This is a genomic window from Streptomyces sp. NPDC107471, assembly GCF_055582845.1.
On record NZ_JBVJPC010000010.1, the window covers coordinates 275276 to 331099 of the forward strand.

The 55824-nt window shown below is 72.0% G+C and carries 54 protein-coding genes (2 of these 54 only partly in view); 33 read left to right on the top strand and 21 right to left on the bottom strand.

What is annotated here, in order from left to right:
• From ACZ66S_RS31550 to ACZ66S_RS31575, 6 genes are all read left to right on the top strand, one after another.
• Nucleotides 1-18: the 3' portion of a hypothetical protein gene (locus ACZ66S_RS31550; protein ID WP_280894815.1), read on the top strand. 198 nt of this gene lie to the left of the window's left edge; 18 of the gene's 216 nt are visible here — the last part of the coding sequence; its start codon lies off the left edge, out of view; the stop codon is at nucleotides 16-18.
• Between the two features lie 52 nt (nucleotides 19-70).
• Nucleotides 71-289, top strand: a complete 219-nt coding sequence (locus ACZ66S_RS31555; protein WP_053848216.1) for a hypothetical protein — start codon at nucleotides 71-73, stop codon at nucleotides 287-289.
• Between the two features lie 108 nt (nucleotides 290-397).
• Entirely contained in the window at nucleotides 398-2326 is a 1929-nt protein-coding gene (locus ACZ66S_RS31560) for a zinc metalloprotease (RefSeq protein WP_469904958.1), read from the top strand.
• 207 nt (nucleotides 2327-2533) lie between these two features.
• The gene (locus ACZ66S_RS31565) at nucleotides 2534-3211 is read left to right on the top strand and encodes a hypothetical protein (protein WP_469904959.1); all 678 of its coding nucleotides are present in this window, start codon (nucleotides 2534-2536) and stop codon (nucleotides 3209-3211) included.
• A 193-nt stretch (nucleotides 3212-3404) separates the two neighbouring features.
• Nucleotides 3405-4580 (top strand): 4-hydroxybenzoate 3-monooxygenase, encoded by a 1176-nt coding sequence (locus tag ACZ66S_RS31570; protein WP_469904960.1) that lies wholly within the window; start codon nucleotides 3405-3407, stop codon nucleotides 4578-4580.
• 147 nt (nucleotides 4581-4727) lie between these two features.
• Nucleotides 4728-5612 (top strand): Bax inhibitor-1/YccA family protein, encoded by an 885-nt coding sequence (locus ACZ66S_RS31575; protein ID WP_469904961.1) that lies wholly within the window; start codon nucleotides 4728-4730, stop codon nucleotides 5610-5612.
• Nucleotides 5613-5693: 81 nt separating this feature from the next.
• Here the strand turns inward: ACZ66S_RS31575 and ACZ66S_RS31580 are convergent, their stop codons facing one another.
• Nucleotides 5694-5924 carry a DUF4287 domain-containing protein gene (locus tag ACZ66S_RS31580; protein ID WP_020120819.1) on the bottom strand — a complete coding sequence of 77 codons (231 nt, stop codon included), beginning with the start codon at nucleotides 5922-5924 and terminating at the stop codon, nucleotides 5694-5696.
• A gap of 104 nt (nucleotides 5925-6028) precedes the next feature.
• Here ACZ66S_RS31580 and ACZ66S_RS31585 point away from each other — a divergent pair, with 104 nt between their 5' ends.
• Nucleotides 6029-6340: a hypothetical protein gene (locus ACZ66S_RS31585; protein ID WP_078960138.1), complete on the top strand. Its 312-nt coding sequence runs from the start codon at nucleotides 6029-6031 to the stop codon at nucleotides 6338-6340.
• Between the two features lie 16 nt (nucleotides 6341-6356).
• Here the strand turns inward: ACZ66S_RS31585 and ACZ66S_RS31590 are convergent, their stop codons facing one another.
• From ACZ66S_RS31590 to ACZ66S_RS31600, 3 genes are all read right to left on the bottom strand, one after another.
• Nucleotides 6357-7139 (bottom strand): hypothetical protein, encoded by a 783-nt coding sequence (locus ACZ66S_RS31590; RefSeq protein ID WP_469904962.1) that lies wholly within the window; start codon nucleotides 7137-7139, stop codon nucleotides 6357-6359.
• A gap of 286 nt (nucleotides 7140-7425) precedes the next feature.
• Complete coding sequence (locus ACZ66S_RS31595; RefSeq protein ID WP_469904963.1) at nucleotides 7426-8646, bottom strand: acetyl-CoA C-acetyltransferase; 1221 nt, start codon at nucleotides 8644-8646, stop codon at nucleotides 7426-7428.
• A 126-nt stretch (nucleotides 8647-8772) separates the two neighbouring features.
• The gene (locus tag ACZ66S_RS31600; RefSeq protein ID WP_469904964.1) at nucleotides 8773-9801 is read right to left on the bottom strand and encodes an SGNH/GDSL hydrolase family protein; all 1029 of its coding nucleotides are present in this window, start codon (nucleotides 9799-9801) and stop codon (nucleotides 8773-8775) included.
• A gap of 162 nt (nucleotides 9802-9963) precedes the next feature.
• Here ACZ66S_RS31600 and ACZ66S_RS31605 point away from each other — a divergent pair, with 162 nt between their 5' ends.
• Complete coding sequence (locus ACZ66S_RS31605) at nucleotides 9964-11352, top strand: cystathionine beta-synthase (protein ID WP_469904965.1); 1389 nt, start codon at nucleotides 9964-9966, stop codon at nucleotides 11350-11352.
• A gap of 327 nt (nucleotides 11353-11679) precedes the next feature.
• Here ACZ66S_RS31605 and ACZ66S_RS31610 read toward each other — a convergent pair whose 3' ends face one another.
• A complete protein-coding gene (locus ACZ66S_RS31610) occupies nucleotides 11680-12531 on the bottom strand; it encodes a helix-turn-helix transcriptional regulator (protein WP_469904966.1) in 852 nt (283 codons plus the stop codon).
• A 150-nt stretch (nucleotides 12532-12681) separates the two neighbouring features.
• On the opposite strand from ACZ66S_RS31610, the gene ACZ66S_RS31615 reads away from it, so the two are divergent.
• A complete protein-coding gene (locus ACZ66S_RS31615) occupies nucleotides 12682-13446 on the top strand; it encodes an SDR family oxidoreductase (RefSeq protein WP_469904967.1) in 765 nt (254 codons plus the stop codon).
• Nucleotides 13447-13454: 8 nt separating this feature from the next.
• On the opposite strand, the gene ACZ66S_RS31620 is transcribed toward ACZ66S_RS31615, so the two are convergent.
• The gene (locus tag ACZ66S_RS31620) at nucleotides 13455-13895 is read right to left on the bottom strand and encodes a hypothetical protein (RefSeq protein WP_424879856.1); all 441 of its coding nucleotides are present in this window, start codon (nucleotides 13893-13895) and stop codon (nucleotides 13455-13457) included.
• A gap of 190 nt (nucleotides 13896-14085) precedes the next feature.
• Between ACZ66S_RS31620 and ACZ66S_RS31625 the strand changes: the two genes are divergently transcribed.
• The 3 genes from ACZ66S_RS31625 (at nucleotide 14086) to ACZ66S_RS31635 (ending at nucleotide 17244) form a co-directional block, all read left to right on the top strand.
• Nucleotides 14086-15708 (top strand): aromatic amino acid ammonia-lyase, encoded by a 1623-nt coding sequence (locus ACZ66S_RS31625; RefSeq protein ID WP_469904968.1) that lies wholly within the window; start codon nucleotides 14086-14088, stop codon nucleotides 15706-15708.
• Nucleotides 15705-16565: a MurR/RpiR family transcriptional regulator gene (locus ACZ66S_RS31630; RefSeq protein ID WP_469904969.1), complete on the top strand. Its 861-nt coding sequence runs from the start codon at nucleotides 15705-15707 to the stop codon at nucleotides 16563-16565. The genes ACZ66S_RS31625 and ACZ66S_RS31630 overlap by 4 nt, the downstream gene beginning before the upstream one ends.
• Before the next feature lie 85 nt (nucleotides 16566-16650).
• Nucleotides 16651-17244, top strand: coding sequence for a hypothetical protein (locus tag ACZ66S_RS31635; RefSeq protein WP_469904970.1), 594 nt, complete (start codon nucleotides 16651-16653; stop codon nucleotides 17242-17244).
• Between the two features lie 16 nt (nucleotides 17245-17260).
• Here the strand turns inward: ACZ66S_RS31635 and ACZ66S_RS31640 are convergent, their stop codons facing one another.
• From ACZ66S_RS31640 to ACZ66S_RS31660, 5 genes are all read right to left on the bottom strand, one after another.
• On the bottom strand, nucleotides 17261-17635 hold the full coding sequence (locus ACZ66S_RS31640; protein WP_469904971.1) for a roadblock/LC7 domain-containing protein: 375 nt from the start codon (nucleotides 17633-17635) through the stop codon (nucleotides 17261-17263).
• Nucleotides 17636-17656: 21 nt separating this feature from the next.
• The gene (locus ACZ66S_RS31645; RefSeq protein ID WP_469904972.1) at nucleotides 17657-18178 is read right to left on the bottom strand and encodes a roadblock/LC7 domain-containing protein; all 522 of its coding nucleotides are present in this window, start codon (nucleotides 18176-18178) and stop codon (nucleotides 17657-17659) included.
• Nucleotides 18179-18212: 34 nt separating this feature from the next.
• Nucleotides 18213-19157: a hypothetical protein gene (locus ACZ66S_RS31650; protein ID WP_469904973.1), complete on the bottom strand. Its 945-nt coding sequence runs from the start codon at nucleotides 19155-19157 to the stop codon at nucleotides 18213-18215.
• Nucleotides 19154-19597: a hypothetical protein gene (locus ACZ66S_RS31655; protein ID WP_469904974.1), complete on the bottom strand. Its 444-nt coding sequence runs from the start codon at nucleotides 19595-19597 to the stop codon at nucleotides 19154-19156. Before ACZ66S_RS31655 ends, ACZ66S_RS31650 begins: the two co-directional genes overlap by 4 nt.
• Before the next feature lie 169 nt (nucleotides 19598-19766).
• Entirely contained in the window at nucleotides 19767-21137 is a 1371-nt protein-coding gene (locus ACZ66S_RS31660; RefSeq protein WP_469905032.1) for a type III PLP-dependent enzyme domain-containing protein, read from the bottom strand.
• Between the two features lie 177 nt (nucleotides 21138-21314).
• On the opposite strand from ACZ66S_RS31660, the gene hutU reads away from it, so the two are divergent.
• The 4 genes from hutU (at nucleotide 21315) to hutI (ending at nucleotide 27041) form a co-directional block, all read left to right on the top strand.
• Entirely contained in the window at nucleotides 21315-22979 is a 1665-nt protein-coding gene (gene hutU, locus ACZ66S_RS31665; RefSeq protein WP_469904975.1) for a urocanate hydratase, read from the top strand.
• A gap of 239 nt (nucleotides 22980-23218) precedes the next feature.
• Complete coding sequence (locus tag ACZ66S_RS31670) at nucleotides 23219-24421, top strand: allantoate amidohydrolase (RefSeq protein WP_469904976.1); 1203 nt, start codon at nucleotides 23219-23221, stop codon at nucleotides 24419-24421.
• On the top strand, nucleotides 24418-25755 hold the full coding sequence (locus tag ACZ66S_RS31675; RefSeq protein WP_469904977.1) for a formimidoylglutamate deiminase: 1338 nt from the start codon (nucleotides 24418-24420) through the stop codon (nucleotides 25753-25755). The genes ACZ66S_RS31670 and ACZ66S_RS31675 overlap by 4 nt, the downstream gene beginning before the upstream one ends.
• Nucleotides 25752-27041, top strand: a complete 1290-nt coding sequence (gene hutI, locus ACZ66S_RS31680) for an imidazolonepropionase (protein ID WP_469904978.1) — start codon at nucleotides 25752-25754, stop codon at nucleotides 27039-27041. The genes ACZ66S_RS31675 and hutI overlap by 4 nt, the downstream gene beginning before the upstream one ends.
• Before the next feature lie 128 nt (nucleotides 27042-27169).
• Here hutI and ACZ66S_RS31685 read toward each other — a convergent pair whose 3' ends face one another.
• Entirely contained in the window at nucleotides 27170-28072 is a 903-nt protein-coding gene (locus ACZ66S_RS31685; protein ID WP_469904979.1) for an RNA polymerase sigma factor SigF, read from the bottom strand.
• A 250-nt stretch (nucleotides 28073-28322) separates the two neighbouring features.
• Here ACZ66S_RS31685 and ACZ66S_RS31690 point away from each other — a divergent pair, with 250 nt between their 5' ends.
• From ACZ66S_RS31690 to ACZ66S_RS31710, 5 genes are all read left to right on the top strand, one after another.
• Complete coding sequence (locus tag ACZ66S_RS31690) at nucleotides 28323-28703, top strand: STAS domain-containing protein (protein ID WP_469904980.1); 381 nt, start codon at nucleotides 28323-28325, stop codon at nucleotides 28701-28703.
• 225 nt (nucleotides 28704-28928) lie between these two features.
• Nucleotides 28929-29423: an ATP-binding protein gene (locus tag ACZ66S_RS31695; protein WP_469904981.1), complete on the top strand. Its 495-nt coding sequence runs from the start codon at nucleotides 28929-28931 to the stop codon at nucleotides 29421-29423.
• Nucleotides 29424-29581: 158 nt separating this feature from the next.
• Nucleotides 29582-30277: an LPXTG cell wall anchor domain-containing protein gene (locus ACZ66S_RS31700; RefSeq protein WP_469904982.1), complete on the top strand. Its 696-nt coding sequence runs from the start codon at nucleotides 29582-29584 to the stop codon at nucleotides 30275-30277.
• Nucleotides 30278-30575: 298 nt separating this feature from the next.
• Nucleotides 30576-31667, top strand: a complete 1092-nt coding sequence (locus ACZ66S_RS31705; protein WP_469904983.1) for a hypothetical protein — start codon at nucleotides 30576-30578, stop codon at nucleotides 31665-31667.
• A gap of 65 nt (nucleotides 31668-31732) precedes the next feature.
• Nucleotides 31733-32986, top strand: a complete 1254-nt coding sequence (locus tag ACZ66S_RS31710; RefSeq protein WP_469905033.1) for a hypothetical protein — start codon at nucleotides 31733-31735, stop codon at nucleotides 32984-32986.
• An 88-nt stretch (nucleotides 32987-33074) separates the two neighbouring features.
• On the opposite strand, the gene ACZ66S_RS31715 is transcribed toward ACZ66S_RS31710, so the two are convergent.
• A complete protein-coding gene (locus tag ACZ66S_RS31715; RefSeq protein WP_469904984.1) occupies nucleotides 33075-34571 on the bottom strand; it encodes an oligopeptide:H+ symporter in 1497 nt (498 codons plus the stop codon).
• Nucleotides 34572-34867: 296 nt separating this feature from the next.
• Between ACZ66S_RS31715 and ACZ66S_RS31720 the strand changes: the two genes are divergently transcribed.
• Nucleotides 34868-35545 carry a response regulator transcription factor gene (locus ACZ66S_RS31720; protein ID WP_007382513.1) on the top strand — a complete coding sequence of 226 codons (678 nt, stop codon included), beginning with the start codon at nucleotides 34868-34870 and terminating at the stop codon, nucleotides 35543-35545.
• Nucleotides 35546-35581: 36 nt separating this feature from the next.
• On the top strand, nucleotides 35582-36856 hold the full coding sequence (locus ACZ66S_RS31725) for an ATP-binding protein (RefSeq protein WP_469904985.1): 1275 nt from the start codon (nucleotides 35582-35584) through the stop codon (nucleotides 36854-36856).
• A gap of 458 nt (nucleotides 36857-37314) precedes the next feature.
• Here the strand turns inward: ACZ66S_RS31725 and ACZ66S_RS31730 are convergent, their stop codons facing one another.
• The gene (locus ACZ66S_RS31730) at nucleotides 37315-37833 is read right to left on the bottom strand and encodes a GtrA family protein (RefSeq protein WP_469904986.1); all 519 of its coding nucleotides are present in this window, start codon (nucleotides 37831-37833) and stop codon (nucleotides 37315-37317) included.
• A 178-nt stretch (nucleotides 37834-38011) separates the two neighbouring features.
• On the opposite strand from ACZ66S_RS31730, the gene ACZ66S_RS31735 reads away from it, so the two are divergent.
• From ACZ66S_RS31735 to ACZ66S_RS31750, 4 genes are all read left to right on the top strand, one after another.
• Complete coding sequence (locus ACZ66S_RS31735) at nucleotides 38012-39151, top strand: 5-(carboxyamino)imidazole ribonucleotide synthase (RefSeq protein ID WP_469904987.1); 1140 nt, start codon at nucleotides 38012-38014, stop codon at nucleotides 39149-39151.
• Between the two features lie 20 nt (nucleotides 39152-39171).
• Nucleotides 39172-39669, top strand: coding sequence for a 5-(carboxyamino)imidazole ribonucleotide mutase (gene purE / locus ACZ66S_RS31740; protein WP_469905034.1), 498 nt, complete (start codon nucleotides 39172-39174; stop codon nucleotides 39667-39669).
• Nucleotides 39670-39703: 34 nt separating this feature from the next.
• On the top strand, nucleotides 39704-40852 hold the full coding sequence (locus ACZ66S_RS31745) for a dipeptidase (RefSeq protein WP_469905035.1): 1149 nt from the start codon (nucleotides 39704-39706) through the stop codon (nucleotides 40850-40852).
• A 153-nt stretch (nucleotides 40853-41005) separates the two neighbouring features.
• Nucleotides 41006-42118: a dipeptidase gene (locus ACZ66S_RS31750; RefSeq protein ID WP_469904988.1), complete on the top strand. Its 1113-nt coding sequence runs from the start codon at nucleotides 41006-41008 to the stop codon at nucleotides 42116-42118.
• Nucleotides 42119-42127: 9 nt separating this feature from the next.
• Here ACZ66S_RS31750 and ACZ66S_RS31755 read toward each other — a convergent pair whose 3' ends face one another.
• Complete coding sequence (locus ACZ66S_RS31755) at nucleotides 42128-42511, bottom strand: VOC family protein (protein WP_469904989.1); 384 nt, start codon at nucleotides 42509-42511, stop codon at nucleotides 42128-42130.
• Between the two features lie 28 nt (nucleotides 42512-42539).
• Nucleotides 42540-42899: a VOC family protein gene (locus ACZ66S_RS31760; protein WP_469904990.1), complete on the bottom strand. Its 360-nt coding sequence runs from the start codon at nucleotides 42897-42899 to the stop codon at nucleotides 42540-42542.
• 117 nt (nucleotides 42900-43016) lie between these two features.
• Between ACZ66S_RS31760 and ACZ66S_RS31765 the strand changes: the two genes are divergently transcribed.
• Nucleotides 43017-43520 (top strand): CGNR zinc finger domain-containing protein, encoded by a 504-nt coding sequence (locus ACZ66S_RS31765; RefSeq protein ID WP_469904991.1) that lies wholly within the window; start codon nucleotides 43017-43019, stop codon nucleotides 43518-43520.
• A 183-nt stretch (nucleotides 43521-43703) separates the two neighbouring features.
• Here ACZ66S_RS31765 and ACZ66S_RS31770 read toward each other — a convergent pair whose 3' ends face one another.
• Nucleotides 43704-45047, bottom strand: a complete 1344-nt coding sequence (locus ACZ66S_RS31770) for a UDP-glucose dehydrogenase family protein (protein ID WP_469904992.1) — start codon at nucleotides 45045-45047, stop codon at nucleotides 43704-43706.
• A gap of 178 nt (nucleotides 45048-45225) precedes the next feature.
• Here ACZ66S_RS31770 and ACZ66S_RS31775 point away from each other — a divergent pair, with 178 nt between their 5' ends.
• From ACZ66S_RS31775 to ACZ66S_RS31785, 3 genes are all read left to right on the top strand, one after another.
• Nucleotides 45226-46383, top strand: coding sequence for an acyl-CoA dehydrogenase (locus ACZ66S_RS31775; protein ID WP_469904993.1), 1158 nt, complete (start codon nucleotides 45226-45228; stop codon nucleotides 46381-46383).
• Between the two features lie 176 nt (nucleotides 46384-46559).
• Entirely contained in the window at nucleotides 46560-46922 is a 363-nt protein-coding gene (locus tag ACZ66S_RS31780; RefSeq protein WP_469904994.1) for a four-helix bundle copper-binding protein, read from the top strand.
• A 73-nt stretch (nucleotides 46923-46995) separates the two neighbouring features.
• Entirely contained in the window at nucleotides 46996-47841 is an 846-nt protein-coding gene (locus tag ACZ66S_RS31785; protein WP_469904995.1) for a class I SAM-dependent methyltransferase, read from the top strand.
• A 3-nt stretch (nucleotides 47842-47844) separates the two neighbouring features.
• Here ACZ66S_RS31785 and ACZ66S_RS31790 read toward each other — a convergent pair whose 3' ends face one another.
• Complete coding sequence (locus ACZ66S_RS31790; RefSeq protein WP_469904996.1) at nucleotides 47845-49116, bottom strand: LCP family protein; 1272 nt, start codon at nucleotides 49114-49116, stop codon at nucleotides 47845-47847.
• 118 nt (nucleotides 49117-49234) lie between these two features.
• Between ACZ66S_RS31790 and ACZ66S_RS31795 the strand changes: the two genes are divergently transcribed.
• The gene (locus tag ACZ66S_RS31795) at nucleotides 49235-49792 is read left to right on the top strand and encodes an acyl-CoA thioesterase (RefSeq protein WP_469904997.1); all 558 of its coding nucleotides are present in this window, start codon (nucleotides 49235-49237) and stop codon (nucleotides 49790-49792) included.
• 46 nt (nucleotides 49793-49838) lie between these two features.
• Here the strand turns inward: ACZ66S_RS31795 and ACZ66S_RS31800 are convergent, their stop codons facing one another.
• Nucleotides 49839-51299 carry an LCP family protein gene (locus ACZ66S_RS31800; protein ID WP_469904998.1) on the bottom strand — a complete coding sequence of 487 codons (1461 nt, stop codon included), beginning with the start codon at nucleotides 51297-51299 and terminating at the stop codon, nucleotides 49839-49841.
• A 132-nt stretch (nucleotides 51300-51431) separates the two neighbouring features.
• On the opposite strand from ACZ66S_RS31800, the gene ACZ66S_RS31805 reads away from it, so the two are divergent.
• Entirely contained in the window at nucleotides 51432-52460 is a 1029-nt protein-coding gene (locus ACZ66S_RS31805) for a glycosyltransferase family 2 protein (protein WP_469904999.1), read from the top strand.
• Nucleotides 52461-52494: 34 nt separating this feature from the next.
• Here ACZ66S_RS31805 and ACZ66S_RS31810 read toward each other — a convergent pair whose 3' ends face one another.
• Both ACZ66S_RS31810 and ACZ66S_RS31815 read right to left on the bottom strand, forming a co-directional pair.
• The gene (locus ACZ66S_RS31810) at nucleotides 52495-54036 is read right to left on the bottom strand and encodes an LCP family protein (protein WP_469905036.1); all 1542 of its coding nucleotides are present in this window, start codon (nucleotides 54034-54036) and stop codon (nucleotides 52495-52497) included.
• Between the two features lie 1054 nt (nucleotides 54037-55090).
• On the bottom strand, nucleotides 55091-55824 hold the 3' end of the coding sequence (locus ACZ66S_RS31815; RefSeq protein ID WP_469905000.1) for an LCP family protein. Its footprint extends 1003 nt past the window's final position; 734 of the gene's 1737 nt are visible here — the last part of the coding sequence; the start codon falls outside the window, past its right edge; the stop codon is at nucleotides 55091-55093.

Consider the following 55824-nt stretch of genomic DNA (forward strand, 5'->3'; position numbering starts at 1 on the left):
ATCACGGTCACCCAGTAACACCCGCGCACCACCTCGAACCCGATCCGCACCACCTGAAAGGACGTCCGTCATGAGCATGGACATGCACGAGCTGGAGACCGAGTCCGCCGAGCTGCTGCCGGGCCGGGAGGCCCTCGGTCGTCTGAAGTTCAGCTTCAACAAGACGACCAACGTCACCAAGCACATCGCCAACATCCAGGCGGACAACCAGTCCGCGGCGCTCAACGACCACTCCTCGTACTCGGTCGCCGAGTCGCAGGCCTCGCAGTCGATCACCGTCAAGCAGTAACGCCGGTGTGACCACGGCCGTCGGGGTGGGCCGCCCGTACCAGCGGTGCGGTCCACCCCGACGGCCGTGCCAGGGGGGAAACGGGGAGGACGTGGGGGGAGACCACACATGACAGTGCTCGGAGACGGGCCCCCGACGCTGTACGACCCGGGGCCGGTGCCCGGGCCGGGCGGCTGGCCGGTGACGTACGAGCAGGTGGCGACGGGCAGCCTGCCGGTCGTCGAACAGCGGTTCGTGCCGCGGCTGAGCGCGGGACTGCGCCTGCACGGCGAGTACCAGGGATCGGGCTTCACCGAGCCCAAGTACATCGCCCGTCGGGGGGACGGGCAGGTCGTCCAGCTCTCGCGGCTGCTGTACCTGGTGGCGTCGTCCGTGGACGGCGAACGCGACACCGAGTCCATCGCCCACCGGGTGAGCGCGCGGTTCGGCCGCGAGGTCAGCGGCGAGAACATCCGCTTCCTCGTGGAGAAGAAGCTCGAACCGCTCGGGGTCACGGTCCCCGAGGGCCAGGAGAGCGACGAGGTCGACGCCCCGCGCTCCGACCTGCTGCTCGCCCTCAAGGGCCACCGGGTCATCTTCGACGAGCGGCGCACGGCACGGATCGCGGGGCTGTTCACCTGGCTGCACCGGCCGGTCGTGGTCGCGACCGTGCTGCTCACGGCCGTGGCCATGGACGTGTGGCTGTTCGGCTTCTTCGGGGCGATCGAGCCGGTCCTGGAGGTCCTCGACCAGCCGGTGCTGATCCTGATCGTCTTCGCCCTGACCGTGGCCTCGCTCGTCTTCCACGAGTTCGGCCACGCGTCCGCGTGCCGGTACGGGGGCGCCCGGCCCGGGTGCATCGGCTGCGGGATCTTCCTGATCTGGCCGTCGATGTACACGGACGTGACGGACGTGTACCGGATCGGACGCGGCGGCCGGATCAGGACGGACCTGGGCGGGGTCTACTTCAACGTGGTCTTCATGCTCGGCATGGCCGGGCTGTACTTCGCCACGGGGGAGCCCTTCTTCCTGGCCGCCGTGTACCTCGGGCACTTCGAGATCCTCGAGCAGTTGATGCCGGCGGTACGCCTCGACGGCTACTACATCCTCGGTGACCTCGCCGGGGTCCCCGACCTCTACGGCAAGATCAAGCCGATCCTGCTCGGACTGGTGCCGGGCAGGAAGGGGCGGGCGGCGCGCAAGGAGGTCGCCGGGCTGAAGAAGTCGGCGCGGACCATCGTGGCCGCGTGGGTGCTCACCATGGTGCCGCTGATCATCGGCGAGATGGGCTACGCCCTGTGGAACCTGCCCCGGATCATCGCCACGATGACCCGGTCCATGGTCGAGCAGTTCTCCGGCACCGGGGCGGCCTTCGCGGACGGCAAGGTCGTCGAGGGACTCGTCGGGGTGCTGGGCTGTCTGATGCTGCTCATCCCCATGGGCGGTGTCGTCTACCTCTCCGTGAAGATCGGCGGACGGCTCCTGCGGGCCGCCAAACGGTCCACGGCGGGGCGGCCCCGGCTGCGGGTGGCGCTGTGCGCGGTGGTCCTCGCCGGGCTGGCGGGGCTCAGCTACGCGTGGACGTCGGGGCTGACGCCCCAGCCGCTGCCGAAGAAGCCCCCGATCGCGCCCATCCTCCAGCCCGGGGTGTCGACGGAGGAACCGCAGCCCCGGCAGGCCACGACCCCGGACGGCGACACCGCCACCTCGGGCGAGGACGCCTCGGACGACCCGGCTGACCCGGGCTCCGGAGCGGTCGCGCCCACGGCGGCGGGCCGCTCCCCGGGCTCGGACACCTCCTCGCCCGGGGCGTCCTCCGGCGCCTCGGCGTCCGCCGCGCCGGCGTCGTCCGCGACGGCCCCCGGCCCGGCGGGCGCCGGTTCCTCCCGCGGGCCGGCCTCCCCGACGCAGGGCACCTCGGCGGGCCCGGAACCGTCGTCACCGGGCACGGGCCCCTCGGCCCCCGCCTCGCCCGCGACCCCGTCGGAGAGCATCCCGGCGTCACCCACCGAGACGGCCTCCCCGCCACCGGCCAGCGGTTCACCCGGGGCGTCCTGAGCGGGGCCGTCCGGATCCGGAGACGGCGGGACGGCGGGGAGGGGCGGGGCGGCACGGAGGGGGAGGGGCGGTGGGCACGGCCGAGGCCGGACCCACCGGTGATCCGCCGCGCCCCGCCCCGCCCTGCCCCTGTCCCGTCTTCGTGCGCGCCCGGCTCCTCCCCGCCGCCCCCCACATCCGTACTCATCCACCACCCAGGGAGATCCCTTGAGCAGCCACCGAAAACCCCGTACGTCCAGTCCGCTCACCCGCCGTGCCGTCCGTGTGGGGCTGTTCGCCGCCGGTGTCGCCGGTGTGGCGACCGCCGTGCCGGCCCAGGCGGCCACCGGCGGGACCGCCGCCAAGGTCGCCGTCGCCTCGGACCACGTCTTCAGCCACGCCGACCGCCTCGACCACACGGAGCAGAAGGACTCGTTCACCATCCGGCAGTTCGGGAAGGTGAACGCCGCCTCCGTGCGCAACCAGGCCAACGCCGTCTCGTCGGGCTGCACCGCCGACGACGAGTGCCGTTCGGTCGCGCTGTCGTTCCAGATCGTCACCGTCGCGGGCGAGCACACCCGCCTGAACGCGGTGAACCTCAGCGACGCCACCAACAAGAGCTGCACCGGCTGCCAGACCCTGGCCGGTGCCTACCAGTTCGTGGTCTCCACGCCCGCCCCGCTCACCCTCGACTCCGCCCACCGCCGCCAACTCGCCGACGTCCACCGCAGGTTGGACGCCCTGACCCGGTCCAAGATCCCCGCGACCGACCTGCGCGCCCGGGCCGACGCCCTCGCCGCCGAGGTCAACGCCGTCCTCCAGGACGCCGTGGCCGACGCCCCGAAGGGCGACGCGCAGGAGGACGTCACCATGCGCCGCCACCTGGACGGCTGGCCCGGCCGCTGACCCCGGAACGCCCGTCCGGCCCGCGCGGCAGCCGTCCGCGGGCCGGACGGGCGCCCGGACCGTTGACACCGGCGGACCGTTGACATCGGCAGACCCTGGGCGCAGACTCGGCTCACTCAAGTGAAAGAAACTTCACCACGCGAACACGAGCTCATGTGCGCGTCCCGCCACCAGGTCCCGAAGGGAACGTCCGATGCGTACCACCGTCGGCATCATCGGAGCCGGCCCCGCCGGCCTCCTCCTCGCCCGGCTCCTGCACCGCGCCGGCATCGACTCGGTCGTCCTGGAGAGCCGCGACCGTGCCTACGTCGAGCAGCGCCAGCGCGCCGGGATCCTGGAGCAGGGCACCGTCGACGTGCTGCGCGCGGCCGGCGCCGGGGAGCGCATGGACCGCGAGGGACTCCCGCACGACGGCATCGAACTGCGCTACGACAGAAAGCGCCACCGCGTCGACTTCCCCGCCCTCACCGGCGGCCGGTCCGTCATGGTCTACGCCCAGACCGAGGTCTGCAAGGACCTCATCGCCCTCCAGCTCCAGGACGGCGGCCCGCTGCTGTTCGAGGCGGAGGCCCTGGCCGTCGAGGGCGCCGGCACCGACACCCCGCGCGTCCGGTTCCGGCACGAGGGCCGCGAGGACGTCCTGGAATGCGAGTACGTCGTCGGCTGTGACGGCTTCTGGGGCGTGGCCCGCAAGGCGATCCCCGCCGAGCTGACCCGGGTGTTCGAGCGGACGTACCCCTTCGCCTGGCTGGGCATCCTCGCCGACGTACCGCCCTCGCACGACGAGCTCGTCTACGCCCGCCACGACCGCGGATTCGCCCTGCTGTCCATGCGCTCCCCGTCCGTCTCCCGCCTCTACCTCCAGGTCCCCACCGGCACGGACGCGGAGAGCTGGGGCGACGAGGAGATCTGGGACGAGCTGGAGCGCCGCTTCGAGACGGACGACGACTGGAAGCTGGACCGGGGACCGATCACCCAGAAGTCCGTCACCCCCATGCGTTCCCACGTCCACGAGCCCATGCGGTACGGCCGGCTCTTCCTGGCCGGGGACGCGGCGCACATCGTCCCGCCCACCGGCGCCAAGGGCCTCAACCTCGCCGTCGGGGACGTCGTGACCTTCGCGAGGGCGCTGACCCACCTGAAGGAGACGGGATCGGCCGAGCGCCTCGACGCCTACTCCGAGACCTGCCTGCGGCGGGTGTGGCAGGCCGAGCGGTTCTCGTACGACATGACGAGCCTGCTGCACCGGGCGCCCGACGCCACCCCCTTCGAGGACCGCATGCAGCTCGCCCGGCTGGAGCGGATCGCCGGATCCCGGGCCGCCGAGACCGACCTGGCGGAGGGCTACACCGGCTTCCCCTTCGGGTGAGGTCCCTCCGGCTCTGGGAATCACGCGTACGCGTAGCGTGTTGCGCAGGACATCGAGGGAAGATCCTCCCCAAGCACTAGGGTCATTCCTTTGCCTACCCATTACTCTTGAGGCAAGGCCCACACACGGTGGCCATGGAGGAGTGAAATGAGGAGCAGCAACCCGGTCTTCTCGCGACGGGGGTTCAGCCGCGACAACGGCTACGCGGGCTTCAACACCGCGCCGCAGGCCGGGAGCGCAGCCGTAGGCACGCAGGCCGGCCCCTACGCGCAGCCGCAGGGCAACCCGTACGCGACCAACCCCTATGCCCAGCAGCAGGGCGCGCCGCCGCAGGCCCCGGTGACCACCGGCCGGATGACGATGGACGACGTCGTCATGCGCACCGGCACCACCCTCGGCATCCTGATCGTCACGGCCGCGCTCGCCTGGGCGCTGCTGCCCGTCGACGACGCCAACATCGGCCGCTCGTACGGCATCGGCATCGGCGCCGCGCTGATCGGCATGGTCCTGGCGCTCGTCCAGTCCTTCAAGCGCAAGGCCACGCCCGCGCTGATCGTGTCGTACGCCGCGTTCGAGGGCGTGTTCCTCGGCGTGATCTCCAGCATCGTCGACAACCGCATCGCCAGCGGCGCGGCCATGCAGGCCGTGATCGGCACCCTGGCGGTCTTCACCGCGGTGCTGGTGGCGTACAAGGCGGGCTGGATCCGCGTCAACCGCCGCTTCTACGGCTTCGTGATGGCGGCCGCGCTCGGCTTCCTGCTGCTGATGGTCGTCAACACGCTGTTCGCCGTCTTCGGCGGCGGTGACGGCCTCGGCTTCCGCAGCGGCGGCCTCGGCATCCTGTTCGGCATCATCGGCATCCTGCTCGGTGCGTGCTTCCTCGCCCTCGACTTCAAGCAGGTCGAGGACGGCATCGCCTACGGCGCGCCGAAGGAGGAGGCCTGGCTGGCGGCGTTCGGTCTGACGCTGACGCTGGTGTGGATCTACATGGAGTTCCTGCGCCTCATCGCGATCCTCAACAGCAGCGACTAGTCCGCGCCTCGCGCGTGGAGGGGCCCCGGGTTCTGCGACCCGGGGCCCTTCGTCGTCTGGGGGTTCGGTTGCGGTGCGCGGCTAGAAGTACCTGCGCGCGGCCCTCCTCAGGTCGTACTCGTGGATGATCGCCTTGGCGTGGCCGTACGCGAGGTTGTGTTCGTGGCGGAGCCAGCTCACCTTCTCCTCGAAGCGGAAGAGGGCCGGGCCTTCGTCGACGGTGCGCAGCCAGTCGGACACTTCACGACCGGTGCAGTGAGGGATGCGGGCGAGCATGTTGCGGTGGGTCTCCTCGGAGAGGACGTGGGACATCGGCGCCTCCGGACGCAAAGGGGATGTAAGCCGGTCCTTCAGGTCACCGTGCCTGAGCGTTCGCCTGTTGGCAACAGTCCCGGTGCGACGCGTACGGTTGCCCGGTGGCTGATACTTCGCGTCTGACCCGGGCTGTGGACCACTTCGCCGACCGTCTGCGGGCCGCGCCGCAGAGCCGGCTGCAACGGGGCGCGGCCGCCGAGGCGCTGGGACTGGCCCGCGAGTTCGCCCGCCGGACGCAGGTCCTGGAGGAGCCGGGGACCCCGCTGCGCGAGATGCCGGACGCGGGCATGTTCGCCGCCGCCGACCAAATCACCGTGGCCGTGCACGACTTGGCCCTCGTCCTGACGGACGAGGGCCAAGTGGAGGAGGCTCTGGAGCTGGTGGCGCAGGCCCAGCAGCGGGCCGGTGTCTGACCGCGGCCGGGACCGCCTAGAGGGACGCTATGACCCGGTCGGCCAGGATGTAGACGTTCTCCTCGCCGCAGGCGAACGTCAGCGTGTACGCGCCCGAGACGCCGGAGCCGCCGAGCAGGACCGGGGTCTCGCCGGCGCGCAGGGCGGCCGCGAGGCGTTCGGCCGTCTCGCGGTGGCCCGGAGTCATGCACAGGGTCGTGCCGTCCGCGAAGACGTAGACGTCGAGGGTGCCGAGGGGGCCGGGGCGCACGTCGGCCAGTTCGGTGCCGGACGCGGCCAGTTCCTCCAGGGTGGCCACCGTGCGCTCGTGGTCGCCCACGGCGGGTGAGCCGACCGGCACGAAGTCCGGGTGGGAGGGGTGGCGGCGGCGGGCCGCGGCCAGTTCCGGGCTGTCTCCCGCGAACTCGTCCGCGTCGGCCGAGGACTCCGACACCGGCTCCAGCGGCTCCAGGCCCACGAAGTCGGCCTGCCGGGGCAGGAACAGCTCGCTGTCGGGCAGGCCGAGCAGCGAGGGCGCGTCGGAGGCGTCACGGGCCTCCTGGGCGGCCCAGAAGGCGCGCGCCTCGGCGAGCTCGCGCTCGCGCTCCTCGGCGAGGGCCTCGGCCACGGCGGCGCGTATCTCGTCGACGTCAGCGGCGGGACGCGCGGCCGGTACGAGACCCCGCACGGGCGTGCCGCTGTTCCTGGCGAGCTCGGTGTGCAGGGCGGCGACCTGTCGGCGCAGCACCATGAGGGTGCGCAGGACGGCGACGCCCACGGCGCCCGTGGCGGCCGTGGTGACCAGCAAGGCGATCGGCATGGCGCTCACTGACGTACTCCCGGTTCAAAGTCGACCCCCGACTTCCTACATCAGCTTGAAGGGCGGACTATCCCGCTGTCAGTGCGTAACGTCACGAATCGGACAGGACTTTGGGTCCGGTGTTTGGTGGTGTAACGGCTCTGAGCTGCGCAGATACCTCTGCGAAGGGAGATAGGTCACATCCTGAGGGAGATTGGATCACAAATCGGCCCAGAACCTTGGAGTTTCACAGGTTCTAGGCCGAAGAGTGACGCTGGGTTCCCGTGCGGACACAGAGAGTTGGGGATCAGCTCAGGCGCTCGATGACCATCGCCATGCCCTGGCCGCCGCCCACGCACATGGTCTCCAGACCGAACTGCTTGTCGTGGAACTGGAGGGAGTTGATGAGCGTGCCGGTGATGCGGGCGCCGGTCATGCCGAAGGGGTGGCCGACGGCGATCGCGCCGCCGTTGACGTTCAGCTTCTCCAGCGGGATGTTCAGGTCGCGGTAGGAGGGGATCACCTGGGCGGCGAACGCCTCGTTGATCTCGACCAGGTCGATGTCGTCGATGGTGAGGCCGGCGCGGCGCAGGGCCTGGTTCGACGCGTCCACCGGGCCGAGGCCCATGATCTCGGGGGACAGGCCCGAGACGCCGGTCGACACGATGCGGGCGAGCGGGGTGAGGCCGAGCTCGCGGGCCTTGGTGTCGGACATGATCACGACCGCGGCGGCGCCGTCGTTCAGCGGGCAGCAGTTGCCGGCGGTCACGAGGCCGTCGGGGCGGAAGACCGGCTTCAGGCCCTGCACGCCCTCCAGGGTGACGCCGGCGCGGGGGCCGTCGTCCTTGCTGACGACCGTGCCGTCGGGCAGCGTGACCGGGGTGATCTCGCGCTCCCAGAAGCCGTTCTTGATGGCTTCCTCGGCGAGGTTCTGCGAGCGGACGCCGAACTCGTCCATGTCCTGGCGGGTGACGCCCTTGCTGCGGGCCAGGTTCTCGGCGGTCTGGCCCATCGCGATGTACGGGTCGGGGAGCAGGCCGTCCTCGCGCGGGTCGTGCCAGGTCGAGCCCTCGGAGGCGGCGGTGGCCGCGGTGCGGGCCTGGGCCTCGGCGAAGATCGGGTTGGTGGTGTCCGGGAGGCCGTCCGAGCTGCCCTTGGCGTAACGGGAGACCATCTCGACGCCGGCCGAGATGAAGACGTCGCCCTCACCGGCCTTGATGGCGTGCAGGGCCATGCGGCTCGTCTGCAGCGAGGAGGAGCAGTACCGGGTGATCGTGCAGCCCGGCAGGTGGTCCATGCCCATCTGCACGGCGACGATCCGGCCCAGGTTGTAGCCCTGCTCGCCGCCGGGCAGACCGCAGCCGAGCATCAGGTCGTCGATGTCGTGCGGGTCCAGCTCGGGGACCTTGGCGAGGGCGGCCTGGATGATCGTGGCGGTGAGGTCGTCGGGGCGCAGGTCCTTGAGCGAGCCCTTGACGGCGCGGCCGATGGGGGAGCGGGCGGTCGAGACGATCACGGCTTCGGGCATCACGGCTCCATTGGCGTACGGGGTTCTTCCGGACGGGGCTCCTTGGGAAGTTACCCGTACGTATGGCCTGGGTCACGGGGGTGACGGTGTGACCTATGTCTAAGCGCTTGCTTTCCTCGGGTCCCCTCAGGCCTCGGACACGCTGGTGGTCGACGGCTCCGTCGCCCGGACCCGCTGCCTCCGCCTGCGCTTCAGCAGTGCCCAGGGCCCCTTCGGGCCCGTCGGCATCGCGGCGGCGACCTCCGTACCGGCCTCCGAGGCGGCCTCCGCGGCCGCCCGCGCCACCGGCAGGAAGCCCTCGCGGCGGGAGACGTCCGGGCGGTCCTCGTCGGCCGGCCACAGGCCGAGGGCCGCGCAGACCGTCGGCAGCACCGCCATCGCCGCGGTCGCGTAGCCCTCCGCCGAGGGGTGGTAGTTGTCGGGGCCGAACAGCTCGCGCGGGTTCGCCTCGAACTCCGGGCCCAGCAGGTCGCCCAGCGACACCGTGCGGCCGCCCTGTTCGACCGCGCCGATCGTCTGCGCGGCGGCCAACTGGCGCGAGGCCCGGCGGGCCAGCCACCGCAGCGGCTGCTGGACCGGCTCGATGGTGCCCAGGTCGGGACAGGTGCCGACGACGACCTCAGCACCGGCCGTGCGCAGCCTTCGTACCGCCGAGGAGAGGTGGCGCACCGACCGGGTGGCCGGCATGCGGTGGGTGACGTCGTTCGCGCCGATCATGATCACGCAGATGTCGGGGACCAGGTCGGCGTCCGCCAGGGTCAGCGCCACCTGGCGGTCCAGGTCGTCCGAGGTGGCGCCGGGGAGGGCGACGTTACGGAGCTCCACCGGGCGTTCCGCCACCGCCGCCAGACCGGACGCCAGCAGTGCGCCCGGTGTCTGGCCCGCCCGGTGCACACCCTGGCCGGCGGCCGTGGAGTCGCCCAGCATCGTCAGACGCAGGGGCGGTTCGCCCACGACGGTGTACACATGGCCGTACCGGCCCTGGGCCTGCGGGACGTGCGGCGCCGTGCCGTTGCCCACCTGCCGTCTGGCCAGCCGCACCTCCGCCAGCAGCAGCCCCATGGCCGCCGCGCCGACCAGACCGATCCCGCCGCCGCCGTATGCCGCGCCGGCCGCGATCCGCCGGGCCACCCTCGCCCTCGACATGCTCGTCATACGTCGCCGCCACCTCCGTCGTACCCGCTACACCCACTCCTTGCCCCGCACGGACCGTGGCCCAATCCCAACGGGGAGTGAACGACCGTCATGGCGCCCGATCAGGCCATAGGCTGGCCGGACCACTAGGACCACTTCTTTTGCAAGCATCCGGAGACAACGGTGCAATTCCACGACTCGATGATCAGCCTCGTCGGCAACACCCCGCTGGTGAGGCTCAACAGCGTGACCAAGGGCATCAAGGCGACCGTCCTGGCCAAGGTCGAGTACTTCAACCCCGGCGGCTCCGTGAAGGACCGCATCGCCCTGCGCATGATCGAGGCGGCGGAGGAGAGCGGCGCGCTGAAGCCCGGGGGCACGATCGTCGAGCCGACCAGCGGCAACACCGGGGTGGGGCTCGCCATCGTGGCGCAGCAGAAGGGGTACAAGTGCATCTTCGTGTGCCCCGACAAGGTGAGCACGGACAAGATCAACGTGCTGCGGGCGTACGGCGCCGAGGTAGTCGTCTGCCCGACCGCCGTCGACCCGGAGCACCCGGACTCGTACTACAACGTCTCCGACCGGCTGGTGCGCGAGACGCCGGGCGCGTGGAAGCCCGACCAGTACTCCAACCCCAACAACCCGCTCTCGCACTATCACTCCACCGGCCCCGAGCTGTGGGAACAGACGGAGGGCGGGATCACCCACTTCGTGGCGGGCGTGGGCACCGGCGGCACCATCTCCGGCACCGGCCGGTACCTGAAGGACGCGAGCGACGGCCGGGTCCAGGTGATCGGCGCCGACCCCGAGGGGTCCGTGTACTCCGGCGGCTCCGGGCGGCCCTACCTCGTCGAGGGCGTGGGTGAGGACTTCTGGCCGACCGCCTACGACCGGACCGTCGCCGACGAGATCGTCGCCGTCTCCGACAAGGACTCCTTCCAGATGACCCGCCGCCTCGCCAAGGAGGAGGGCCTGCTGGTGGGCGGCTCCTGCGGCATGGCGGTCGTCGCGGCCCTGCGGATCGCCGAGCGCCTGGACGAGAACGGCGTCGTGGTGGTGCTGCTCCCCGACAGCGGACGCGGCTACCTCTCGAAGATCTTCAACGACGAGTGGATGGCCGACTACGGCTTCCTGGAGGACGAGGGCCCCAGCGCCCGCGTCGCCGACGTCCTCAACGACAAGGTGCACGGCGCCATCCCCTCCCTCGTCCACATGCACCCGGACGAGACGGTCGGCGAGGCCATCGACGTCCTGCGGGAGTACGGCGTCTCGCAGATGCCGATCGTCAAGCCGGGCGCCGGCCACCCGGACGTGATGGCCGCGGAGGTCGTCGGCTCGGTCGTCGAACGCGAACTCCTCGACGCCCTGTTCGCCAAGCGGGCCTCGCTGGAGGACCCGCTGGAGAAGCACATGTCGGCCCCGCTGCCCCAGGTCGGTTCCGGCGAACCGGTCGGCGACCTGATGTCGGTCCTCGGCTCGGCGGACGCCGCGATCGTCCTCGTGGAGGGCAAGCCCACCGGTGTCATCAGCCGCCAGGACCTGCTGGCCTTCCTCGCCAAGGGCGGGAAGTGACGGCAGACGTCCGGTGAACACCGCGTGCCGGCGCCGGACTTGCGGTTTCCTACCGAAAGGGTGGACTTCGCGGAACCGGTACGAGGGCGTCACGTCCGCGCAGCACACGCTTAACACGGGTCCGGCACTGTAGGGGGTGTCGGCAGGGCGGGAGCGGCTCCCCGCCCAGGCCGGCGCCGAACGTCCAAGGACCTCCGGAGCGGCTCCCGGACCTCCATGGACGCCGGACGCCAGACCCGGCCCTGCCCGGTCGGCGTCCCTCGCGGGGACCGCCGTCGTCCCGCCCCCCGTTCACGGGGGTGCGGCGGTCCCCGCGAAACACCTCTCCTAGGCGCCCGTACGGGCCCAACTGCCCAGCAGCGCCAGGCGCTCCGCGGTCTGCGACCCCGGTTCCGGGGTGTACACGAGCAGGCTCTGGTCGCCGTCCCCCGGGACCGTGAGGGTCTCGTACGGGAAGACGAGCAGGCCCGCCACCGGGTGCTGGAGCCGCTTGGTCCCGTAGGCGCACTCCCTGACCTGGTGGTCGGCCCACAGACGGCGGAAGTCCTCGCTCCTGAGGGAGAGTTCGCCGACGAGCGAGGTCAGTTCGCGGTCCTCCTGGTGGTGGCCCGCCAGGACCCGCAGATGGGCCACGCACTGCGCGGCCACCGCCGACCACTCCGGGTAGAGGTCACGGGCGGCGGGGTCGAGGAAGACCTGCCGCGGGACGCTGGGCGCCTCGGCCGTGGCCCGGCTGTAGCCGAACACCGCGTCGGCCAGGGGGTTCCAGGCCAGGACGGTCATCCGGCGGTCCAGGACGAAGGCCGGGCTGCGGTCCATGGCGTCGATCATGAGCTGGACGGCCGGGCGGACCCGGGGGCGGTCGGGACGCCGGGCCTGTCGGCGCGGGCGGGCCACCGCGTGGAGGTAGGCGCGTTCGGTCTCGTCCAGGCGCAGCACGCGCGCGACGGCGTCCAGGACGGCGTCGGACACTCCGCCGGACTTCGTCCGGGAGGGGCCGCCGGGTCCCCTGCCCTGCTCCAGCCGGATGTAGTAGTCGACGCTCACTCCGGCCAACTGCGCCACCTCCTCCCGGCGCAGACCCGGTACGCGGCGCCGCCCGTGCGAGGGCAGCCCCACCTCCTCGGGCCGGATGCGGGCGCGGCGCGAGCGCAGGAAATCTCCGAGGTCCCCGTCCATGGGTTCGATCGTAGGGGAGGGGCGGGCGCCGAACCTGGTACTGGCAGACCCAGGAAAAGCGCATCCCTGGGTACGGCGGCCCGGGCGCCGCAGGGTGGTGGACGAAGCCGGGGAGTCGCCCCGGCCCGCAGCCCACCGAGGAGCACCTCCATGTCGTACGAGAATCTGGCCGGACGTACCGCCGTCGTCACCGGAGCGGCGAGCGGCATCGGTGAGGCCACGGCCGTCCTGCTGGCCGAGCGGGGGGCGCGGGTCGCGCTGCTCGCCCGGCGCGGTGAGCGGCTGGAGGCGGTCGCCGGGAAGATCCGGGCCGGCGGTGGACAGGCGCTGGCCGTGGTCGCCGACGTCACCGACGACGCGTCCGTGGCGGCCGCCGTGGAGAGCGTCCACGCGGCCTACGGGAACGTCGACCTGGTCGTGAACAACGCGGGCGTGATGCTGCCGAACCCGATCGCGGACGCCCGCGTCGACGAGTGGCAGCGGATGATCGACACCAATGTCACCGGTGTCCTGCGCGTCATCGGCGCCTTCGCCGGGGACCTGTACGGCGCGGCCGGGCAGGGGCGCAGCGCGGACCTGGTGAACGTCTCGTCCATCGGCGCGCACGTCACCGGCTTCACCGACTACGCGGTGTACGGGGCGACGAAGGCCGCGGTCACCCATCTGTCGGCGCTGCTGAGGAACGAGTTCGGGCCGCGGGGCGTGCGGGTCACCAACATCGAGCCGGGCCTGACGGAGTCCGAACTCGCCACGCACATCGACAACGACGGGCTGCGGGAGCAGGTCGGCGGCATGGTCGAGGCGATGGGCGCGCTGGCGGCCGCGGAACTCGCCGACCTCGTCGGCTACGTCGCCAGTCGGCCCCGGCACGTCAACCTGCGCCAGGTGGTGGTGCTGCCGACCGGGCAGGTGTGAGCGCCGGTTCAGCCTTCCCAGTCGCTGCTGCGGGAGGACGGCTTCGCGCGCCGGCCCCGGAAGAGGTCCGGGTTGACGCGCAGGGCCTGGAAGGCGTTGACGCCGACGATGCCGACCCAGGAGACCAGCAGGCCGGGCAGGTGGGCGACGCCGCCGCCGATCGCGGAGAGCGGGATGGCCAGCACCAGGGAGACGATGCCGAAGCCGAAGCGCTCGCCGAAGGAGTCGGTGGGCTTGGGGGAGCGGGCGCCCCGGGCCGTCACCATCTGCTGCTCGGCGAGCTGCCGGCGCAGGCGGCGGTCCACGGCACCGTCGATCCGCTGGTCGACCTTCTCCAGGAACGAGTCGACCAGCGCGGACTCGTACTCCTCGCCCAGTTCCCTGCGGGCCTGCAGGGTGGCGTTGAGTTCCTTCTTGAGCTCGGGGTCGCGCGCATCCATTCCGGTCATGCGATCCACGGTAGGCAGCGCGAACGCACGCTGCACTGGGGTTAGCCCCCCTGTTGCGGCGGGGGTCCGTCGCAGGTCGCCTCCACCGCATCATGAGACGTCCCTTGCCCGGCTGCATAACGGCATGCAGAGTTCTCCTCAGTTGAATATGTTGGCAACGATCGGGTGTCCGTACGAGGGGAGCTTGGGCGTGGTGTCGTCTCGGGTCGTGGAGGCGCCGAAGGCGCCGGATCCCGTCGCGGTCGGGCACCCCCCGGCGGTGGTCCTCGACGGGATCTCGCTCGGGGTCGCGGACGTGGTCCGCCTCGCCGACGGGGGCGCGCGACCGGTGCCCGCGGCCGACGCGATGCAGCGGGTGACGGAGTCCTGGGACGCCGCCCGGCAGATCGCCGCGACCGGGCGCGTCTACGGCCGCTCGACCGGCGTCGGCGCGAACCGGAACGAGGACGTCCCCACCGAGGCGGCCGCCGGGCACGGGCTGCGGCTGCTGCGGAGCCACGCCGGTGCCATCGGCGAGGAACTCCCGGCCCGGCAGGTCCGCGCGATGCTCGCGGTCCGCGCCAACCAGCTCCTGGCGGGCGGCGCGGGACTGCGGCCGTCCGTCGTCACGGCCCTGTGCGAGGCCCTGGAGAGCGGCGCGTACCCGGTCGTCAACGAGTTCGGCTCGGTGGGCACGGGCGACATCGCGGCACTGGCCCAGGCGGGCCTGGCCCTGGCGGGGGAGCACCCCTGGCGGACCGGCGGCACCGCGAACGGCACCGGTGAGCGACCAGGGCCCGGCGCGGGGGCGGGCGTTCCGCGCCCCCGGGAGGCCGGACGACCGCTCGGTGCCGTGGGCGCTCCCGAGCCCCAGCCCCTCGACAACAACGACGCGCTCGCCTTCATCAGCAGCAACGCCCTGACCCTCGGTCAGGCGGCGCTCGCCCTGCACGAGTTGCGCGGCCTGGTCGAGGCCACGCAGGTCGTCGGGGCACTGTCGCTGCTGGCGGTGGACGGCTCGCACGAGGCCTACGCCGCTCCCGTGCACGCGGCCCGCCCGCACCGCGGCTCCGCCGAAGTGGCGCGTCGGATGCGGAAGTTGATCGGGGCGGAAGACCGGCCCACCCCGCCGCTCGGGCGGATCCAGGACCCGTACGGCTTCCGGTGCCTGCCCCAGATCCACGGGCCCGCCCAGGACGCCGCCGACGCCCTGGAGGAGGTCCTCACGATCGAGATCAACGCGGCCGCCGAGAACCCCCTCATCTCCCCCGAGGACATGGCCGCCTACCACCACGGCGGCTTCTACCAGGCCCAACTCGCCCTCGCCCTGGACCACTTCAGGCTCGCCCTCACCCAGGTCGCGCGGCTGTCCACGTCCCGGCTCTCCACGCTCAACGAGCCCGCCTTCACCCGCCTCAGACCCTTCCTCGCCGACCACGAGCCCGCCTCCTCCGGCGTGATGATCCTGGAGTACGCCGCCGGAGCCGCCCTCGGCGACCTGCGGGCCTTCTCCGCGCCCGCCTCGCTCGGCCACGCTGTACTCTCCCGGGGCGTCGAGGAACAGGCCAGCTTCGCCTCGCTCGCCGCCCGTCAGACACTGCGCGCGTGCGGCGCGTACCGTCTCGTCGTCGGCTGCGAGCTCGTCGCCGCCGTACGGGCGCTGCGCCAGCGCGACCTCCGGCCCGACCCGGGCCTCCCGGTGGGCCGCGCGCTGGAACTCGCCGAGGCGGTGCTGGCGGCGGACCCGGCCGACCGGCCGCTCACGGGCGACGTGACGGCGGCGGCCGCGCTGCTCGACCGGTTCACGGACATCTGGAGGGGGATCGAGGCATGAGCGACCTGGGTGTGGCGGGCGGGGCGGACACTCCCGCCGGACGGTTGCAGGCGCTTTTCGAGGGGCACCGGCTCACACCGACCCAGCGGCGCATCGCGCACAGCATGGTGCGCAGCGCCGCCGACGTGCCGTTCCTGTCCAGCGTGGAGCTCGCCGAGCTGGCCGGGGTCAGCCAGCCCTCCGTCACCCGCTTCGCCGTCGCCCTCGGCTTCGACGGCTACCCCGCCCTGCGCCGGCACCTGCGCGAGGTCGCGCCCGCCGAGCAGACGGCCGCGTCCGCGTCGTACAACGAGTACCAGCAGGCTGTCGAGGCCGAGATCGAGAACCTCCGGCACCTGGCGGAGATCCTCGCCGACCCCCGCCCGGTGCAGCGGGCCGGCCGGCTGCTCGCCGCCTCCCGGCCCCTGCCGGTGCTCGGACTGCGGGCCGCGGCCTCCCAGGCGTACGGCTTCGCCTACTTCGCCGCCAAGGTCCATCCGGACGTACGGCTGCTCCACGAGGGCGGCACGATGATCCACGACCGGATCGACGCCGCCGTCCGCGCGGGCGCCACCACCCTGCTGTGCTTCGCGCTGCCCCGGCACCCCCGCGAGGTCGTCGACACCCTCGCCTACGCCCGGGAGGCGGGCCTGAGCGTCGTCACGGTCGCCGACTCCGCCTTCGCCCCGGTCGCCAAGGTCTCCGACCTGCTGCTGCCCGCCGCCGTCGGCACCGGCCTCGCCTTCGACACCGCCTGCGCCCCGATGCTGCTCGGCCGGGTGCTGCTGGAGGCGATGTGCGACGACCTGCCGGACGCGCAGGCCCGGCTGGAGGAGTTCGACGCGCGGGCCGCGGCACGCGGACTCTTCGTGGAGTAGGGCGCTTTTTTTCAGACTCGTCTCACGTTCGCTCGCTACTCTCCCCGACCGGCAGGACAGTGCCGGGACGACAAGGAGGCGGGACGTGGCACGCGCAGATCGCAAGGCCTGTGGGCTGGCTCGGGTGGCCGTCGTCGTGCGCGCCGGGGCCGCACCCCTGTGGTGGGCCGGGGTGTTCGCGGCGGGGATCGGGCTGCTGGTCCCCGGGCTGACCGGACGCCGGATCGGGGTGCCGGCGGGAGCGGCGCTGTTCGTCGTGGCGGTGGCCGTGGTGTCGTACGCCCGCCGCGGGCGCTACACGGCACTGGGCCGGGCCGCGGCCCGCGCGGGCAGGCACGACGTGCTCCAGGACCGGGCGGTCAGTGTGCGCAACTGGCGCCGCGGGCACCGCTGGTGGTTGCTGCTCGCCTGGCTGGCGGCGCTGGGCTGCAACGCTGCCGTGCCGGTCGCGGGTGGCATGCTGCTCGCCGGGTGCGCTGTCGGCCTGTGGCTGAAGGCCGCCTGGCTCGGGCGGCTGGAGCGGGCCGGGGACGCGCTGCTGTGGGTGCGGGTCGACTGGCTCGCCGCGAACGGCGGACGCCCGGCCGGCAAGGCGGTCAGGGCGTACCGCAGCACGGGAGTCGCGGCGGGCGACGCGGCCCCGGGAGGAGCGCGCCGCCGCACCGCGGCACTGGTCTAGGACCGGTGGGACCCGGTCACACCTCCAGGTCGTTCTCGATCTGCCTGAGCTGGTGGCGGGCCATCGCGAGGTTGGACCGCTTGGCGTCCAGGACCAGGTAGAGGAAGAGGCCGTTGCCACCGCGCCCGGCGATCAGGCGGATCAGGTGGTACTGGTCGGACAGGGTGATCAGGATGTCCTCGATCTGGCCCTTGAGGCCGAGGTGCTCCATCGTGCGCATCTTCGCGCGGACCACGTCGGTGTTGCCGGCCGCGGCGACGTTCAGGTCGAAGCCCTTGCTGCCGCCCATGGTGCCGAGCGCCATGCCGCTGGTGTAGTCGACGAGCGCTACGCCGGTGGCACCCTCGATGGAGGCGAGGGCCTCCTTCAGCGTGGTTTCGGTGTTGGCCATGACTGTGTCTCCTCGGTTCTGTCAACTATCGGTGGTGGTGCGGGCCGCCGTCGGTGCGGTGGCCGCGGCGCGGGTGTCCACGGGCTTGGCCCGGGACGTGCGGGCCGCTCTGGCACGTGCCGGAGCGGGCTTCGCGGGCGCCTTCTCGATGGCTTCGGTGGGCTCGGCGACCACGCCGTCGACGAGCTCCGCGATCCGGGCGCCCGCCCGACGGCCCTCCAGATGGAGGCGGCCGACGTTCACCCGGTCCTGAGCGAGCAGCGTGACGACGGCCCCGGCGCCCGCCGCGTAGGTGGCGACATAGCCGTACACGCCTCGTACGAGCAGTTCGCGCAGGTCACCCTGGCCGGTCTCGTCGGCGAGCTGGGCGGCGACCGCCCGGGTGGTCCCGGTGAGCGCGGCCACGGTCTGCGGGTCGACCCCCGGGGTGTCCTGGGCCAGGACGAGACCGTCGGCGTCGGCCGCGAGGGCGCCGGTGAGCTGCGGCACCCGGGCTCTGAGCCGGCGCAGCTCCTCCAGGATCGCGTCCTGAGCTGCTGCCATCAGGTCTCTCCTCTCGGCGCGGGCCCGCTGCCGCTCAAAGGGCCTCCAGCGCATCCCTGAGCCTCTTCAGCAAGGTGATGTGGGGATCGACGTGCTCGACGGGGAGACCGGCGACCGGCGGACCGGGCGCGGACACGGGCTCGCTGAACGACGGCGGCAGGCAGGGCGAGACCACTCCGGCCGCCACCAGCCGCCGTACGTCCACCAGGGTGTGGAAGGCCGGGCGGCCCAGCTCGCGGGCGATCTCCGACGCCGTGCGGACGCCGTCCACGCGGGCCAGCACCGCCTGCCGCCGGGCCGGGAGCGACGGGGCCATGGGACGGTGCTCCCGGGTCAGCGGCACCTCGTCCGGCAGGGCGTCCGGCCAGATGCGGTGCAGCAGGTCCCGGCGGCGCAGGGTCTCGCGCTCCAGGTCGGCGACCGGGACGGGGCGCGGGATGCCGAGGGTGCCGTCCGGCTCCGGGACCGGGCCGGCGGCTGCGTCCGGGGCCTCCTCGCCGCCGTAGCGGAAGCGGCCCGGGGTGCTGCTCGGGGCGAGGGCGAAGTACGCCGCGTCGTACAGGGCGGTCAGCCGGCACAACTCCAGGGCGCCGGGGGTGAGCAGCCCGCCCGCGACCAGTCGGCGGCCCGCCCGGTGCACGGCCTCGGCGCCGGTGAGGCGGCGGGCCCCGGTGCCGGCGCCCCCGGTGCTCGCGACGCTCTCGGCCAGGGCCTGCCGCCAGATGTCGGCGTCCAGCGTGCCGTGGGCGGCCAGGAGGACGTCGGCGCCGGGGGCGGCCGGGCTCTCGGCGTGCACCACCTTGCCGTCGGCGAGGTGCAGGGTGCCGCGCTCGCGCACCAGGACACCGGTGGCCCGCTCGGCCGCCAGCCGGGTCAGCATCGGCGAGACACCGCCCCAGCCGCGGTCCAGGGCGGCCGCCTTGTCGCGCACCGGCAGCCGGGGCGGCGGGGTGGCGGGCGTGGTGCGCACCGTCGTCATCCGAGCTCCAGCCGTCCGGCCATCTCACCGAGCCGGATCCGGGCCAGCGCGAGGTTGCCCTCCGCGCGGGCCAGCCACAGGTGCAGGAACACACTGCTGTCGAAGGACGTCGGCACGAACCGCAGGACGTGGTAGCTGTCCCGGTTGCTGAGGATGAGGTCCTCGACGGGCGGCTCGGTCCCGCCCCCGGCGGCCCCCGCGGCGGGGTCGTCGGGGCTCTTGGCGGACCCGGCGGGCCCCGGCTCCGCGGCGGCGAAGGCGCGCTGCTCGGCGGCGAGCCGGGCGAGCTCGGCGGCCTCCGCGGCGGCCGCCTCCTGGTCGCCGCCGGGGGATTCCCCCACGGCGCCCAGGGCCAGCCCGCTCGTCCAGTCGACCAGCGCGGCCCCCCGCGCGCCCGGCAGTCGCATGGCTTCCAGCAGGCACTCGTCGATTCCCTGCACCGTGGCTCCCCTCCCGCCTGCGGTTCGGCTGAGTGACGCCGAAACTACGCAACGTGTGCGCGAGGAGTGAGGGATCTGGCATTTTCCGGTGGAACATGCTCCGAGTGACTAGAGTGGGTCAACTTGCCTTGTTCACGGGCCCATTGATCAACCGGTGCGCCGGTGCGTGTCAACTGCTCCCGGGTGCGCGCAGGGTGGTGAGGGCACCGGCGTGCGCCCCTCCGGATTCGGCCACGATCGAGGCGAGCGTCTGGGGGTCCCGCACCGTGGCGAAGCGCACGCCCCGCTCCGGGTCGGGGGCGAAGCCGTAAACGCCCGGCCGTGCCAGCGAGTTGTAGGCGTAGTGGTGCGCGAAGTAGTACGCGCCGGTGTCCAGCGCCACCGCGTAGTCGCCCTGGTCGAGCGGCGGCAGGGCGCGCCCCTCGGCCAGCAGGTCGCCCGAGAAGCAGGCCGGCCCCGCCACGTCCTGCACCACCTCGGGCCCGCTCTTGGGCCGTCCCTTGCCGTCGTACGCCGCGATCCGCAGCGGCCACGACCCCGGTGCGTACACCGTCCGCGTCGCCACCTGCACGCCCGCGTGCGTCACCGCGACCGGCCGGCCGCCCGCGGTCTTGGCGTACTCCACCCGCGCCACGATGGTGCCGTGCTTGGCCAGCAGCGACCGGCCGAACTCGGTGACCAGCCCGTACCGCCCGTCGAACAGCCCCGGCACCGCCTCCCGCAGCGCCCGCGCGTACGCGCGGTACGTCGGGGTCGTCGCGTCCGAGGCGAAGTTCACCGGCAGCCCGCCGCCGATGTCGATCGTGTCGATCTGCGGCCGCCCGATGCGCCGGTTGATCTCCTCGGCGAGCGCGTACGTCTCCGCGACCCCCTGGGTCATCAGGGAGAGCGGGATGCCCTGGGAGCCGGTGTGGGCGTGCAGCCGGGACAGCCACGGCCGGTCGATGTACGCCCGCACGACCCACTCGCGCGCCCCCTCGTCCCGCAGCGCCACCCCGAACTTCGAGGTCGCCGTGGCCGTCGAGGTCGCCCCGATGGTGCCGCCGCCGACCTGCGGGTTGACCCGGATGCCGAGCGGGGAGCGGCTGACCGCCGACCGCATCAGGCCGTCGATCCGGTCCAGCTCCTGCGGGTTGTCCGCGTTGACGGCGATCCCCAGCGCCAGCGCCTCCCGGAGCTCGGCCGGCGTCTTGGCGGGCGAGTCCAGGACGGTCCGGTCCGGCGACACCCCCGCCGCCCGCGCCAGCGCGAGTTCGCCCGGGCTCGCCACCTCCGCGCCGATGCCCTCCTCGCGCAGCAGTCGCAGCACCGGCACCAGCGGGCTCGCCTTCACCGCGAACGCGTGCAGCACCGGCGTGCCCGGCGCGGTGACCTCGTCGAAGGCCGCGCGCAGCTCCGCCGCCGACTCCCGGATGCCGGTGACGTCGAGCAGCCCCACGATGGGGGAGTCCGGCCCCAGCAGGCCCTGCTCCACGGCCGCGCGCACCGCCTCGTCCCGGCGGGCGGCCCGCTCCTCGCCGCTGGTGCCGTACTCGTCCATCACGTCCCCGTCCTGCTCGTCGCCCGTACCTCGGATGTCCAGTCCAGCGTTGCCTGGCCTGAAACATCACTCTCTCCCACCGATGCTGACGCGAGAACGTATTGACTAGTTCTATTCAGAAAGTCAGGATGTGAATATCGGCAGCAACACTCGAGCAGAGTCCCCAGGAGGCAGACCATGTCAGGACCCCGCCCCGTCCGAGCGCCGCGCGGTACGGAACTGAGCGCCCTGGGATGGCAGCAGGAAGCCGCCCTGCGGATGCTCCAGAACAACCTGGACCCCGAGGTCGCCGAGCACCCCGACAAGCTCGTCGTCTACGGCGGCACCGGCAAGGCCGCCCGTGACTGGCGCTCCTTCGACGCCATGGTCCGCACCCTGCGCACCCTCAAGCAGGACGAGACCATGCTGGTCCAGTCCGGCCGCCCCGTCGGCGTCATGCAGACCCACGAGTGGGCCCCGCGCGTCCTGATCGCCAACTCCAACCTCGTCGGCGACTGGGCCAACTGGGAGGAGTTCCGCCGCCTGGAGGCCCTCGGCCTGACCATGTACGGCCAGATGACCGCCGGCTCCTGGATCTACATCGGCACCCAGGGCATCCTCCAGGGCACCTACGAGACCTTCTCGGCCGTCGCCGCGAAGAAGTTCGGCGGCACCCTCGCCGGCACGATCACCCTCACCGCCGGCCTCGGCGGCATGGGCGGCGCCCAGCCCCTCGCGGTCACCATGAACGACGGCGTCGCGATCTGCATCGACTGCGACCCCCGCGCCATCGAGCGGCGCATCGAGCACCGCTACCTGGACGTGAAGGCCGACAGCCTGGAGCACGCCCTCCAGCTCGCCACCGAGGCCCGCGACGCCCGCCGCCCGCTGTCCATCGGCGTCCTCGGCAACGCGGCCGACCTGGTCCCGCAGCTCCTGGAGATGGGCGCGCCCATCGACATCGTCACCGACCAGACCTCGGCCCACGACCCGCTGGCGTACCTGCCGACCGGGGTGGCCTTCGAGGACATGGCGGACGCGGCGGCCAAGGACCCGGCGGGCTTCACCACCCGCGCCCGTGAGTCGATGGCCCGGCACGTCGAGGCCATGGTCGGCTTCATGGACGCCGGTGCCGAGGTCTTCGACTACGGCAACTCGATCCGCGGTGAGGCCCGGCTCGCCGGGTACGACCGGGCGTTCGCCTTCCCCGGCTTCGTCCCCGCCTACATCCGTCCGCTGTTCTGCGAGGGCAAGGGCCCCTTCCGCTGGGCCGCGCTGTCGGGTGAGGCCTCCGACATCGCCAAGACCGACAAGGCGATCCTGGAGCTCTTCCCCGAGAACGAGTCCCTCGCCCGCTGGATCAAAATGGCCGGGGAGCGGGTGCACTTCCAGGGCCTGCCCGCGCGCATCTGCTGGCTCGGCTACGGCGAGCGCGACAAGGCCGGCGAGCGCTTCAACGACATGGTGGCGAGCGGCGAGCTGGCGGCGCCGCTGGCGATCGGGCGCGACCACCTGGACGCCGGGTCCGTCGCCTCCCCCTACCGCGAGACCGAGGGCATGCTCGACGGGTCCGACGCGATCGCCGACTGGCCGTTGCTGAACGCCATGGTCAACGTGGCCTCGGGCGCGTCCTGGGTCTCCCTCCACCACGGCGGCGGCGTGGGCATGGGGCGGTCCATCCACGCCGGACAGGTGACGGTGGCCGACGGCACGCAACTGGGCGGCGAGAAGGTCCGGCGCGTGCTGACGAACGACCCCGGCATGGGTGTCATCCGTCATGTGGACGCCGGGTACGACATCGCGGAGTCCGTCGCCGACGAGCGGGGCGTGCGGATCCCGATGCGCGAGGGTGACCCGGCGTGAGCAGCAGCGGCGACTCCCCGGCACGGACGGCGACCCCGACGCCGTCCACGGACCGGGCCCTACCCACCCGCTCCGCCCCCCGAACCGACAGCACCCAGCCGGAAGCGGACGCGGGCCACGAGGGCACACGGCCCGCACCGGGCACTGGGTCCGGGGGCGCACGGCTCGGGGCGGCCGCGGGGCGCGGGGGTTCGCAGGCCGGTGCGGTGGGGCAGCATCGGGGTTCCTCCTTTCACGAGATGTGGCGTGAGCTGCTGCCCGTCGGTCGGCACCCCGGCTCGCAGGGCTATCGCCGGTTCGCCTGGACCGAGGCCGACGGCGAGTGCCGGGCCTGGTTCAGGCAGCAGGCCGAGGACCGCGGACTGACCTACGAGGTCGACCGGAACGGCAACCAGTGGGCCTGGCTCGGCGACCCCGCCCAGGGCGACGCCGTCGTCACCGGGTCGCACCTCGACTCCGTACCCGACGGAGGCGCCTACGACGGCCCCCTCGGCGTCGTCTCCTCCTTCGCCGCGCTCGACGAACTCCGGTCCCGACAGGCCGAGTTCACCAAGCCCCTCGCCCTCGTCAACTTCGGGGACGAGGAGGGCGCCCGCTTCGGGCTCGCCTGTGTCGGGTCCCGGCTCACCGCGGGCGCGCTCACCACCGAGCAGGCGCACCTGCTGACCGACGGGGACGGGGTCAGCCTGCCGAGGGCCATGGAGGCGGCGGGGTACGACCCCGACGGCATCGGCGCCGACCCCGAACGGCTCGCCCGCATCGGCGCCTTCGTCGAACTGCACGTCGAGCAGGGCAGGGCGCTGGACCTCTCCGGCGACCGGATCGGCATCGCCAGCGCCATCTGGCCGCACGGCCGCTGGCGGTTCGACTTCCGCGGCGAGGCCAACCATGCCGGCACCACCCGCCTCGTGGACCGGCGCGACCCCATGCTGTCGTACGCCGAGACCGTGCTCGCGGCCCGCCGGGAGGCCGAACTCGCCGGTGCCGTCGCCACCTTCGGCAAGGTCGCCGTAGAGCCGAACGGCGTCAACGCCATCCCCTCCCTGGTGCGCGGCTGGCTCGACTCCCGCGCCGCCGACCAGGCAAGCCTCGACCAGGTGGTCGGCGGTGTGGAGAAGGCGGCCAGGGAGTACGCGCAGGCGCACGGCATCGACCTCGACGTGGTCCGGGAGTCCTTCACCCCCGTCGTCGAGTTCGACCACGCCCTGCGCGACGAACTCGCCCGCATCCTGGGCAGCCGCACCGAACTGGCGGTGCCCGTCCTGGGAACCGGCGCAGGACACGACGCCGGGATCCTCTCCGGACACATCCCGACCGCCATGCTGTTCGTGCGCAACCCCACCGGCGTCTCGCACTCCCCGGCGGAGTTCGCCGCCGAGGACGACTGCGTGGCCGGGGTCCTCGCGCTCGCCGACGTACTGGAAGGACTGGCCTGCAGGTGACAGCGAAGACCTACTGGCTGGAGCACGCCTGGCTCGGGACCCACGTCGAGCCGGGCGTGGCACTGGACGTCGCGGACGGCCGCGTCACCGCCGTCCGCACCGGCACCGGCACCCCGCCCCCCGGCGCCGAGATCCTGCGCGGACTGACCCTCCCCGGGCTGGCGAACGCCCACTCGCACGCCTTCCACCGGGCCCTGCGCTCCACCGTCCAGGTCGGCTCCGGGACCTTCTGGACCTGGCGCGAGGTCATGTACGCGACCGCCGGCCGGCTCACCCCGGACAGCTACCGCGACCTCGCCCGTGCCGTGTACGCGGAGATGGCGCTGGCGGGCATCACCGCGGTCGGGGAGTTCCACTACCTGCACCACGCCCCCGGCGGCACCCCCTACGCCGACCCCAACGCCATGGGCGAGGCACTGATCGAGGCCGCCGCCGACGCCGGCATCCGCATCACCCTCCTCGACACCGCCTACCTCTCCTCCGGCTTCGGACAGCCGCCCACCAGCCACCAGCTCCGCTTCTCCGACGGCACCGCGGACGCCTGGGCCGCACGCTGTTCAGTTCTCAAGGACCGGGATCACGCGAGGATCGGTGCGGCGATCCACTCCGTACGGGCCGTGCCCGCCGACCAGTTGGCGACCGTGGCCCGCTGGGCCGGGGAGCGGCGGGCCCCGCTGCACGTCCACCTGTCCGAGCAGACCGCCGAGAACGACGCCTGCCGCGAGGCCCACGGGTGCACACCGACCCGGCTGCTTGCCGAGCACGGTGTCCTCGGGCCGCGCACCACCGGCGTCCACAACACCCACCTCACCGACGAGGACATCGCCCTGATCGGCGGCAGCGGCACCGGCACCTGCATGTGCCCGACGACCGAGCGGGACCTCGCCGACGGCATCGGACCGGCCGTGGCCCTCCAGCAGGCGGGCTCACCGCTGTCCCTCGGCTCCGACAGCCACGCCGTCATCGACCTGCTCGAAGAGGCACGCGCGATGGAGCTCGACGAGCGCCTGCGCACCCGCAGGCGAGGTCACTGGACGGCGGCGGCCCTCCTGCGGGCGGCCTCGGCCGACGGCCACGCGGCCCTCGGCTGGGACGACGCGGGCACCCTGGAGCCCGGCGCGCTCGCCGACTTCACCACCGTCGCCCTCGACTCGGTCAGGACGGCAGGGCCGCCTCCGCGGCTCGGGGCCGAGACGGCCGTATTCGCCGCGTCGGCGGCAGACGTGTCGCACACGGTCGTGGGAGGTCGGCACGTGGTGCGCGACGGGGTCCACGCGCTGGTGCCGGACGTGCCGAAAGCCCTCGCGGACGCCGTCGCCGCACTGCACGGATGACCCCGGGCAGGCCGCCGCCACGTCCTGCCCCCGAACCCGCCCCCACCGCCGACCAGGCCACCGAGGACGCCATGAGCAACGCGACGACCGTCAGCCCCGCCCACTCCGCGAGCACCGCAAGCACGCTCATCACCAACATCGCCGCCCTGGTCACCAACGACCCCTCCCTGGGTGACAACACCCCCCTCGGACTGATCCGGAACGCGGCGGTCGCCATCGAGGGCGACCGCGTCGTGTGGATCGGTGATCAAAGCAAAGCACCCGCCACTGACAATCGGGTCGACGCCGAGGGCAGGGCGGTCCTGCCCGGCTTCGTGGACTCCCACAGCCACCTCGTCTTCGCGGGCGACCGCACCCAGGAGTTCAACGCCCGCATGTCGGGGCGGGCCTACAGCGCGGGCGGCATCCGCACCACGGTCGCCGCGACCCGGGCGGCGAGCGACGAGGAACTCGAACAGAACCTCACCCGCTACCTCGACGAGGCCCTGCGCCAGGGCACGACGACCTTCGAGACCAAGTCGGGCTACGGCCTGACCGTCGAGGACGAGGCGCGGGCCCTGCGCATCGCCGCCGCCCACACCGACGAGGTCACCTATCTCGGCGCCCACATCGTGTCTCCGGACCACGCCGACGACCCGGCCGCCTACGTGGAGCTGGTCACCGGCGCGATGCTCGACGCCTGCGCCCCGTACGCCCGTTGGATCGACGTCTTCTGCGAGAAGGGCGCCTTCGACGGCGACCAGGCCCGCGCGATCCTCACGGCCGGCAAGGCGAAGGGCCTGCACCCCCGCATCCACGCCAACCAGCTCTCCCACGGCCCCGGAGTGCGGCTCGCGGTCGAACTGGACGCCGCCAGCGCCGACCACTGCACCCACCTCACCGCCGAGGACGTCGACGCCCTGGCGAACAGCCGTACCGTCGCCACACTCCTGCCGGGCGCGGAGTTCTCCACGCGCGCCGAGTGGCCGGACGCCCGCCGCCTCCTGGACGCCGGCGTCACCGTCGCCCTGTCGACGGACTGCAACCCGGGCTCGTCCTTCACCTCCTCCGTCCCCTTCTGCGTCGCCCTCGCGGTGCGCGACATGGGGATGACACCGGACGAGGCGGTCTGGTCGGCCACGGCGGGCGGAGCGGCCGCCCTCCGTCGCGAGGACGTGGGCCGGCTCGCCCCGGGCGCCCGCGCCGACCTGATCCTCCTGGACGCCCCGAGCCATGTGCACCTGGCCTACCGGCCGGGCGTGCCGCTGGTCAGCGGGGTGTGGCGGCGGGGTGTGCGCGTGGTCTGACACCCGTGCCGCGCCCGGCCCCGTGCCGCCCGGCCCCACGTCCCGCCGCCCGCCCGACCGGGCCCGGGAACGCCGGTGCCCGGTGTCCCATCGGACACCGGGCACGCGCGCAGGTCTGTCGCCGACCGTCACTCCTCGACGGTCAGGCCCTTCCGAAGTCGTACCAGCGTCCGCGACAGCAGCCGCGAGACGTGCATCTGGGAGATCCCGAGCTCGTCGCCGATCTCCGACTGGGTCATGCCCGCGACGAAGCGCAGCGAGAGGATCTGGCGGTCCCGGGAGGGCAGCTCGGCGATCAGCGGCTTCAGCGACTCGACGTACTCGATGCCCTCGAGTCCGTGGTCCTCGTAGCCGATCCGGTCGGCCAGCGCGCCCTCGGAGTCGTCCTCCTCCGGCTGGGCGTCCAGCGAGGAGGCGGTGTACGCGTTGGACGCCGCCATGCCCTCGACGACCTCCTCCTTCGACAGCCCGAGGCGTTCGGCGAGCTCGCCCACGGTGGGGGCGCGGTCGAGCTTCTGGGCCAGTTCGTCGCCGGCCTTGGCCAGGTCGAGCCGGAGCTCCTGGAGGCGGCGCGGCACCCGCACCGACCAGGACGTGTCACGGAAGAAGCGCTTGATCTCGCCCACGATGGTTGGCATCGCGAAGGTGGGGAACTCCACACCCCGGCTGAGTTCGAAGCGGTCGATCGACTTGATCAGGCCGATGGTGCCGACCTGGATGATGTCCTCCATCGGCTCACTGCGGGAGCGGAAGCGGGAGGCGGCGAACTTGACCAGGGCGAGGTTCAGTTCGACGAGCGTGTTGCGGACGTACGAGTACTCGTGCGTGCCCTCCTCCAGCGACTCCAGCCGCGCGAAGAGGGTCTTCGAGAGGGCTCGCGCGTCCACGGCCCCCACCTCTTCGAAGGGCGGGATCTCCGGAAGCCCGGCGAGCACATCGTCTTCGCCGTCCTGCTCGATGGGATCCAGATGTTCCGGGGGGGATGTCGACGTCGCCTGAGGGGTATGCGAGGCGTCGAGCCGGGGTGACATGATGTCCTCCATCGTTCTCGGCATATGGCTGCCGAAGCCAATACGTGCACTGCGGTGTGCGGCGCCTCCAAAGCCGGCCGTGTCGAGTACGTGTCTCTACTAGCCCTACCCGGTTTCCCGACACGACCGCAAGTGTGTTCTGTGCGGTTATGTCCGTTTGCGTGCGATTGTTCGGGTGTCGGAGGGTGTAGAGAAGGCGTAGTGTTCGAGGGCGTCATCAGCAGCCACGACGTCGGGAGAGAGAGACGGCATGGACCGCGGGACGGTCGGCAGCGCACAGTCTGGCCGGCTTCTGGTTGAGGTGCGGCAAGAGGGCTCCAGTGCCGTCGTGACTCCAGCAGGTGAGTTGGATCACCACACGGCCGATTTGTTGCGTGAGCCACTCGAGGAGTGCCTCGCCAAGGGGAAGAGCCGGCTTGTCGTCGACTGCACACGGCTGGAGTTCTGTGATTCCACCGGACTGAATGTGCTGCTGGGGGCACGGCTGAAGGCCGAGGCGGCGGGGGGTGGCGTACATCTCGCGGGGATGCTGCCCGTCGTGGCACGCGTCTTCGAGATCACGGGGGCCGATGCGGTCTTCAGCGTGCACGACACGCTGGAGGAGGCCCTGGCCGGTGAGTCCGAGGACTGAGGCGACGGTGCGGGTGGCGGCCCCGGCGGCCCCGTCCGTGTCCCGTTCGTCTCCTCCGGCCGGTCCCCACCGGGTGTCACAGCCCTCGTGGTGGACATACGTCCCGAATGGAGGGGTGTTCTACCCGTCCGCTCGGGCAGGAGACATCCGTACTGACTGTTCGGTGAGCGACCATGCAGTGACGTTTTGAATCGTGAACCGGTGAATCGGTGAGGTGAAGCGCTGATGAGCACCACCCGGCCCTACTCGCCGGGCGACCGTGACCCGGAGCCCGGCGTGGAGCCTGGCGGCGATGCCGAGGTGCCGACGGGACGCCATGTCCGTCGGCTGAGCTTCGAGGGGGAGAGCGGGGTCGTCCCGCTCGCGCGCGACTTCACCCGGCAGGCGTTGCACGCGTGGGGGTGGCTGCCGGCGGCGTCCGCGGACCGGCGGGCCGTGACGGAGGACGTGCTGCTGGTCGTCTCCGAGCTGGTGACGAACGCCTGTCTGCACGCGGAGGGCCCGGACCAGTTGGGGATCTCCTGCGACAACAAGGTGATCCGGGTCGAGGTCTCCGACCGGGGGAACGGACAGCCGGCACCGCGCACCCCGCACCAGGCGGGCCGGCCCGGCGGCCACGGCATGTTCATCGTGCAGCGGCTCTCCCTGGACTGGGGAGTCGTCAGAGCCCCCGGAGTGGCCGGCAAGACCGTGTGGGCGGAGCTCGGCGCACCCGCCTAGCCCTCCGCCCGTCCGGCGCTCCTTTTCAGGGTGCCCCGTGGTTTTCCGGGGTGCCCCCACACTTCCGACACTTACTTTCTCTTCCTTCCTCCGGTGCCCCGGCGTACCTTGACGGCCGATCTGATGTGCCGTCAGGAACGAGTAAGGGGAGCGGAACCGTGTCGTACCCGAAACGAACCGCCGCGCTCGCGTCCGTCGCGGCCCTGGCCGGCTCGGCGGTGCTGATGGCCGCCCCCGCTGCCCGTGCCGCGGTCGTGAACGTCAACTACCTGTGCAAGACGCCGATCGGTGACAAGAGCGCCGTCTCGCCCATCGACATCGAGGGCGTGAAGAGCGGCAGTGGCTACCGGATCACGATGTCCTGGCAGAAGGGCGTCTCCTCCAGCCCGGTCGACCTCGGCAAGGGCGCGATGAACCCGAGCGCCACCATCCGGCTGGGCGGCGCGGACAGCGGGACCATGAGCGTGACCGGCCCGGCCAACCAGGCGACCGTCCCCGCCAACACCCCCATCAAGATCAACGACCTGACCGGGACGTACACCCCGAAGAAGACCGGCAAGGTCACCTTCACGGCGGGCGTGCTCACCATCAAGGCGCTCGGTACGACGACCACCTGCACGCCGACCAACAGCCCCGGTGCCTCGCTGACCCTGGACGTCACCGCGGCCTCGGGTTCCTCCGGCACCCGGAGCGACAGCGGCAGTGACAGCGGTTCCGCCGCCGCCCTTCCGCAGACCGGCCCCGAGGACTCGGCGATCGCCCTCGGCACGCTCGGCGGCACGGTGCTGCTCGCGGGTGCTGCGGGCACGCTGTGGCTGACCCGGCGCGACCAGGCGGCCCGCGCCCGCCGCTGAGCGGCCGGCCCGCTCGCGTACGACCGCTGGAGCCGCCCATGCCACCCGTGCCGCCCACCGCCCGTGTCCTGCCTCCGCCGGTCCCGCCAGGGGCCGCGCCCGGCCGCCTCGCCCCGGTCGCCCCGGCCCGCCCCACGGCGTGGTGGCGGACGACGCCCGGTCCCGGGCACGGCGTCGAAGGCGTCGTACGCCGTTCAGGGCTCGTCGTACGGAGTCCGGGGCGCGGCCTTCGGCGTCGCACGGCCGGGACCGCGGCCGGATCCCCGGGTACGGAAGCCGAGTTGACGGGAGCGACGACGTGAGCCCGAGCGGCAAGGTGCGGTGGGCGGCGGCGGTGGCGGTGCTCGCGCTGCTGCTGGCACCCCTGGCGGGGACGGCGGCCGCGGCGGACGGGCCGCGCGTGAAGCTGTCGAAGTCCCAGGCGGGGACCGGCGGTTCGATCACGGTGAGCGGCAGCGGCTGGCGGGCGCGGGCGCTGCTGATGATCCTGGTCTGCGGACAGGCGGTGCCCTCGCGCGGGGTGCCGGGCGGGACCAACTCCTGCGCCAACGCGGACGGCCGGGCCGTCACGACGGACGCCGAGGGGCGCTTCAGCAGGAGACTGCCCGTCGCCGAGCCGCCGGCGCCCTGTCCCTGTGTGGTGCACGTGGCGACGGTGACCGGGGCGAAGGCCGAGGCCGACGCGATCTTCCAGGTGGCCGGGCACGCCGTGGAGCCGCTGCCCGCGGAGACCGACGGCGGGCGGCTGTCCGTGCTCACCGACACCCGGCTCGACGGCTCCGGGTCCCTGCTGACCTGGTTCGGGGCGCCGCCCGCCCGCACCCTCGTCCTCACCGTCGGCAACGTCGGCACCTCCGCGGTCAAGGACCCCGTCTTCCAGGTCGGCACCGCGCACGGCGTGTTCGCCCCGCAGTGGGAGGAACAGCAGTGGCGCGGCACGATCCAGCCGGGCGGGAAGGCGCGGATCGAACTGCCCGTCGAGCTCACGGGCGGCGCGCACGGCGCGTACACCGTCTCGCTGAAGTACGCCGGCAAGGTGCTGGCCGAGCAGCCCTGGGGCGTGGGCCGGCCCTGGGGCGTGACCCTGTTCTGGGTCCTGGTCTGCCTGGTTGTGCCGGCGGCGCTGTTCCGCATCGGCATGGCGGTCGTGGACCGGGTCCGGCCGCGGCCCGCCGGAGGCATCCGGCACCGCGGGCTGCGGCTGCCCGAACTCGCCCTGCGCCTGCCGGGGGTCAAGCCCTCCACGGCCGCCCACGCGGCCCCTGTGACGTCCACCCTGCCGTGGTTCACCCCGGACGCCGATCCGGGCGCGGCCGGTGGCCGGCTCTCCGCACCGCACGACGCCGGCCCGACGAGTCCCACGACTCCCACCAGAGAGGGTTCCACGTGAGCATGCGAAGGAGAGTCCCACCGGCCGCCGGGCCGAGAAGAGCGGGCGCGGCCGGTGCGGCGCTGGTGCTGGCCGGGGCGGGCGTGGTGCTCGGCCTCGCCGCCGGGCCCGCGCAGGCCGCCGAGGTGTCGTTCGCGACCCGGTGCGTGCCGCCCGCGGGTGTCGGTCTCGACCCCGTCGACGGCACCACCAAGGTGGAGATCACCGCGCCGGCCACCGCGAAGGTCGGCGACGAGATCGACGTGGTGTGGAAGTTCACCCAGGCCGCGTCCAAGAACCCGAACATCATCGACCTGCCCGCCGACTCGGTGCAGCCGACCGGCACGTTGAAGGCGGCCGGCGCGCAGAGCGCCGACATCGCGATGACCGGCCCGCGGCAGAACCCGGCGATCCCCAAGGGCGGGGACATGGTGCTGTCCGACATGAAGGGCACGCTGAAGCTGACGGCGGCCGGACAGCTCACGCTGACGCCGGGCCCGTACACGGTGAACGCGATGGGCACGAACACGGTGTGCACGCCGACGCAGACGGTGCCGAAGGCGGCGACGATCGACGTGGCCGCAGGAGACGGGACCTCGACACCGACGCCGGATCCGACGGACAGCGCCACTCCCACCCCGAGCCCGACGCCGACCCCTACCGGCACGGCCACGCCGAGCCCCAGTTCCTCCGGCGACGGGCAGACCGACTTCACGGGCAAGGCGGTCGACATCCCCTACACCTGCCAGTCGCCCCTCGGCGAGAAGAAGGCCACCTCGTCGATCCAGATCAACGCCAAGAAGGACGGCGGCAGTTACGGCCTGACCGTGCAGTTCAAGAACTCGCCCATGGACAGCCCCGCCGACATCCCCGCGAACTCGGTCAAGCCCTCCATGGACGTCCTCCTGGGCGGCGACGACACGGGCTCGGTCCACGTCGAGGGCCCCACCAACGCCGAGGCCATAAAGTCGGGCGACCCCATAGAGATCCCGGACATGACGGGCACGTACAAGCCGGGCGCCACCGGTGAGTCGACGTTGTCGCCGGGTGTCCTCACGATCGAGGCACTGGGCACCACGACCACCTGCAAGCCGGACAGCACAGCGGTCTCCCTCACCCTGACCACGCAGGAGCAGGAGGGCGGCGCCGCGGGCGGTTCCTCCGGCTCCGGCGGGACGAGCGGGACGAGCGGCTCGGGCGGTACGTCGACCGGCGGCGGCCTGGCGGCGACGGGCGCGGAGGACCACGCGGCCCTGAAGGCACTGGGTCTGGTGGCGGGCACGGCGGTGCTGCTGGGCGGCGCATTCCTCACGTTCATGCCCGGCCGCAGGAGGCTCTGAGAGCGCGGGGAACCGCGGCGGCGGGGAAACGGACGGGGCGCCGGGATCCACCAGGATCCCGGCGCCCCGCGGTTGCGGCGCTCCGGACTCAGCGCACGCTGCCCATGAGCTCCTTGACCCGGTTGCGGTACATCCACACCGCGACACCGGCGAGCACGGCGAGCGTCGCCTCCAGGGCGACGATCCCGGTCTTGTTGAGGTCGACCCCGGCGATGGAGAGCAGTCCGGTCGTCGCGTCACCCGCGGTGACCGCGAGGAACCACACGCCCATCATCTGCGAGGCGTACTTCGCGGGGGCCATCTTCGTGGTCACCGACAGACCCACCGGCGACAGCAGCAGCTCGCCCACGGTCTGCACGAAGTAGATCGCGACCAGCCACAGCGCGGCGGCCTTGTGGCCACCGTCCGCGATGGCCAGCGGCGCGAGGAACAGGAAGAAGGACGCACCGACGAGCACGAGGCCGGAGGCGAACTTCACGGCCGTGCTCGGCTCCTTGCCCCGCCGGTTCAGCGCCAGCCAGACCCAGGCGAAGACCGGGGCCAGGGCCATGATGAGGACGGGGTTGACCGACTGGTACCAGGAGACCGGGAACGTCCAGCCGAGGACGCTGTTCTCGGCGGAGGAGTCCGCGAAGATCGACAGGGTCGAGCCGCCCTGGTCGTAGATCATCCAGAACACGGCCGCGGCGACGAAGAACCAGATGTACGCGGACATCGACTTCTGCTCGGTGCGGTCCAGGTCCCTGTCCCGCTTGATGTTGACCAGCACCATCACCGGGATGATCACGCCGAGCAGGGTCAGCGGGACCAGGATCCAGTTCAGCGTGTAGTGGCCGGAGAAGCCGACGATCGCGTAGAAGACGACGGCGATGCCGGCCCAGATCGCGGCCTTGCGCAGGGTGGCGGACTTCTCGGCGTCGGACAGCGGGGTCGGGACGACGCTGGAGCGGTCGGCCAGGTGACGGCTGCCGATGAGGAACTGGGCGAGCCCCAGGGCCATGCCGACCGCGGCGAGCGCGAAGCCGAGGTGCCAGTTGACGTTCTCGCCGATGGTGCCGATGACCAGGGGGGCGGCGAAGGCGCCGAGGTTGATGCCCATGTAGAAGACCGTGAAGCCGCCGTCGCGGCGGGCGTCGTCCCGGCCCTCGTAGAGGTGGCCGACCATGGTGGAGATGTTGGCCTTCAGCAGACCGGAACCGATCGCGACCAGGCCGAGGCCGGCGTAGAAGGTGCCCGAGGAGGGCAGGGCCAGCGTGAGGTGGCCGAGCATGATCACGGCACCGGCGACGGCGACGGTCTTACGGGGACCCCACACGCGGTCGCCGAACCAGCCGCCGGGCATCGCGAGCAGGTACACCAGCGACACGTACACGGAGTAGATCGCGGTCGCGGTCGCGGCGCTGAGGTGCAGGCCGCCCGGGGCGACGAGGTACAGCGGGAGCAGTGCCCTCATGCCGTAGTAGGAGAACCTCTCCCACATCTCGGTCATGAAGAGTGTGGCCAGTCCGCGGGGGTGGCCGAAGAAGGTCTTGTCGGTACCGGGGGTGCCCGGAGTCACCGAGTCCTTCGTCAGGCTGGACGCCATGGTCGTTCCTTGCTGGTGGGGATTACCGCACACAAAAGAGACCTTCAGCGACGGATGTGCGCCAAAGGTCCCCACGTTGCGACAGGCATTGATTCACCATACGACAGGATACTGACGGAAATGGAAGGACTTGAGATCTGAATCACAGGTGGCCGTGGAACCGTACACCTGATTTCTAAGGTCCTTACAGGATTGGCACCCCATAGTCACAGGTTCACACCGGAACCGTGGAAGGTAAGAACCACGGGGTTGCGATCACACCCCAGCATCTGTCAAGCGCGGTCTACCATCAGCTCATGACCCGTGTACTGCTCGCCGAGGACGATGCGTCCATTTCGGAGCCGCTGGCCCGCGCCCTGCGCCGGGAAGGGTACGAGGTCGAGGTGCGCGAGGACGGTCCCACCGCGCTCGACGCCGGAATGCAGGGCGGTATCGACCTGGTCGTCCTCGACCTGGGTCTGCCCGGCATGGACGGCCTCGAGGTGGCCCGCCGACTGCGCGCCGAGGGCCACGCCGTACCGATCCTCATCCTGACCGCCCGCGCCGACGAGGTGGACACCGTCGTCGGTCTCGACGCGGGTGCCGACGACTACGTGACCAAGCCCTTCCGGCTCGCCGAGCTGCTCGCCCGGGTCCGGGCCCTGCTGCGGCGCGGGGCGGCCGAGCCGGCGCAGCCGCCGGCCACCCACGGGGTGCGGATCGACGTCGAGTCGCACCGGGCGTGGATGGGTGACGAGGAACTCCAGCTCACCGCCAAGGAGTTCGACCTGCTGCGGGTCCTGGTGCGGGACGCCGGCCGGGTGGTGACCCGGGACCAGCTCATGCGCGAGGTCTGGGACACCACGTGGTGGTCGTCGACCAAGACGCTCGACATGCACATCTCCTGGCTCCGCAAGAAGCTCGGCGACGACGCGGCCAACCCGCGGTACATCGCGACGGTCCGGGGCGTGGGCTTCCGCTTCGAGAAGAGCTGAACGGGTCATCGTCCGGCAGGTAACAGGTAAGAGGACATGCGCCGTCGACTGATCCAGTCCACGCTCGCCGTGGTGCTCGTGGTGATCGCCGTCTTCGGCGTCTCCCTCGTCATCGTCGAGACCCGCACCATCAGCAACAGCGCCCAGGAGCGGGTCGACTCCGAGGCGATCCGGCTGGCCGGGATCGTGGACAGCAGGCTGTTCGCCGCGGAGGACGTGACCGCGGAGATCCTGCGCGACCAGGTCGCGCAGGAACGGTACGCCGTGATCCGGATCCCCGGTAAGGACCCGATCGAGGTCGGCACCCGGCCCTCCGGTGAGGTCATCAGCTCCACCGAGAAGGGCGAGGAGGGCGAGACGGTCACCGTGCAGGAGCCGCGCTCCTCGGTGACCCGTGAGGTCGGCCGTACGCTCCTGATCATCGGCCTGGTGGCCCTGCTCGCGGTGATCGCCGCGGTGCTCCTCGCGATCCGCCAGGCCAACAAGCTGGCCTCGCCGCTGACCGACCTCGCCGAGACCGCGGAACGCCTCGGCTCCGGCGACCCGCGGCCCCGGCACAAGCGGTACGGCGTCCCCGAGCTGGACCGGGTCGCCGACGTGCTGGACTCCTCGGCCGAGCGGATCGCCCGCATGCTCACGGCGGAACGGCGCCTGGCCGCCGACGCCTCCCACCAGCTCCGTACGCCCCTGACCGCCCTGTCGATGCGTCTGGAGGAGATCACCCTCACCGACGACCCGGACACGGTGAAGGAGGAGGCGAACGTCGCGCTGACCCAGGTGGAGCGGCTGACGGACGTGGTCGAACGGCTGCTGACGAACTCCCGCGACCCCCGGGCCGGCAACGCGGTCACCTTCGACCTCGACGAGGTCATCCAGCAGCAGCTCGCGGAGTGGCGGCCCGCCTACCGCAGCGCGGGCCGGGCCATCGTCAGCTCCGGCAAGCGGCACCTCACGGCGGTCGGCACCCCGGGGGCGGTGGCCCAGGTCCTGGCCGCGCTGATCGAGAACTCCCTCATGCACGGCGGCGGCACGGTGGCGCTGCGCACCCGCGTCACCGGCAACCAGGCCGTCATCGAGGTCACCGACGAGGGCCCCGGCGTCCCCGCCGACCTCGGCGCCCGCATCTTCGAGCGCACGATCAGCGGCCGCAACTCCACGGGCATCGGCCTCGCGGTCGCCCGAGACCTCGCGGAGGCCGACGGCGGCCGCCTGGAAATGCTCCAGGCCCAGCCCCCGGTCTTCGGCCTCTTCCTCTCCCGCACCCCCCTGAAACCCACAGCCCCGGACGACGAGGAACCGATGGTCCGCTGAACACCGCCCACTGAACCGGCCTCGGACGGCGTCGGGTGGGCTCGGCGGTCCTCGACGGAGCACCCCCGCCCGCGGGCCGACGGCAGCCGTTCGGAGAGACGGCGTCCGCTCCCGGCCTTGCAGGGGAACCGCGCGGCGGGGGGCTTGGCAGAGCACCCCCGCCGGGCCCGATGCTGCGGGCTCCGCCCCGGCCCCCGGCCCGTTCCTCCACCCGCTGAAGGCGGCCGTGCCGCACGGCGAGCGCACGGCGCGGTGAGCTGCACGGGCTGAAGCGGGGGCACCCCGCCCGAGGGCCTGGCGCAGGCTGGCGGCGGCTGCGCGGAGAGGCGGCAGTCCCCGGCTTTGCAGGGGAATCACCTGGTGGGGGAACTGGCGACCCTTGTCAGGGTGCTCCGGCGGGGTTGTCCGAGGATGCTGCGGGTGTTGGGATCCGGGCCTGCAAGTGAACCGGGCCGGGGTCAGAGGACTCGCTGGCCCGGGTGGGACGGCTTTCTGGTGGCTGCCTGGTCGGCCTGTTCCAGGAAGGATTCCGCGCTGGCCACCGCCTCGCGGGCCGGGAGGGTCTTGAAGACCCAGCTCCGGTAGGACCAGAAGCGGAACAGGGTGGCGATGCCGATGCCGACGAACTTGAAGATGTTGCTCTGCAGGGGGCTGTCCCAGCCGAAGGCGTAGGTCGCGGTGTAGAGGATGCCGTTCTCGATGACCAGGCCGACCACGCTGAACAGCAGGAACAGGGTCAGTTCCTTCGTACGGCCGCTCTTGTCGCGGTCGCGGTACGTGAAGTAACGGAACCCTATGTAGTTGAAGACGATCGCCACCACCGTGGCGATGACGCTCGCGCGGACCACCGGAAGGTCGGTGAGGTGCCGGACCACGTTGAAGACGACGAGGTTGACCAGGAGCCCCGCTCCGCCGACCGCACCGAATTTGGCGACCTCGCGGACGATCCTCCGCAGCCCTGAGGAACCATGTCCCATGGTTGTACAGTCCCCCAGTCGGGTCGGTCAGTCGAGTGATTTCGTCAACTCAGCCATGCTAACCACCCCCCATACCCGTTGCCTGTGGATGAACTCACACACAGGGAAACCAACTGGTAAGAGGACCGGAAACAGGCGCGGAATCCAGCCGCCGTGGCGCGACCGATACCCTGGGGTCGTGACGTTCCCGGTAGTCGGCATGGTCGGCGGGGGCCAGCTCGCGCGTATGACACACGAGGCAGGCATCCCGCTCGGCATCAGGTTCAAGCTTCTCAGTGACACCCCTCAGGATTCCGCGGCGCAGGTGGTGAGCGATGTCGTCATCGGCGACTATCGCGACCTCGACACGCTGCGTGAGTTCGCGCGCGGGTGCGATGTGATCACCTTCGATCACGAACACGTACCCACCGAGCACCTCAGAGCCCTGGAGGCGGACGGCATCCCCGTGCGCCCCGGCCCCGACGCGCTCGTGCACGCCCAGGACAAGGGCGTGATGCGCGCGCGGCTCACCGCGATCGGCGTCCCGTGCCCACGGCACCGGATCGTCAGCGATCCCGAGGACGTGGCGGCCTTCGCGGCGGAGGGCGACGGCTTCCCCGTCGTCCTCAAGACCGTCCGCGGAGGCTACGACGGCAAGGGCGTGTGGGTCGTCGACTCGGTGGAGGAGGCGGCCGACCCCTTCCGGGCCGGTGTCCCGGTCCTCGCCGAGGAGAAGGTCGACTACGTCCGCGAGCTCGCCGCCAACGTCGTACGCTCGCCGCACGGCCAGGCCGTCGCCTACCCGGTCGTCGAGTCCCAGCAGGTCAACGGCGTCTGCGACACGGTGATCGCGCCCGCGCCCGACCTGGACGAAGCCCTCGCCCTCAAGGCCGAGGAGATGGCCCTCAACATCGCCAAGGAACTGGACGTCGTCGGCCACCTCGCCGTCGAGCTGTTCCAGACCCGCGACGGCCGCATCCTCGTCAACGAGCTCGCGATGCGCCCGCACAACTCGGGCCACTGGTCCATGGACGGCGCGATCACCTCGCAGTTCGCCAACCACGTCCGGGCCGTTCTCGACCTCCCGCTCGGCGATCCGCGCCCCCGCGCCAGGTGGACCGTCATGGTCAACGTCCTCGGCGGCGACTTCCCCGACATGTACTCCGCGTACCTGCACTGCATGGCCCGCGACCCCAAGCTCAAGATCCACATGTACGGCAAGGACGTGAAGCCCGGCCGCAAGGTCGGTCACGTCAACACCTACGGCGACGACCTGGACGACGTTCTCGAACGCGCACGTCACGCTGCCGGCTACCTGAGAGGCACGATCACCGAATGAGCCCCGTTGTTGGCATCGTCATGGGGTCGGACAGCGACTGGCCCGTCATGGAGGCCGCCGCCCAGGCCCTCGACGAGTTCGAGATCGACTACGAGGTCGACGTCGTCTCCGCGCACCGCATGCCCCGCGAGATGATCGCGTACGGCGAGCAGGCCGCCGAGCGGGGCCTGAAGGTGATCATCGCGGGGGCCGGAGGGGCCGCCCACCTCCCGGGCATGCTCGCCTCCGTCACCCCGCTCCCCGTCATCGGCGTCCCAGTCCCGCTGAAGTACCTCGACGGCATGGACTCGCTGCTGTCCATCGTGCAGATGCCGGCCGGCGTCCCCGTCGCGACCGTCTCCGTGGGCGGTGCCCGCAACGCCGGTCTGCTCGCGGCCCGCATCCTCGCCGCGCACGACGAGGAACTCCTCGGCCGGATGCGGGAGTTCCAGCAGGAGCTCAACGACCAGGCCACCGAGAAGGGCAAACGCCTGCGGTCCAAGGTCGAGGGCTCCAACGGCTTCGGCTTCGCCAAGTGACGGCCGCGCGTCCGCTGGAGACGACCGGGAACTCCTGCGCGAGTTCCCGGTCGTCGACGGCCACAACGACCTGCCGTGGGCCCTGCGCGAACAGGTCGGCTACGACCTCGACGCCCGTGACATCGCCACCGACCAGTCGGCCCACCTGCACACCGACCTGGCCCGGCTGCGGGCCGGCGGGGTCGGCGCGCAGTACTGGTCGGTGTACGTCCGCTCGGACCTGCCCGACGCGGTGCCGGCGACCCTGGAACAGATCGACTGCGTACGGCAGTTGATCGCGCGGTACCCGGCCGAGCTGCGGGCCGCGCTCACCGCCGCGGACATGGAGGCGGCGCGCGCGGAGGGCCGTGTCGCCTCGCTCATGGGCGCCGAGGGCGGTCACTCCATCGCCAACTCCCTCGCGACGCTACGCGCGTTGTACGCGCTGGGCGTGCGCTACATGACCCTCACCCACAACGACAACGTGGACTGGGCGGACTCCGCGACCGACGAACCCGGCGTCGGGGGGCTCTCGGCCTTCGGCCGCGCGGTGGTCCGGGAGATGAACCGCGAGGGCATGCTCGTGGACCTCTCGCACGTGGCGGCGACGACCATGCGGGACGCGCTCGACGCGACGCTCGCGCCGGTGATCTTCTCCCACTCCTCCGCGCGGGCCGTGTGCGACCACCCGCGCAACATCCCGGACGACGTCCTGGAGCGCCTGCCGGCCAACGGCGGCATGGCGATGGTGACCTTCGTGCCGAAGTTCGTCCTCCAGGCCGCCGTCGACTGGACGGCCGCGGCCGACGAGAACATGCGCGAGCACGGCTTCCACCACCTCGCGACCACCTCCGAGGCGATGGAGGTGCACCGCGCTTTCGAGGAGCGCAACCCGCGCCCGGTGGCCACGGTCTCGACGGTCGCCGACCATCTGGACCACATGCGCGAGGTGGCCGGCGTGGACCACATCGGCATCGGCGGCGACTACGACGGCACGGCGTTCACCCCGGACGGCCTGAACGACGTCTCCGGCTACCCGAACCTGATCGCCGAGCTCCTCGACCGCGGCTGGTCCCGCGCCGATCTCGCCAAGCTCACCTGGCAGAACGCGGTCCGGGTACTGGGCGCGGCGGAGGACGTGGCGCGCGAGCTCCAGGCGACGCGGGGGCCGTCCAACGCGACTCTGACCCAGCTCGACGGCTGAGCGTCCGGGGGCATTGTGGACCTGGTGGCCGGGGTGGCGCGCGGTGTCCGCACCGGGGTACCCCCGAACGCCCCGCCCACCAGGAAGCCCCCCGCGCTCCGTGCGACGGTGACCGTACGGCGATCAGGAAGATCACGACGTACGGAGCCCGTCATGGCAGATCTCCAGGACGAACTGCACCCCGCGGCCGACGCGGGAGAGCTGCCCCAGCTCTTCGAGGACATGCCGGACCCGTACACCACCGGCTCCGACCCGGACACCGCGCTCCTGGAGCGGGCCCGGGCCGTCCTCGCCGCGCACCCCGTCGCCGACGGCTACAGCGGGCTGCCCTGGGCCCTGCGGCACCTGCCCTGGTTCGACCTGGAGCTCGGCGAGAGCGCCGTGGACACGGACGTGCCGAGGCTCCGGGAGGGCCACGTGGGCGCCCTGATGTGGTCGCTGCACCTGCCCGAGGGGCTCGACGGGGACCGTGCCGTCGGCGCCACGATGGAACAGCTCGACCTGGTGAAGACCGTCGTACGCGCCCATCCCGAGGGCCTGCGCCTGGCCCGTACCGCGGGGCAGGCCACCGACGCCCGCAACTGCGGCCGCGCCGCCGTGCTGCTCGGCCCCGCGGGCGCCGCCGCCCTCGGCGACTCGCTCGGCATCCTGCGCTCCCTGCACGCCCTCGGCCTGCGCGCCCTCACGCTGACCGGGGTGACCTGGGCGAGCGGGGCGGGGCTCACCCGGTTCGGCGAGGAGGTGCTGCGCGAGATGAACCGGCTCGGGGTCCTCGCCGACCTCTCCGGCGCCTCCGAGGCCACCATCCGGCGGACCCTGGCGGTGTCCAAGGCGCCGGTGCTGTTCAGCCGCTCCGCCGCCCGCGCGCTGCGCCCCCACCCGGCCAACCTGCCCGACGACCTGCTCGCCGAGCTGGGCGCCGCCAAGGGCCTGTGCATGGTGCCGCTGACCGCCGAGCAGACCGGCCCGACGGTCCGTGACGTCGCCGACCACCTCGACCACGTGCGCGCGGTCGCGGGCGCCGCGTGCGTGGGCCTGTCCGGCACCTACGACGCCGGGACCGCCCACCCGCAGGAGCTCGGCGACGCCTCCTGCTATCCGCACCTCGTCGCCGAGCTGCTGCGCCGCGGCTGGGACGAGGCCGACCTCGCACTGCTGACCTGGGGCAATGTCCAGCGGCTGCTGCGCGAGTCCGACTTCACCGCGCGGGCGGCGCAGCAGCGGCGCGAGCCGTCCACGGCGAAGATCGCCGACCTCGACGGATGACCCGCCGCGCTAGACCGGGTCGATACGGCACAGGCAGAAGGGGTGTCCCGCCGGGTCGGCGTACACCCTGAAGTCCTCCTCGTCCTCGGCGTGCAGCAGCTTGGCGCCCAGCTCCAGCACCTTGGCCTCGGCCGCGTCGATCTCCTCCCAGGTGGTCCCGCCGTCGAAGTCGAGGTGGAACTGCTGGGAGTTGCGGTCGGCCCGCGGCCACTCGGGCGGGGTGAGGTCCGGGGCGCTCTGGAAGGCCAGCCGGGGGCCGGCGGGCACGCGCAGGACCACCCAGTCCGGGTCGTCGTCCTCCGGCGTGCCGCCCACGATCCCGGCGTAGAAGTGGGCGAGCGCGCGGGGGTCGGGGCAGTCGAGCACGACGGAACGGAAGCGTGCGACGGTCACGAGAGGTCCTCCTGGTTCGTCCGGCGGTTCAGCAGGCGCAGAGGCAGAACGGGTGCCCAGCCGGGTCCGCGTACACACGGAAGGTGCGGGAGCGGTCCTCGGTGTCCAGCGGCTTCGCCCCGAGCGCCAGCACCTCCTTCTCGGCCGCGTCCAGGTCCCGGACGGTCAGGTCGAGGTGGAACTGCTGCGAGGCGTCGGGGGCGGGCCACCGCGGCGGGACGAAACCGGGGGCGGCCTGGAAGGCCAGCGACGGTCCGCCGGGGGTCTTGAGGTCCACCCAGTCGCCCTCGCCCTCGACGCTGCCGCCGAGGACACCGGCGTAGAAACCGGCGAGCGCGCGCGGGTCGGGACAGTCCAGTACGACGGCTCCGAGTTCGGCGATGGCCATGGCTTCCTCCTTGAAGTGCGGTTACCTGTAGGAGCGGGTAACCAGTAACGGTTACCGCATGCTCCCGCATCGGAGGTAACGTCGCAAGGGAATTCCCTAGCTAGGTAGCGTGCAGCCATGAGTGAGCGATCGCCCGCGCCCGGGGGGCTGGCCCTGGTCGAGTCCCTGGTCAACACGGTGGACCTGGAGTCGGGTGCCGACGCGCTGGACTCGGCGGAGGGACGGGCGCGGTTCGGGATCGCCGAGGGCGAACTGGCGCCGGCGCGTGAGCTGCGGGAGTCGTTGCGGGCCGCCCTGCTGGCCCACGCCGGGCATCCGCCGCACCGCGCGGTGACACCGCTGGGGGAGCTGCTCGCGGCGGCGCCCCTGTTCCTCACGGTGGCCGCGTCGGACGGCTCGGCCGCGCTCGCCCCCGCGGACGCCGGGCCCCTGCTCTCCCGGGTCGCCGGCGCCGTCGCCGAGTCGCTGGTCGCGGGCACCTGGGCCCGCCTGAAGGCGTGCGAGGCCGTGGACTGCCACTGGGCGTACTACGACCGCAGCCCGGCGGGGCGGGGCCGCTGGTGCTCCATGCAGGTGTGCGGGGCCCGGGCGAAGATGCGGCGCTACCGGGCCAAGGGGTGAGGCGTCACGGTGCCCCCTCCGCGGGCGGGGTGACGGTTGTCATCCCCGACTCCTCGGAAAGCGGTTCCGGAAATGTGGTGGGGGTGTGGAGAATGGCTCCGGACGCCGTTCCGGCCGGCTGAGCCCCGGCCGGAACGGCGTTCACCCGTGCGCCGGCGACCGTGCCCGCGGAAGTCCCGCCGCTCAGGCCGTCGGGCGGCCCATCGCGCGGTACGTCCAGCCGGCCTTCCGCCACAGCGCCGGGTCCAGGGCGTTGCGGCCGTCGAGGACGACCTTCGCCGCCGCGACCTCGCCGAGGGCCGCCGGGTCCAGCTCGCGGAACTCCCGCCACTCCGTGAGGTGCAGCACGACGTCGGCGCCCCGGACGGCGTCCACGGCCGTGTCGGCGTAGCCGAGGGTCGGGAAGAGGCGGCGGGCGTTGTCCATGCCCTTGGGGTCGTAGACGGTGACCTGACCGCCCTGGAGGTGGATCTGCCCGGCGACGTTCAGCGCGGGGGAGTCGCGCACGTCGTCCGAGTCGGGCTTGAAGGTGGCGCCGAGCACCGCGACCCGCTTGCCGAGGAACGGACCGCCGCCCAGTATCTGCCGGGCCAGCTCCACCATCTGGCCGCGCTGGCGCATGTTGATCGAGTCGATCTCGCGCAGGAAGGTCAGCGCCTGGTCGGCGCCGAGCTCACCCGCACGGGCCATGAAGGCGCGGATGTCCTTGGGCAGGCAGCCGCCGCCGAAGCCGATCCCGGCCCGCAGGAACTTCTTCCCGATCCGGTCGTCGTACCCGATGGCCTCGGCCAGCTTGGCGACATCGCCGTCGGCGGCCTCGCAGACCTCCGCCATCGCGTTGATGAAGGAGATCTTCGTGGCCAGGAAGGAGTTCGCCGAGGTCTTCACCAGTTCGGCGGTCGGGAAGTCGGTCACCACGAACGGCGTGCCCTCGCCGAGCGGCGTGGCGTACACCTCGCGCAGCAGTCGCTCCGCGCGCTCGCTGCGCACGCCGACGACGATCCGGTCCGGGTGCAGCGTGTCGTCCACGGCGAAGCCCTCGCGCAGGAACTCCGGGTTCCAGGCCAGCTCGGCGTCGGCGCCCGCGGGGGAGTGGTCGGCCAGATAGCGGGCCAGCCGGTCGGCCGAGCCCACGGGCACCGTCGACTTGCCGACGACCAGGGCCGGACGGCTCAGGTGCGGGGCGAGCGAGGCGATCGCCGCGTCGACGTACGACATGTCGCAGGCGTACTCGCCGTGCCGCTGCGGGGTGTTCACGCAGACGAAGTGCACGTCGCCGAAGGCGCCCACCTCGGCGAAGTCCATGGTGAAGCGGAGCCGGCCGGTGGAGCCCTCGATCCCGGCGACGTGCTTGCGCAGCAGCTCCTCCAGGCCCGGTTCGTACATCGGGACCTCGCCGCGCTGGAGCATCTCGATCTTCTCGGGCACCACGTCGAGCCCCAGCACCTCGAAACCGAGCTCGGCCATGGCCGCGGCGTGGGTGGCGCCGAGGTAGCCGGTGCCGATCACGGTGATCTTGAGGGCCATGGAGACTCCAGAAAGGGGGACGGGCCAGTGCGCGCCCGAGCATAGTCGGAGGGCCTGACGGGCAGCTTTCCCGCTGTCGCCAAGCTCACGTATCCCTCCTGTGGGCCGGGCCCTAAAATTCGAGTTACTTAACGGTAATTAGCACAGGCATCGCAGCGTCCTTGGAGCGTGAGAGACCTTGGCCGGATCGGCTGACTTCGACCTGTACCGCCCGTCCGAGGAGCACGACATGCTCCGGGACGCCATCCGCTCGCTGGCGGAGGCGAAGATCGCGCCCCACGCCGCCGCGGTCGACGAGGAGGCCCGCTTCCCGCGCGAGGCACTGGACGCGCTGGTCGCCAACGACCTGCACGCCGTGCACGTCCCCGAGGAGTACGGCGGCGCCGGTGCCGACGCCCTGGCCACGGTCATCGTCATCGAGGAGGTCGCGCGCGTCTGCGTCAGCTCCTCCCTGATCCCCGCCGTGAACAAGCTCGGCTCGCTCCCGGTGATCCTCTCCGGTTCCGAGGACCTGAAGAAGAAGTACCTGGGCCCGCTCGCCAAGGGCGACGCGATGTTCTCCTACGCCCTCTCCGAGCCGGACGCCGGCTCGGACGCGGCCGGCATGAAGACCAAGGCGGTCCGCGACGGCGACCACTGGATCCTCAACGGCGTGAAGCGCTGGATCACCAACGCGGGCGAGTCCGAGTACTACACGGTGATGGCCGTCACCGACCCCACCAAGCGCTCCAAGGGCATCTCCGCCTTCGTCGTCGAGAAGTCCGACGAGGGCGTCTCCTTCGGCGCCCCTGAGAAGAAGCTCGGCATCAAGGGCTCCCCGACCCGCGAGGTCTACTTCGACAACGTCCGCATCCCCGCCGATCGCATGATCGGCGAGGAGGGCACCGGCTTCGCCACCGCGATGAAGACCCTCGACCACACCCGCATCACCATCGCCGCCCAGGCGCTCGGTGTCGCCCAGGGCGCCCTCGACTACGCCAAGGGCTACGTCCAGGAGCGCAAGCAGTTCGGCAAGGCCATCGCCGACTTCCAGGGCATCCAGTTCATGCTCGCCGACATGGCCATGAAGATCGCCGCCGCCCGCGCCCTGACCTACCAGGCCGCGGCCGCCTCCGAGCGCGGCGACAAGGACCTCACCTTCCAGGGCGCGGCGGCCAAGTGCTTCGCCTCGGACGTGGCCATGGAGGTCACCACGGACGCCGTCCAGCTCCTCGGCGGCTACGGCTACACCCGCGACTACCCGGTCGAGCGCATGATGCGCGACGCCAAGATCACGCAGATCTACGAGGGCACCAACCAGGTCCAGCGGATCGTGATGGCCCGCAACCTGCCGTAGCGGCCCGACCGGCCACGACCGAGCCCCCGGAGGTGTTCCGGGGGCTTCTGTCGTCCCGGGGGTGGGCGTTTCGGGGTGGATTGTCGGCGTCCGCCCGATGGCGTCCGGCGGGGCGGGGGCGTAGGACGGAAGGGCACGGGGCCCGCCCCGGGCTCCCGCGTCCCCCAGGAGGAGCCATGACCCAGGCCGAGAGCATGTCCGCGATGAGCCGGGAGATGCAGGACTGCGTGGCGGCGTGCATGGAGTGCCACAGCGTGTGCGAGGAGACCATGAGCTCCTGCATGCAGAGGGGCGGCCAGGCGCAGATGCAGATCATGCGCGCGCTCATCGACTGCGCCGACATGACCCGGATGTGCGCGGACATGATGATGCGCCGCTCGCCCCTGTCGGCGGAGATGTGCGCGATGTGCGCCAAGGCGTGCGAGATGTGCGCCGAGGCGTGCATGGCCATGCCGGACGACGCCCAGATGATGCGCTGCGCCCAGGCGTGTCGCCGCTGCGTGGACACCTGTCGCGCGATGGCGGGCACGGCGATGTGACGCTCCCCGCCGGTGCCCGCCCGGGGGCACCCCCCGAGGTGCCCCCGGCCACGGGTGCGGCAGGCTGCGGGACATGACCTCACCGGAGCACACGACACCGCCGTACAGGGACGCCACCGAGGCGTTCGACGCCGCCGAGCGCGCGATGTGGCGGGGCCGCACCGAGGCCTACGCGGGCAGCTTCGCGCGCCTGTGCGCCCGTCCCGTACCCGCCCTGCTGGACGCGGCCGGGGTCGGGGAGGGCACCCGCGTCCTCGACGTCGGCACCGGCACCGGTACGGCGGCCGTGGTGGCGCGCGACCGCGGCGCGCGGGTGAGCGCCGTGGACGCCGACGCCGGGATGGTGGCGGCGGCACGGGCCCGCGGGGTCGACGCACGCACCGCTGGGCTTCCCGAACTGCCCTACCCGGACGGCGAGTTCGACGCCGTCGTCGGCAACTTCGTCCTCAACCACGTCGGCCGCCCCCGCACCGCCCTCACCGAACTCCACCGCGTGCTGCGCCCCGGCGGCCGGATCGCCCTCACCACGTGGAGTGCCAACCGCGGCGCCGGGCAGGACCTGCTGGGCCGGGCCTGCGAGGCGGGCGGGGCCGTACCGCCGCCGTACCTCCCGCGGCTGGACCCGGCACAGGACTGGCCCCGCACACCGGAGGGGCTCACCCGGCTCCTCGCCGGGGCGGGCTTCGTGGCGGCCGGCGCGGCCGAACTCGCCTGGGACCACCGGGCCGGCGTCGAGGAGTGGTGGAGCGGTGCCGCCGGCGGTGTGGCCACCATCGGGCTCCTCGTCACCTCGCAGGACCCGGCGACGGTCGCCCGCATCCGACGGGAGTACGACCGGCTGAGCGCCGAACACACGGTGGCGGAAGGGCGGTTGGCCCTTCCGCACATCGCGCTGCTCGGTTCGGGACGGCGGGCCTAGGGCTCAGTTGCCCGAGACCGTGACCTTCTCGTCGTTGTTCAGTTCCTGCACGAGCTGCTTCACCTTCGTCTTGTCCCAGACGAGGTTGCCTCCGCTGGAGCCGGAGATCGGCATGTTCAGGGAGGTGCCGTCGCCGCCGTTGACGCCCTTCATCGCGAAGAACATGGATCCCAGGTCGTACAGGCCCATGTCCTTGTCGACGATGAGAGAGTCCAGGCCCGCGCCGAGCGTCGGGTAGAGCTTGAAGGGGTTCAGGACCGTGCCCGGGGTGGCCACCTGGTGGGCGAGGGCCGCGAGGAACTTCTGCTGGTTCTTGGTGCGCTGGAGGTCGGACGCGGCGAACGCGTGCCGGGTGCGGACGAAGGCGAGCGCCTGGTCGCCGTTGAGCGTCTGCTTGCCCGACTTGAAGTCGGCGCCGGAGTACTTGTCCTTGAACCCCTTGTCGATGTCGATCTCGACCCCGCCGACCGCGTCCACGATGCTCGCGAAGCCGGCGAAGCCGATCTCGACATAGTGGTCGATGCGCAGCCCGGTGTTGAACTCGACCGTGCGGACCAGGAGTTCGGGGCCGTCCTCGGCATAGGCGGCGTTCAGCTTCACGTGCCGGCCCGTGCCCTTGTACGTCTTGCCGGACTCGGAGCCCACGAAGGTCGGGATCTCCACGTCCGAGTCACGCGGCAGCGAGATCAGGGTGTCGCCGTTGCTGCCGGTGTGCAGGATCATCATCGAGTCGGTGCGCTTGCCCTCGGCGGAGCCGGTGTGGAGCTGCTTCTTCTGCTCGGAGGAGAGCCCGGCGCGGCTGTCGGAGCCGACGATCAGGTAGTTGGTGCCGTCGCCCTGCTCCGGCCGGTCGATGACCTTGGACAGGTCGACCTCGCGGTTGAGCTTGGAGTCGGCCCAGAAGTAGGTGCCGACGGTCGTCACGACCAGCCCGGTGATCACCACGATCGCGGTCCACTTGATCCGCTTGCGCCAGTTCGGCGCGGGCCGCGGACCCCGGCCGCCGACCGGGTCGCCTGGACCGCCGGGGCCACCGCCGCCGGGGGAGCCGTAGACCTGGCCGGTGTTGTAACCGCTGTCGTACCCGTCGTAGTCACCGTGGCCCTGGCCGTTGACGTACGACGGCTGCTGCGGCACCCCGGCGCCGTACTGCGGCGCCTGTCCGCGGCGGACCTGCCGCATCACACGGGCGCTCTCGGGCTGCGCGCCCGCGCTGCCGCGTCCGTACCGGTCGCCGCGGTTGTCGCCGGACCATCCCTCGGGCCAATCGTTCATGGGCCCCAGTGTGCAGGTACCCGCTGTGCCCTATACAAGGGTCGTCGGAAAATCAGGGCACCGCTGTTGCGAAGCTGACACAAATTCCCGAATTGTCATCAGGCATAGGGTGGGGGGCATGACAGACCAGGCCATCGCCGCACCCCAGGGCGCCCCGGAGATCCCGGGCAAGCCCACCTCGGCGTCCCGCACCACGCTGAGCCACATCATGACCCAGGCCGACACCAACCTCCTCGGCACCGTGCACGGTGGCGTGATCATGAAGTTGGTGGACGACGCGGCCGGCGCGGTGGCCGGGCGGCACAGCGGCGGGCCCGCCGTCACCGCGTCCATGGACGAGATGGCGTTCCTGGAGCCGGTCCGGGTGGGCGACCTCGTCCATGTGAAGGCCCAGGTCAACTGGACCGGCCGGACCTCGATGGAGGTCGGCGTGCGCGTCCTCGCCGAGCGCTGGAACGAATCCACGCCCGCGACCCAGGTCGGCTCCGCCTACCTCGTGTTCGCCGCGGTCGACGCCGACGGCAAGCCCCGCCGGGTCCCGCCGGTGCTCCCGGAGACGGAGCGGGACGAGCGGCGCTACCAGGAGGCCCAGATCCGCCGCACGCACCGCCTCGCCCGCCGTCGCGCGATCATGGAACTGCGCGAGAAGCGCGCCGCGGAGGGCTTCGAGGACTGAGCCGGCACCGGCCCGGATCCTCGGGGTGACCGATGTCACCCGCTCCCTACACGCACCCCACCTCGTCGCCCGTCACCACGCCGGACTCCCCCTGCAGCTCGTCCTCGGCGCGTACCTTGCGCACGCGTTCGAAGTCGGCGCCCGCGAGCACCTTGAGCACCGCTCCCTGGCCGTTGACCGCGCGCAGCTCGCTGCCGGGGAGGGCCGCCGCCAGGGAGCGGGCCGAGCGGTCCCAGCGGGGGTCGTAGGCGATGACCGTGCGCTTCAGGGTGCGGTCGGCGGAGTTCACCGGCTCGCCCGTCGTGCGGAAGCCCGTCGCAGCCAGTGCCGCGTCCACCCGCTTGCCGAGGCCGCCCGTCGCCGTGCCGTTCTCGACCTGGACGCGGATCTGCTGCGGGGACACCGGCACCAGCAGCGCCTTGCTCTTCGGCTTGTACGCGACCAGCGGCCGGTCCTCGCGCAGGGCCTTGAACAGCCGCGCCGACTTCACGGGGTCCCACTTCAGCGTCGAGCCGACGCCCTTGACGGCGTATCCCATCTGCCCGATCGGCACGGTGGTGAACTCCGACGAGGAGGGGGAGAAGTTCCGCATGGCACGGCCCAGGTCGAGCAACTCGTCCGTGCCGAAGCCCTTGTCGGCCCGCACCGACCCGAGGACGGCCCGCGCCACGTCGCGGAACCGCATCGGGTTCAGCAGGACGCCGGAGGACGTGGCCCGCTCGATCAGCGCCGCCAGGAACCGCTGCTGACGCTTCATCCGGCCGAGGTCGGAGGAGCCGTCGGCGTGCCGGGAGCGGACGTACTGGAGTGCCTGCCCGCCCATCAGCCGGTGCCGGCCCGCCGCGAGGTCGAGCCCGGTGTACGCGTCCTTCAGCGGGTCGGCGTTGCAGATCTCGACCCCGCCGAGCACGTCCACCGTCTTCATGAAGCTGGTGAAGTCGACCTCCAGGTAATGGTCGATCTTCACATGGGTCATCTCCTCCACGGTCCGGACCGTCAGCGGCGGCCCGCCCTCCGCGTACGCCGCGTTGATCTTGAGGGCGTGTCCGCGGTGGTGTTCCCCGGTCGTCTCGTCGACGTGCGCCGGTGTCGTCGCGTACGAGTCCCGCGGCAGGCTCACCACGCTCGCCCGCTCCCGGTCCTCCGAGATGTGCACGATCATGATCGTGTCGGTGCAGTGGCAGGGCGCTCCGCCCAGCCGGTACCTGAGCCGCTCCGCCTCGGTGATCCGGTCGCGGCCGTCGGTGCCGACCAGCAGCACGTTCATGCCGTGTCCGGCGCGCGGCCGGTTCTTCATGTCCTTGAAGGGGTCCACGCGCTTGATGTCCGCGTCGAGGCTGGTCATCACCGCGTGCCCGATCCCGGCGGACGCCAGCACGACGACGGACAGCGTGGTCGCCGCCCGCATGGCCCAGCGGGGCCGTCGGCGCGGCGCCGGCGGCCGGACGGGCCGCCGCCGCGGGGGACGAGGGCGGGCGGCGGAGGGCCGTGGGGGCGTGGCGGGCATGGGGGGACACCTCCGCGAGGAACAGCCGAACGAGGGATCCTGAGCACCGTAGGCCCATACGATCTGCCGCCCGGTGCACCGGCGCCGGTGGCGCGCAACGGTGTCCCCCGTTCGCGGTAACGTGAGCCCCCTATGAACGCCAAGCCCGACGTGCAGCTCCCCGCCGTGTCTGTGATCATGCCCGTCCTCAACGAGGAACGGCATCTGCGCGGAGCCGTCCAAGCGATCCTCGCGCAGGAGTACGCCGGCGAGATGGAGGTCGTGATCGCCCTCGGTCCGTCCACGGACCGCACGGACGAGATCGCCGCCGAGCTCGTCGCGGAAGACGCGCGCGTGCACACCGTCCCGAACCCCACCGGCCGCACCCCCGCAGCCCTCAACGCCGCGATCAAGGCATCCCGCCACCCGATCGTCGTCCGCGTCGACGGGCACGGCATGCTCTCGCCGAACTACATCGCGACCGCTGTACGTCTCCTGGAGGAGACCGGCGCGCAGAACGTCGGCGGCATCATGCACGCCGAGGGCGAGAACGACTGGGAGCACGCGGTCGCCGCCGCGATGACCTCGAAGATCGGCGTCGGCAACGCGGCCTTCCACACCGGTGGTCAGGCCCAGGCCGCCGAGACCGTGTACCTCGGGGTGTTCCGGCGCGAGGCGCTGGAGCAACAGGGCGGCTACAACGAGGAGTTCATCCGCGCCCAGGACTGGGAGCTCAACTTCCGGATCAGGGAGGCGGGAGGGCTCATCTGGTTCTCGCCCGAGCTCAGGGTGTCGTACCGCCCGAGGCCGAGCGTGAAGGCCCTCGCCAAGCAGTACAAGGACTACGGCCGCTGGCGGCACGTCGTCGCCCGCTACCACGAGGGCTCCATCAACCTGCGCTACCTCGCCCCGCCGACCGCGGTGTGCGCGATCGCGGCCGGGGTCGTGGTCGGCGCCGCGCTGACCCCGCTCGGCTTCGTGGTCCCCGGCGGCTACCTCGCGGCGATCGTCCTGGGCTCGCTGCCCGCGGGCAGGGGGCTGCCGCTGAAGGCCCGGCTCCAGATCCCGGTCGCCCTCGCCACCATGCACATGTCGTGGGGCTACGGCTTCCTGACCAGCCCGCGCTCCCTGGCCAGGCGGGTCATAGCCTCCCGGCGGCCCGCCGTTCCGAACAAGGTGTGAGAGCGGCGCCCCTCAGGTCCGAGGGGCGCCCCCGTCACCAGGTGAAGCCCGGGTTGACGTGCATGCAGGCCGAGTCGTCGGCGCCGTTCAGGGCCTCCGCGGTCTTCGGGGTCGTGTCGTCCTCCTTGGGCGCCTTGTACGCCGTACCCTCGCGCCAGTCGGCGCCCACGACGAGGGTGACCCCGGAGACGTCGGTCGACTTCTTCACCGAACTCATCGGGATGCCCAGGGACTTGGCGACCGCCTGGGCGTCGCCCTCCAGTTCCGCGCTCGGGTAGCGCACCACGGTCCGCTCCTCGGAGAGCGACGCGGAACGGTCGGAGACCGCCTTGCCGAAGCCCTTGTCGACCAGCAGGCCGGCCACCGTGCTCGCGCGCCCGCTCGCCGCGGCCAGGCTGTCGGTGCGGGTGCCGTTCTGGACCAGGACCCCGATCTCGTCCTTCGCGGCGGCCGGGTCGTCGGAGGCCTCCTCCGCCTTCTGCGCGGTCGCCTCCTTCGTGTCCTTGCCGTCCAGCGCGATGTCGTCGCGCACCAGCCGGAAGAGCTGCTCGGCGTCCTCGGTGGGTTCCACGCGCGCGCCGACGTACCGGTTCGGCATGGTCGTCATGGTGATGCGCTCCGGCTCCACCCTGCGCAGCTCGTTGCTGAGGTCGTAGAGCTTCTTCACGGTGCCGAGCCCCGAGTCGACGGTGAGGGCGCTCGTGGCCTGCTCGGCCAGCTTGCGCAGTTTGTTCGGGCTGCTCAGGGTGGCGTTGGCGCGCAGCTCGCGGACCATCGAGTTCATGTACATGTGCTGGGCCTTGGCGCGGGCGAGGTCGCTGCCGTCCTCGAAGCCGTAGCGGGTGCGCAGCCACTGCAGCGCCTGCTCGCCCTTGACGGACGTGGTGCCCTTCTCCAGCTTGAGGCCCGAACCGTGCCCCTGGCTGTCCCGCGAGTGGATGTTGGCGTCCACGCAGACCGGCACCCCGCCGACGGCGTCGGCCATGGACACCACGCCGGCGAAGTCGACCATCACGAAGTGGTCGATGTGGATGCCGGTGAGCTCCTGCCAGGTGGCCACCGTGCAGCCCGGACCGCCGTGGCCGAGGCTCTGGTTGGTCATCACCCGCCCGTCGCTCGCCGCGTACACCTTGCCGTCGTCCGGGTCGGTGCACTTGGGGATCTTGACGAGGGTGTCGCGGGGCATGCTGACGACCGAGAGGTTGGTGCGGTCGGCGGACAGGTGCAGCAGCATCTGCACGTCCGCGAGCGGAGTGGAGCCGAAGGTCTCCTTGGCGCCGCCGAGTTCCTGGTTCTCCTTGCTGTCGCGGGCGTCGGAGCCGATCAGCAGGATGTTCAGCGGGGTCTGGCCCGCGGCGTTCGGCGTCGGCTCGGCGACCTTGTTGTCACCGAGGTTCAGGTCGTCCTGCTCGATGTTGGCGTTCAGGTGCCGGTAGTAGACGTAGCCGGTCCCGCCCGCCGCGAGTATCAGCACCGCGAGTGTCGCCGCGGACCACCGGAGCAGCCGGTGCTTGCGCGGTGCCCTGCGGCTGCCCTGCCCGCCGTCCCCCTCGGTCGCCGGCGCCGCTTCCTGCACGCTGTATTGCGTTGTCAACGTTCCCGTCCTCCCACCCACCCCACCGGATCCGCGGTCATGCCACGGGCCCGCCGCACGTCTTAGACATCCGACGGGCCCGTGAGGTTGCCCTACGAACCTGTGCGAGACCTGGGGCCCGGCTCGCACCACCCCATGGACCCCGCCGCACACCCTGTCTGGTCCGCCGTGTCTTCGGGTGGCGCCCTGTCTGGTCCGCCGTGTCTTCGGCTGGCCCTTGTCTGGTCCACCGTGTCTTTGGCTGGCGCCCTGTCTGGTCCACCGTGTTCTCGGCTGGCGCGCTCTGTCCCGTCTGCCGGGACTTCGACTCGCGCCCTGTCTCATCTGCCGTGCCCCTGTTTCGCGCCCTGTCCGGTCTGCCGGATCCCTGTTGCGCGTCCCGTCCTGTCCGCAGGGCTCCCGTCTCGCGTCCCGTCCTGTCCACCGGGCCTCCGGCTTGCGTCCTGTCCGGTCTGTCGGGTCCCCGTCTCGCACCTCGCCCCGTCCGCAGGGCCCCGGCTGGCGTCCCATGGTCGGTTCACCCGGATTTCGGCGCGCACCCCGTCCAGTCCTGTCCGCAGGGCCCCGGCTCGCGTCTCGCCCCGTCCGCCGGGACCCCGGCTGGCGTCCCATGGTCGGTTCACCCGGATTTCGGCGCGTACCCCGTCCAGTCCGGTCCGCAGGGCCCCGGCTCGCGTCTCGCCCCGTCCGTCGGGACCCCGGCTGGCGTCCCATGGTCGGTTCACCCGGACTCCGGCGCGTACCCCGTCCAGTCCGGTCCGCAGGGCCCCGGCTCGCGTCCCGCCCCGTCCGTCGGGACCCCGGCTGGCGTCTCATGGTCGGTTCACCCGGACTCCGCGCGTACCCCGTCCAGTCCGGTCCGCAGGGCCCCGGCTCGCACCCCGCCCCGTCCGACGGGACCCCGGCTGGCGTCCCATGGTCGGTTTACCCGGACTCCGGCTCGTACCCCGTCCAGTCCTGTCCGCAGGGACCCCGGCTCGCACCCCGCCCCGTCCGCCGGGACCCGGCTCGCACCCCGTCCCGTCCGTCGAGGGCCTCAGCTAGCGCACTGCGTCTTGTCCGCTGTGGACTTCTCCACGTTCGGGGCGGATGCCGTGGACGAGTTGAGCTTCACGCCCGCGCCCTTGAAGTCCTTGCCCAGGGTGAGGGTCATGGCGGGCAGGCCCTGGGAGTTGGTGACGCTCTTGCCGGGCTTCAGCGCCGAGCCGGACAGGCCCATGATGTCCGCGAGGCGGCGCGCCTGGTCGGCCTGGTCGGGGTCGTACTCCAGCGTCGTCCTCGCCAGCGACGCCTCGGCGTTGCCCGCGTTGTCGGACTTGGTCACGCCCGCCTCGGTCTGGAGGTAGGCGAGCTGCTGCTGTGCGCTGCCCGCGGCCGCCCCGCCGTTGAGGATGCGAACCCGCACCTCGGACGCGGCGGACCTGGTGCCCTTGAGCCGGGCCGCGACCGCCGCCTTCTCCTTCTTCTCCTGCGCCTTGACCTCGGTGAAGGAGACGTCGTTCTTGATCGCGTCGAAGATCGAGGGAGCCCTGAACTCGTCGATCACCACCGTCGCCTTGACCGTCTCGGCGGGGTTGTCCTTGACCGGGACGGTCATGAAGCTGATGTTCTTCGTCGGCACCTTCTTCAGCTCCAGGGCGATGTCCTTGAGCGTGCCGACCTTGCCGATCGCCTTGTCCACGGTGAGCGCGTTGGTCGCGGCCTCTGCCAGTTTCAGCAGCTTCGTGGGGCTGGTGAGGGTGTCTCCGGAGGTCATCTTGCGCATCAGCG

Bases quoted from the DNA above. Each gene is read 5' to 3' on its own strand.
- ACZ66S_RS31600 (WP_469904964.1), bottom strand. From the start codon at position 9,801: ATGACGAGCATGTCGAGGGCGAGGGTGGCCCGGCGGATCGCGGCCGGC.
- ACZ66S_RS31650 (WP_469904973.1), bottom strand. From the start codon at position 19,157: ATGACGACGGTGCGCACCACGCCCGCCACCCCGCCGCCCCGGCTGCCG.
- ACZ66S_RS31720 (WP_007382513.1), top strand. From the start codon at position 34,868: ATGACCCGTGTACTGCTCGCCGAGGACGATGCGTCCATTTCGGAGCCG.
- purE (WP_469905034.1), top strand. From the start codon at position 39,172: ATGGGGTCGGACAGCGACTGGCCCGTCATGGAGGCCGCCGCCCAGGCC.
- ACZ66S_RS31575 (WP_469904961.1), top strand. From the start codon at position 4,728: ATGAGGAGCAGCAACCCGGTCTTCTCGCGACGGGGGTTCAGCCGCGAC.
- ACZ66S_RS31730 (WP_469904986.1), bottom strand. From the start codon at position 37,833: ATGGGACATGGTTCCTCAGGGCTGCGGAGGATCGTCCGCGAGGTCGCC.
- ACZ66S_RS31660 (WP_469905032.1), bottom strand. From the start codon at position 21,137: ATGGACGAGTACGGCACCAGCGGCGAGGAGCGGGCCGCCCGCCGGGAC.
- ACZ66S_RS31790 (WP_469904996.1), bottom strand. From the start codon at position 49,116: ATGAACGATTGGCCCGAGGGATGGTCCGGCGACAACCGCGGCGACCGG.
- ACZ66S_RS31590 (WP_469904962.1), bottom strand. From the start codon at position 7,139: ATGCCGATCGCCTTGCTGGTCACCACGGCCGCCACGGGCGCCGTGGGC.
- ACZ66S_RS31795 (WP_469904997.1), top strand. From the start codon at position 49,235: ATGACAGACCAGGCCATCGCCGCACCCCAGGGCGCCCCGGAGATCCCG.
- ACZ66S_RS31560 (WP_469904958.1), top strand. From the start codon at position 398: ATGACAGTGCTCGGAGACGGGCCCCCGACGCTGTACGACCCGGGGCCG.
- ACZ66S_RS31780 (WP_469904994.1), top strand. From the start codon at position 46,560: ATGACCCAGGCCGAGAGCATGTCCGCGATGAGCCGGGAGATGCAGGAC.
- ACZ66S_RS31800 (WP_469904998.1), bottom strand. From the start codon at position 51,299: ATGCCCGCCACGCCCCCACGGCCCTCCGCCGCCCGCCCTCGTCCCCCG.
- ACZ66S_RS31610 (WP_469904966.1), bottom strand. From the start codon at position 12,531: ATGGACGGGGACCTCGGAGATTTCCTGCGCTCGCGCCGCGCCCGCATC.
- ACZ66S_RS31715 (WP_469904984.1), bottom strand. From the start codon at position 34,571: ATGGCGTCCAGCCTGACGAAGGACTCGGTGACTCCGGGCACCCCCGGT.
- ACZ66S_RS31620 (WP_424879856.1), bottom strand. From the start codon at position 13,895: ATGACCGGAATGGATGCGCGCGACCCCGAGCTCAAGAAGGAACTCAAC.
- ACZ66S_RS31645 (WP_469904972.1), bottom strand. From the start codon at position 18,178: ATGGCAGCAGCTCAGGACGCGATCCTGGAGGAGCTGCGCCGGCTCAGA.
- ACZ66S_RS31615 (WP_469904967.1), top strand. From the start codon at position 12,682: ATGTCGTACGAGAATCTGGCCGGACGTACCGCCGTCGTCACCGGAGCG.
- ACZ66S_RS31670 (WP_469904976.1), top strand. From the start codon at position 23,219: ATGTGGCGTGAGCTGCTGCCCGTCGGTCGGCACCCCGGCTCGCAGGGC.
- ACZ66S_RS31685 (WP_469904979.1), bottom strand. From the start codon at position 28,072: ATGTCACCCCGGCTCGACGCCTCGCATACCCCTCAGGCGACGTCGACA.
- ACZ66S_RS31570 (WP_469904960.1), top strand. From the start codon at position 3,405: ATGCGTACCACCGTCGGCATCATCGGAGCCGGCCCCGCCGGCCTCCTC.
- ACZ66S_RS31695 (WP_469904981.1), top strand. From the start codon at position 28,929: ATGAGCACCACCCGGCCCTACTCGCCGGGCGACCGTGACCCGGAGCCC.
- hutU (WP_469904975.1), top strand. From the start codon at position 21,315: ATGTCAGGACCCCGCCCCGTCCGAGCGCCGCGCGGTACGGAACTGAGC.
- ACZ66S_RS31785 (WP_469904995.1), top strand. From the start codon at position 46,996: ATGACCTCACCGGAGCACACGACACCGCCGTACAGGGACGCCACCGAG.
- ACZ66S_RS31595 (WP_469904963.1), bottom strand. From the start codon at position 8,646: ATGCCCGAAGCCGTGATCGTCTCGACCGCCCGCTCCCCCATCGGCCGC.
- ACZ66S_RS31725 (WP_469904985.1), top strand. From the start codon at position 35,582: ATGCGCCGTCGACTGATCCAGTCCACGCTCGCCGTGGTGCTCGTGGTG.
- ACZ66S_RS31760 (WP_469904990.1), bottom strand. From the start codon at position 42,899: ATGGCCATCGCCGAACTCGGAGCCGTCGTACTGGACTGTCCCGACCCG.
- hutI (WP_469904978.1), top strand. From the start codon at position 25,752: ATGACCCCGGGCAGGCCGCCGCCACGTCCTGCCCCCGAACCCGCCCCC.
- ACZ66S_RS31630 (WP_469904969.1), top strand. From the start codon at position 15,705: ATGAGCGACCTGGGTGTGGCGGGCGGGGCGGACACTCCCGCCGGACGG.
- ACZ66S_RS31770 (WP_469904992.1), bottom strand. From the start codon at position 45,047: ATGGCCCTCAAGATCACCGTGATCGGCACCGGCTACCTCGGCGCCACC.
- ACZ66S_RS31765 (WP_469904991.1), top strand. From the start codon at position 43,017: ATGAGTGAGCGATCGCCCGCGCCCGGGGGGCTGGCCCTGGTCGAGTCC.
- ACZ66S_RS31750 (WP_469904988.1), top strand. From the start codon at position 41,006: ATGGCAGATCTCCAGGACGAACTGCACCCCGCGGCCGACGCGGGAGAG.
- ACZ66S_RS31690 (WP_469904980.1), top strand. From the start codon at position 28,323: ATGGACCGCGGGACGGTCGGCAGCGCACAGTCTGGCCGGCTTCTGGTT.
- ACZ66S_RS31555 (WP_053848216.1), top strand. From the start codon at position 71: ATGAGCATGGACATGCACGAGCTGGAGACCGAGTCCGCCGAGCTGCTG.
- ACZ66S_RS31640 (WP_469904971.1), bottom strand. From the start codon at position 17,635: ATGGCCAACACCGAAACCACGCTGAAGGAGGCCCTCGCCTCCATCGAG.
- ACZ66S_RS31580 (WP_020120819.1), bottom strand. From the start codon at position 5,924: ATGTCCCACGTCCTCTCCGAGGAGACCCACCGCAACATGCTCGCCCGC.
- ACZ66S_RS31805 (WP_469904999.1), top strand. From the start codon at position 51,432: ATGAACGCCAAGCCCGACGTGCAGCTCCCCGCCGTGTCTGTGATCATG.